This window comes from Flavobacterium sp. 245 (assembly GCF_004362055.1).
Classification (GTDB): Bacteria; Bacteroidota; Bacteroidia; order Flavobacteriales; family Flavobacteriaceae; genus Flavobacterium.
In genome coordinates this window covers 288,357-345,328 of record NZ_SNXB01000005.1, presented here as the reverse complement: position 1 = coordinate 345,328, position 56,972 = coordinate 288,357, and the positions used below count along the sequence as shown (strand labels likewise).

The following is a 56,972-nucleotide window of genomic DNA, read 5'->3' as shown; positions in this document are numbered from 1 at the left end:
AGACTTTGTTGGACAAACTATCGCAGTTCATAACGGTCGTCAATTTGTACCAGTTTACGTAACAGAAAACATGGTAGGTCACAAATTAGGAGAGTTTTCACCAACTAGATCTTTTAGAGGTCATGCTGGAGCAAAAAATAAAGGTAAAAAATAAGAAGCAATGGGAGTTCGTAAAAGAGAAACAGCAGATGCGAGAAAAGAGGCTAATAAGTCTATTGCTTTCGCAAAATTGAATAACTGCCCTACTTCACCTAGAAAAATGCGCTTAGTAGCGGACTTGGTAAGAGGTCAGAAGGTAGAAAGAGCACTTAACATTTTAAGATTCAGTTCTAAAGAAGCTTCAAGAAAATTAGAAAAACTATTATTATCTGCAATCAATAACTGGGAGCAAAAAAATAGTGAAGGTAATTTAGAAGAAGCTGGATTATTTGTTAAAGAGATCAGAGTAGATGGTGGAATGATGTTAAAAAGACTTCGTCCAGCTCCACAAGGTCGTGCACACAGAATCAGAAAACGTTCTAACCACGTAACAATCGTGCTTGGAGCTATCAATAACACACAAAGCAATTCTTAAGCAGCATGGGACAAAAGACAAATCCAATTGGAAATAGACTTGGTATCATCAGAGGATGGGACTCAAACTGGTATGGTGGAAATGATTACGGTGATAAATTAGCCGAAGATCACAAAATCAGAAAGTATATCCATGCTCGTTTATCAAAAGCTAGTGTATCAAAAGTAATCATCGAGAGAACTTTGAAACTTGTAACCGTTACTATCACTACTGCTAGACCTGGTATCATTATCGGAAAAGGTGGGCAAGAGGTAGACAAGTTGAAAGAAGAACTTAAGAAAGTTACTGACAAAGAGGTTCAAATTAACATCTTTGAAATCAAAAGACCTGAGTTAGATGCTTATCTTGTGGCGACAAGCATTGCTCGACAAATCGAAAGCCGTATTTCTTACAGACGTGCAATCAAAATGGCTATTGCTGCTTCTATGCGTATGAACGCTGAAGGTATCAAAGTTTTGATTTCTGGTCGTTTGAATGGTGCTGAGATGGCGCGTTCAGAAGGTTTCAAAGAAGGTAGAATTCCTCTATCAACTTTCAGAGCTGACATTGATTATGCTTTGGCTGAAGCTCATACTACTTATGGTAGAATGGGTATCAAAGTATGGATCATGAAAGGTGAAGTTTACGGTAAGAGAGAACTTTCTCCACTTGCTGGAATGGACAAAAAACAATCTGGTACAGGTGGTGGTAAAGGTGGAGATGCTCCTAGAGGCAAATCTAACTTTAACAAAGGTGGAAAACCAGACGCTCGTAAAAGAAAGTAAATTTTTAAACTAAAGAAAAATGTTACAGCCTAAAAGAACAAAATACCGTAAGGTACAAAAAGGTAAAATGAAAGGTAACTCTCAAAGAGGGCATGAACTTTCTAATGGAATGTTTGGTATTAAATCTGTACATGAAGATGGAATGTTCTTAACTTCTCGTCAAATCGAAGCTGCGCGTATCGCTGCAACTCGTTACATGAAGAGAGAAGGACAATTATGGATTAAAATATTTCCAGACAAACCTATCACTAAGAAACCTCTTGAAGTACGTATGGGTAAAGGTAAAGGAGCAGTTGAGTATTGGGCTGCTGTTGTTAAACCAGGAAGAATTATGTTTGAAGTTGGAGGAGTTCCGTTATCAGTTGCAAAAGAGGCTTTACGTCTTGCAGCTCAGAAACTTCCAGTAAAAACTAAATTCGTCGTTGCTAGAGATTTCGAAGCATAATTTATATTTATTATGAAACAATCAGAAATAAAAGATCTTTCTGCAGCGGAGTTGCAAGAAAAGCTTAGTCAAACTAAGAAAGTATATGCTGACCTAAAAATGGCTCACGCTATTTCTCCAATTGCTAATCCACTTCAAATTAGAAGCGTTAGAAGAACAGTTGCAAGATTGGCTACAGAGTTAACTAAAAGAGAGTTACAATAATTGTATTCTGCTGAAAGATGGAAGAAAAAAGAAATTTAAGAAAAGAAAGAATAGGTGTTGTTACTTCAAATAAAATGGATAAGTCTATTGTTATTGCTGAAGTAAGAAAAGTAAAACACCCGTTATACGGTAAGTTCGTGTTGAAAACAAAGAAATATGTTGCACACGACGAAACAAACGACTGTAACATTGGAGATACTGTAAGAATTAGCGAAACGCGTCCTTTAAGTAAAACAAAATGTTGGAGATTAGTTGAAATCTTAGAAAGAGCTAAATAATTATGGTACAACAGGAATCAAGACTAAAAGTAGCAGATAACACGGGAGCTAAGGAAGTTTTAACTATCCGTGTTTTAGGAGGTACCAAAAGAAGGTATGCCTCTGTTGGTGACAAGATTGTAGTATCTATTAAAGATGCAACTCCAAACGGTAACGTGAAAAAAGGAGCTGTTTCAACTGCAGTTGTTGTGCGTACCAAAAAAGAAGTGAGAAGAGCTGATGGTTCTTATATCCGTTTCGATGACAATGCATGTGTTCTTTTGAATGCTGCAGGGGAAATGAGAGGAACTCGTGTTTTTGGTCCGGTAGCAAGAGAACTTCGTGAAAAACAATTCATGAAAATTGTATCATTAGCACCAGAAGTGCTTTAATTCGTTTTAAGATGATAAAGCTAAAAATAAAATCAGGAGATATCGTAAGAGTTATTGCTGGAGACCATAAAGGTGCTGAAGGTAAAGTTTTACGTGTTTACCGTGAGAAAAATAAAGCGATAGTTGAAGGTGTAAACATGGTTTCGAAACATACAAAACCAAGTGCTAAAAACCCTCAAGGTGGTATCGTTAAGAAAGAGGCTTCTATTCAAATTTCTAACATTTCACTAATTGATCCTAAAACTAAGGAGACAACTAGAGTAGGTATTAGAGTAGAAGGAGATAAGAAAGTAAGATTTTCAAAAAAATCTAATCAAGTACTATAGTAATGGCATATACACCTAGACTAAAAGAAGAATATAAGAGTAGAGTAATCTCTGCTCTTAAAGAAGAGTTCGGATATACAAACGTAATGCAAGTTCCAAAACTTGAAAAAATCGTTTTGAGCCGTGGAGTTGGTGCAGCTGTATCTGATAAAAAACTTATTGACTATGCGGTTGATGAGTTAACAAAGATCACTGGACAAAAAGCAGTATCTACAATTTCAAAGAAAGACGTTGCGTCTTTCAAATTGAGAAAAGGAATGCCTATTGGAGCAAAAGTTACTTTACGTGGTGAAAGAATGTATGAGTTTTTAGATAGACTTATTACTTCTGCTTTACCACGCGTTAGAGATTTTAGTGGTATCAAAGCTACAGGTTTCGACGGAAGAGGTAACTACAATCTTGGAGTTTTGGAGCAAATCATTTTCCCAGAAATTGATATTGACAAAGTAAACAAAATTTCAGGAATGGATATTACATTTGTTACTACTGCAAAAACAGACAAGGAAGCAAAGTCATTATTGGCTGAATTAGGATTACCTTTTAAAAAGAATTAAGATATGGCTAAAGAATCAATGAAGGCCCGTGAGGTTAAAAGAGAGAAAACGGTAGCTAAGTACGCTGAAAAAAGAAAAGCTTTATTAGAAGCTGGAGATTATGAAGGCTTACAAAAATTACCTAAAAATGCTTCACCAGTTCGTTTGCACAATCGTTGCAAGTTAACAGGTAGACCAAGAGGTTATATCCGTCAATTCGGTATTTCACGTGTAACTTTCCGTGAAATGGCTAATAATGGGTTAATTCCTGGAGTTAAAAAAGCATCTTGGTAATCTCGCAATAAGTTAGTACTTTTGCAAACCAAAAAATAATTTTAATTGATTAAAGGTTCAGGAAGCATAGTGCTTCCTGAAAACCGTAATCGCAATCAAATACATATGTATACAGATCCTATTGCAGATTATTTGACTAGAGTTCGTAACGCTGTGGCTGCAAACCACAAAGTTGTTGAAATTCCAGCTTCTAATCTAAAAAAAGAAATAACTAAGATCTTATTTGATCAAGGTTATATCTTAAGTTACAAATTTGAAACGAACACTGTTCAAGGTTCTATCAAAATTGCTTTAAAGTATGATAAAGATACTAAAGAGCCTGTAATCAAAGATATCCAAAGAATTAGTAAACCTGGTTTACGTAAGTACGCAGGTGCTGCCAAATTACCTAGAATCCTTAATGGATTAGGAATTGCTATTGTTTCTACATCAAAAGGTTTGATGACTGGAAAACAAGCTAAGCAATTAAATGTAGGTGGTGAAGTAATTTGTTACGTATACTAATTTTAAACACTAGATAAGATGTCAAGAATAGGTAAAAGCCCAATTGTAATCCCTGCTGGTGTAACTGTTGAAGTTAAAGACGGTATTATTACAGTAAAAGGAAAAAAAGGTCAACTAGTTCAGGAGTTTTCGGACGTAACTGTAACTGTTGAAGGCGATCAAGTTCAAGTTGAAAGATCGTCTGATCATAAAGACCATAGAGCAAAACACGGATTATACAGATCATTAATCAGTAACATGATTGTGGGTGTAAATGAAGGTTTTACTAAAGAACTAGAATTAGTTGGAGTTGGTTATAGAGCTTCAAACCAAGGTCAAAAATTAGATTTAGCACTTGGATATTCTCACAATATTGTTTTAGAAATTGCTCCAGAAGTAGCTTTAGAAACAATATCTGAAAAAGGTAAGAACCCTATCGTAAAATTAACATCATTTGACAAACAACTTTTAGGTCAAGTTGCTGCGAAAATCAGAGGTTTCCGTAAGCCAGAGCCATATAAAGGTAAAGGTGTTAAATTTGTGGGTGAAGTATTAAGAAGAAAAGCAGGTAAATCAGCTTAAAAAATAAGATTATGTCATTAACAAAATCTGAAAGAAGACAGAGAATTAAATTCAGAATTAGAAAAACGATTAGTGGTTCTGCTGCTAAGCCGAGATTGTCTGTATTTAGAAGTAATAAAGAAATTTACGCTCAAATCATTGATGATGTAAATGGAGTTACTATATTAGCTGCATCTTCTAGAGAAAAAGAAATAGGAAAAGGTACTAACGTTGAAGTAGCTGCTGCTGTTGGAAAACTAGTTGCAGAGAAAGCGTTAAAAGCTGGGATTGAAACAATCACTTTTGATAGAGGTGGTTATTTGTATCACGGTCGTATTAAATCATTAGCAGAAGGCGCAAGAGCGGCTGGACTTAAATTCTAATATATTATGTCTAAATACAAAAATGTAGAATTGGTAAAACCAAGTGGTCTTGAACTTAAAGATCGTCTGGTAAGTGTTAATCGTGTTACTAAAGTTACAAAAGGTGGTAGAGCTTTCGGTTTTTCTGCTATTGTAGTTGTAGGTGATGAAAATGGAGTGGTTGGTCATGGATTAGGAAAATCTAAAGACGTTTCTGAAGCAATTGCGAAAGCAGTAGAAGATGCTAAGAAAAACTTGGTAAAAATTCCTTTGAATGGACAATCTGTTCCTCACGAACAAAAAGGTAAATTTGGTGGTGCACGTGTATTCTTAATTCCTGCTTCTCATGGTACAGGAGTTATTGCTGGTGGAGCTGTTCGTTCAGTTCTTGAATCAGTAGGTATTCACGATGTATTATCTAAATCTCAAGGATCATCAAATCCTCATAACGTAGTGAAAGCAACTTTTGATGCTTTATTACAAATGAGAAGCGCTCATACTGTTGCAAAACAAAGAGGTGTTTCTTTAGAAAAAGTTTTTAAAGGTTAATTCAAGGAAATTATGGCTAAATTATTAGTAAAACAAGTAAGAAGCAAAATCAACTGTCCTCTTTCTCAAAAGAGAGGTTTAGAAGCTTTAGGTCTACGTAAAATGGGACAAGTTGTAGAGCATGATTCAAACCCTGCTATCCTTGGTATGATAAACAAAGTTAAACACTTAGTTTCTGTTGAAGAAGCTAAATAACAAATACTGTTATGAATTTAAGTAACTTACAACCAGCTGAAGGATCAACGCACAATCAAAATAAAAGATTAGGTAGAGGAGAAGGTTCTGGAAAAGGTGGCACTGCTGCAAGAGGTCACAAAGGAGCAAAATCTCGTTCTGGTTATTCTAAAAAGATTGGTTTTGAAGGAGGGCAAATGCCACTTCAAAGACGTGTACCTAAGTTTGGTTTCACAAACATCAATCGTAAAGAATACGAAGGTGTTAATTTAGATACGCTTCAATTATTAGTAGACAAAGGTGTGATTACTGATTCTGTTTCTATGACAGAGTTTGTTGCAAACCGTCTAGCTACCAAAAATGAAATCGTTAAGATTTTAGGTAGAGGAGAATTGAAAGCAAAATTAAAAGTAACTGCTCACAAATTTACTGCTACTGCAAAAGCTGCTATTGAAGCTGCTGGAGGAGAGGCTGTAACAATATAATTTTTCTATTGTATGAAGAAATTTATTGAATCAATTAGCAATGTTTGGAAAATCGAAGAACTAAAGAATAGAATCCTAATTACTTTAGGATTGCTTTTAGTATATCGTTTTGGAGCACACGTTACGCTTCCTGGAATTGACGCAACTCAATTGATGGGGTTAGCAGGACAAACTAAAAATGGTTTAGGATCTATCCTAGACATGTTCACCGGAGGTGCGTTTTCTAAAGCTTCAGTTTTTGCTTTAGGAATTATGCCTTATATTTCTGCATCTATTGTTGTTCAGTTAATGGGAATTGCTATTCCTTATTTACAAAAACTTCAAAATGATGGAGAGAGTGGTAGAAAAAAGATTAATCAAATTACACGTTGGTTAACTATTGCTATTACATTGGTTCAAGGTCCAACTTATATCTATAATTTATACAGAACATTGCCTGGTAGTGCTTTTCTACTAGGCTTTAATTCGCCTGAATTTTTATTCTCGTCTGTAATCATTCTAGTTACTGGTACAATTTTTGCTATGTGGCTAGGTGAAAAAATTACTGATAAAGGTATTGGAAATGGAATTTCATTATTGATTATGGTTGGTATTTTAGCTCGTTTACCACAAGCTTTTATGCAAGAATTTAAGTCTGTAGTTACAAACAACACTGGAGGCTTGATGTTAATGGCCATTGAAATTATTGTATGGTTATTAGTAATCATTTCTTGTGTATTGCTTACAATGGCAGTACGTAGAATTCCTGTACAGTACGCTCGTCGTACTACGACAGGAGACTATGAGCAAGATTTGGCAGGTGGTAATAGACAATGGATTCCTCTAAAGCTTAATGCTTCTGGAGTTATGCCAATCATTTTTGCTCAGGCAATTATGTTTATACCTGCAGCTGTAGCTGGATTATCTAAATCAGATACATCACAATCTATTGTTGGAGCATTTAGTAATATGTTCGGTTTTTGGTATAATTTTGTATTTGCAACTTTAATTATTGTATTTACATTTTTCTATACTGCAATTACTGTTCCTACGAACAAAATGGCTGATGATTTAAAAAGAAGTGGTGGTTTTATCCCTGGCGTTCGTCCAGGAGCTGAAACTTCAGACTTCCTAGATAAAGTGATGTCTTTAATAACTTTCCCAGGATCTTTATTCCTTGCTTTGATTGCTGTGTTCCCAGCTATTGTTGTAAGTATTATGGATGTACAACAATCTTGGGCAATGTTTTTTGGAGGTACCTCATTAATAATTATGGTTGGGGTTGCAATAGACACTATTCAACAAATCAATTCATACTTGTTAAATAAACATTATGATGGTTTAATGAAGACTGGTAAAAATAGAAAAGCGGTAGCTTAATATATTTATGGCAAAACAATCAGCAATAGAACAAGACGGATCAATCATCGAAGCATTGTCAAATGCGATGTTCCGTGTGGAGTTAGAAAATGGACATATTGTAATTGCTCATATTTCTGGTAAGATGCGAATGCATTACATCAAATTATTACCTGGTGATAAAGTGAAACTAGAAATGAGTCCTTATGATTTGTCAAAAGCAAGAATTACTTATCGATATTAAAGGATAATTACTATGAAAGTTAGAGCATCAGTAAAAAAGAGAAGTGCCGAGTGCATTATCGTGCGTAGAAAAGGGAGACTGTACGTAATAAACAAAAAGAATCCTAGATTTAAACAAAGACAAGGATAATTATGGCAAGAATAGCAGGGGTAGATATCCCAAAAAACAAAAGAGGTGTTATCGCACTTACCTACATCTTTGGATTAGGAAAAAGTAGAGCTATTGAGATTTTAGAAAAAGCTCAAGTTAGCCAAGATAAAAAAGTTCAAGATTGGAATGATGACGAGATCGGAGCAATTCGTGATGCAGTTTCATTTTACAAAATTGAAGGAGAATTGCGTTCTGAAGTTTCTTTGAACATCAAACGTTTAATGGATATTGGTTGTTACAGAGGTATCCGTCATAGATCTGGTCTTCCTTTAAGAGGGCAAAGAACTAAAAACAACTCTAGAACAAGAAAAGGTAAAAGAAAAACTGTTGCGAACAAGAAAAAAGCAACTAAATAATAAGTAATATGGCTAAAGCAACTGCAAAAAAACGTAAAGTTATCGTTGAATCAACGGGTGAGGCTCATATTTCTGCCACTTTCAACAATATTATCATTTCTTTGACAAATAAGAAAGGTGAAGTTATTTCTTGGTCTTCAGCTGGTAAAATGGGTTTCAGAGGTTCTAAAAAGAATACTCCGTATGCAGCTCAAATGGCAGCAGAAGATTGTAGCAAAGTAGCTCTTGAGGCAGGACTTAAAAAAGTTAAAGTTTATGTAAAAGGACCAGGAAACGGACGTGAGTCTGCTATCCGTTCTATTCATAACGGTGGAATTGAAGTTACAGAGATTATCGATGTTACTCCAATGCCTCATAACGGATGTCGTCCTCCTAAAAGACGTAGAGTTTAATACTCAAAATTTATTATAGTATAACCTAGATAGAACATAGATTATCGAAGGATAAGACCTGAATTCATAATCTCTATCTTAAACAAATTAAAATGGCAAGATATACTGGTCCTAGCACAAGAATCGCTCGTAAATTTGGCGAAGCAATCTTCGGAGATGATAAATCTTTCGAAAAAAGAAATTACCCACCTGGACAACACGGGATGGCTAAAAAAAGAGGAAAAAAATCTGAGTACGCTGTTCAGTTAATGGAAAAGCAAAAAGCTAAATATTCTTATGGAATTTTAGAAAAACAATTCAGAAATTTATTCGAAAAAGCATCAGCAACTAAAGGTGTAACTGGTGAGGTTTTATTACAATTATGCGAAGCAAGATTAGATAATGTTGTTTTTAGAATGGGAATTGCTCCATCTAGAAGAGGTGCTCGTCAAATTGTATCTCACAGACACGTTACTGTTAATGGTGAAGTTGTGAATATTCCTTCTTACCACCTTAAACCTGGTGATAAAGTTGCAGTTCGTGAAAAATCTAAATCTTTAGAAGCTATCGAACGTTCTTTATCAAATTCAAGTCATGTTTATGAATGGATTACTTGGAACAATGATCTTAAAGAAGGAACTTTCGTTTCTGTACCTGCAAGACTTCAAATTCCAGAAAACATTAAAGAACAATTAATCGTAGAGTTGTACAACAAATAATAATTGACTTAGTCGAAATTTATGGCAATATTTAATTTTCAAAAGCCCGATAAAGTTATCATGATCGATTCAACCGATTTTGAAGGTAAATTTGAATTTAGACCTTTAGAACCTGGTTACGGATTGACAGTTGGTAATGCACTTAGAAGAGTTTTGCTTTCAGCATTAGAAGGTTATGCAATTACATCTGTTCGTATCGAAGGTGTAGATCATGAGTTTTCTACTATTTCAGGTGTTGTTGAAGATGTTACCGAAATTATCCTTAATCTAAAGCAAGTACGTTTCAAACGTCAGATCGAAGATATCGATAATGAAGCAGTTACAATTTCTGTTTCTGGTAAAGATCAATTGACAGCAGGTGATTTTCAAAAATTTATTTCAGGTTTCCAAGTTTTGAATCCAGACCTTGTTATCTGTAATTTAGATTCTAAAATCAAATTGAACTTCGATTTAACAATCGAAAAAGGTAGAGGATACGTTCCTGCTGAAGAGAACAAAAAACAGAATGCTGCAATTGGAACCATTTTTACAGATTCTATTTTTACTCCGGTAAAAAATGTAAAATATGCAATTGAAAACTTCCGTGTTGAGCAAAAGACAGATTATGAAAAATTAGTTTTTGAAATTAAAACTGATGGATCTATTAATCCAAAAGATGCTCTTACTGAGGCTGCCAAGGTTTTAATTCACCATTTCATGTTGTTTTCTGACGAAAGAATTACACTTGAGGCTGACGAAATTGCACAAACAGAATCGTATGATGAAGAGTCATTGCATATGAGACAATTGCTTAAAACTAAGCTTGTTGATATGGATTTATCTGTAAGAGCATTAAATTGCTTGAAAGCGGCTGAAGTTGATACACTTGGTGATTTAGTATCGTTCAATAAAAATGACCTAATGAAATTCCGTAATTTTGGTAAAAAATCTTTAACTGAACTTGATGAACTTGTTGCAGTTAAAAATTTAACTTTCGGAATGGATTTAGCTAAATACAAATTAGATAAAGAATAATTTACTTCATATTTTGCTCTCCATAGTGGATTGTAGCAAGATGAAGATAAAAAAAACACGTCATGAGACACGGAAAAAAATTCAACCACTTAAGCAGACAGACTGGACATAGAAAAGCTATGTTGGCTAATATGGCTTGTTCTCTTATCGAGCACAAACGTATTAACACTACTGTTGCTAAGGCTAAAGCGCTTAAACAATTTGTTGAGCCTTTAATCACAAAATCAAAAGAAGATACGACTCACAACCGTCGTATTGTTTTTGCTTACTTACGTAGCAAATATGCTGTAACTGACTTGTTCAGAGATGTAGCTGCTAAAGTTGGTGACCGTCCAGGAGGATACACTCGTATCATTAAAGTTGGAAATCGTTTGGGAGATAATGCTGATATGGCAATGATCGAACTTGTAGATTTCAATGAACTTTACAATGGAGGTAAAAAAGAAGTTAAAAAAGCAAAAAGCCGTCGTGGTGGTAAAGCTAAAAAAGCTGAAGGTACTCCTGAAGCTCCTGCTGCTGAATCAGAAACGACTACTGAAGCTTCTGAATAATTATGAAAGTAATGATTCTATAGAAATCAAGGATAAGCTAATTTTTAGTTTATCCTTTTTTTTTGATTTTTTTTAAAAGAATGTGAAATTTAACTTATTTAAAGTCTAAGGTTTTATTTTTCTGAATGAATTTTTTAAAAAATCTTGGAAGCACTCTTTTAAAGAAGTAAATTTGCAGAATATCTAATTACAATTGAAACAGCTTAGCGAGTTTCATATACGATCTAAAAACAATACAATTAAAGAATGAAATACACAACACGACAAAGCGCCATTTTATTACTAAGCGATGGAACCATTTTTCACGGTAAGTCTATCGGAATTAGCGGTAAGACTTTTGGTGAAGTTTGTTTTAATACTGGAATGACAGGATATCAGGAGATTTTTACAGATCCTTCTTATTTTGGACAAATAATGGTTGCAACAAATGCCCATATAGGAAATTATGGTGTTAATGATTTGGAGGTAGAATCTGATAGTATCAAAATTGCTGGTTTAGTTTGTAAAAACTTCAGTTTTAATTATTCTCGTGAATTAGCTTCGGGAAGTTTAGAAGATTACTTTACAAAGCAGAATTTAATCTGTATCTCTGATGTCGATACTCGTGCACTTGTAAGTTATATCCGTGATAATGGTGCTATGAATGCTGTTATTTGTACTGATGGAACTTCGATTGAAGATTTGAAAAAAGAGTTGGCAAATGTGCCAAATATGGAAGGTTTAGAGTTGGCGTCAAAAGTATCGACTGCTGAACCTTATTTTTTTGGTGATGAAAATGCCACATATAAAGTGTCTGCATTAGATCTTGGAATAAAAAAGAACATTTTAAGAAATCTTGCAAAAAGAGACTGCTACATTAAAGTTTATCCATATAATTCAACATATAAAGATATGTCTGAGTTTAATCCTGATGGATATTTCTTGTCAAACGGGCCTGGAGATCCAGATCCTTTATTTGGAGCAATTGAAGTTGCAAAAGAAATTTTGGCCGATGATAAACCATTATTTGGTATTTGTTTAGGTCACCAAGTTATTGCTCTGGCAAACGGAGTTCAGACTTATAAAATGTTTAATGGACACCGTGGAATTAATCATCCTGTAAAAAATTTGCTTACAGGCAAAGGGGAGATTACTTCTCAAAATCATGGTTTTGCTGTCAATAAAGAACAGTTAGATAATCACCCTGATTTAGAAATTACACACTTGCATTTAAATGATGGTACAGTAGCGGGTATGCGTATGAAAAACAAAAATTGTTTTTCTGTACAGTACCATCCAGAAGCTAGTCCTGGGCCTCATGATTCGTCTTATTTATTTGATCAATTCGTACAGAACATTAAAGAAGCTTCTGCTAAAACGATATAGTTAATAAATAAAGGTGTTTAATAGTGAGAATGCATTTTTTCTATTAAATATTTTTATAATTTCGAAAAAAAATATAATTTATTAATAAAAAAACAAAAATAATGAGTATTATAATTAAAGTTCACGCAAGACAAATTCTTGATTCTAGAGGAAACCCGACTATTGAAGTTGATGTAGTAACTGAAAATGGGGTTTTAGGTAGAGCTGCTGTTCCGTCTGGAGCATCAACTGGAGAGCACGAAGCTGTTGAATTACGTGATGGAGGTAAAGCTTATCTAGGTAAAGGAGTTTTGAATGCAGTGAATAATGTAAATACTGTTATTGCTGAAGAATTAGTTGGAACTTCTGTTTTTGAACAAAATACTATCGATCAATTAATGATTGATTTAGACGGTACTCCTAATAAATCGAAATTGGGAGCTAATGCTATTTTAGGAGTTTCTTTGGCTGCTGCTAAAGCTGCTGCAAACGAACTTGGGTTGCCTTTGTACAGATATGTAGGTGGAGTTTCTGCTAATACGCTACCTGTGCCGATGATGAATATCATCAATGGTGGTTCTCATTCTGATGCACCTATCGCATTCCAAGAATTTATGATTTTCCCTGTAAAAGCAACTTCTTTTACACATGCTATGCAAATGGGGACTGAAATTTTCCACAGCTTGAAAAAAGTATTACATGACAGAGGTTTAAGTACAGCTGTAGGTGATGAAGGAGGTTTTGCTCCAAATTTAGCTGGTGGTACTGAAGATGCTTTAGATACTATTAAACTAGCGGTTGAAAAAGCAGGATATACTTTTGGTGACGAAATTATGATTGCGCTTGACTGTGCGGCTTCTGAGTTTTATGTAAACGGTAAATACGATTATACTAAATTTGAAGGAGAAACTGGAAAAATCAGAACTTCAGAAGAGCAAGCTGATTATTTAGCTGAACTTGCTTCTAAATACCCAATTATTTCTATCGAAGATGGTATGTATGAAGATGACTGGAACGGTTGGAAATACTTGACTGAAAAAATTGGAAATAAAGTACAATTAGTTGGTGATGATTTATTTGTTACTAATGTTGAGCGTTTGTCAACTGGTATCGAAAAAGGAATTGCTAATTCAATTTTAGTAAAAGTAAACCAAATTGGAACTTTAACAGAAACTATTGCTGCTGTAAATATGGCTAAGAATGCTGGGTATACTTCAGTTATGTCTCACCGTTCTGGTGAAACAGAAGATAATACAATTGCTGACTTAGCAGTTGCTTTAAACTGTGGGCAAATCAAAACAGGTTCTGCTTCACGTTCTGATCGTATGGCTAAATACAATCAATTATTAAGAATTGAAGAAGAACTAGGAAGTACTGCTTATTTCCCAGGCTTAAAAGCTTTCAAAATTAAATAATTGTAAGAGTTATATATTGATTTCAAACCATTCGTTTTAACGAATGGTTTTTTTTTGGAGTTTTAACAAATTCATAGCAGGATTCTTTTTTTAATTAGTCTTAAATTCCTTAGATTTGATAAATTATTATTTTATAGAATTATTCCCGATTATATTATGTCAAAAATAGCTACATTAGAAGTAGATGGTAAAAAAATTGAACTTCCGGTTATCACAGGAAGCGAAAATGAATCAGCTATCGATATTAACAAATTACGTGACTTAACAGGTATTATTACAATTGATCCAGGTTATAAAAACTCAGGATCTTGTACAAGTGAAATCACTTTCTTAGACGGAGAATTAGGAATTTTGCGTTATAGAGGATACTCAATCGAAGATTTGGCTGATAAAGCTAGTTTTTTAGAAGTGTCATATCTTTTGATTTTTGGAGAATTGCCAACTGCTGCAGAATTGGAGCAATTTGAAAATGGTATTAAAAAACATTCTTTAGTAAACGAAGAAATGAAAAATATCATTGACGGTTTCCCAAAAACTGCACATCCAATGGGTGTATTGTCTGCTTTAACAAGTGCTTTAACTGCTTTTAACCCAAAAGCAGTGAATGTTGATAATGAAAAAGAAATGTATGAAGCAATTTGCAAAACAATGGCTAAGTTTTTAGTTATTGCAACTTGGACATACAGAAAATCAATGGGTTATCCTTTGAATTATTATGATAATACAAAAGGATACGTTGAGAGTTTTATGCAGTTAATGTTTAAATTGCCTACTGGACCTTATGCAGCAAATCCTGTAATTGTTAATGCATTAGATAAATTATTTATTCTTCATGCAGATCACGAACAAAACTGTTCTACTTCAACAGTAAGAATGGTTGGTTCTTCTCATGCAGGTTTATTTGCTTCGGTTTCTGCTGGAGTTTCTGCGCTTTGGGGACCTCTTCATGGAGGTGCTAATCAAGCTGTACTTGAAATGTTGGAAGATATCAACAATGATGGTGGAGATACTGATAAATTTTTGGCAAAAGCAAAAGATAAAAATGATCCTTTCCGTTTAATGGGATTTGGTCATAGAGTATATAAAAACTTCGATCCAAGAGCAAAAATCATCAAAAAAGCAGCTAAAGAAGTTTTAGAAACTTTAGGTGTAGAAGATCCGATTTTAGAAATCGCTAAGAAATTAGAAGCAGCAGCTCTTGAAGATGATTATTTCAAATCAAGAAATTTATATCCAAATGTAGATTTCTATTCTGGAATTATTTATAGAGCATTAGGAATTCCAACTGATATGTTTACGGTTATGTTTGCTATTGGAAGACTTCCGGGCTGGATCGCACAATGGAAAGAGATGCGTGAAAATAAAGAACCAATTGGAAGGCCAAGACAAATTTATACAGGTCATCCTTTGAGAGAATTTAAACGTAACAAATAAAAAACAGAAAGCTTCACTTACAATGTGAAGCTTTTTTTATCTTTGCTCAAAATATAATAAAGTCATGTTGCAATTAAATGTAAAGAACGAAACTTCAAGACTGCGGGCTGTAGTTTTAGGTTCAGCCGTTCATAATGGGCCAACTCCAACCTTAGAGGAAGCTTATGACCCTAAGTCATTGGAACATATTAAAGCAGGAACATATCCAATAGAAAAAGACATGGTTGCTGAGATAGAAGCTTTTAATTCTGTTTTTCAAAAATATGATGTAAAAGTTTATCGTCCTGAAATGATCGAAAATTATAATCAGATTTTTGCCAGAGATATAGGATTTGTAATTGATGATGTTTTTGTAAAATCGAATATACTGCCTGATCGCGAACGCGAATTAGATGCCATTCAATATGTAATTGATCAGATCGAACCGCAAAAAGTTGTTCGTCCCCCAGAAGAAGTTCATATTGAAGGCGGCGATGTTATGCTTTGGAATGATCATATTTTTATAGGTACTTATAAAGGAAGTGATTATAAAGATTATATTACCGCGAGAACAAATATGCAAGGTGTCAATTTTATTAAAGAGTTGTTTCCAAATAAAATTGTAAAAGAGTTTGATTTGGTTAAATCTAAATTAGAAGCCAGAGATAATGCGTTGCACTTAGACTGCTGTTTTCAGCCAGTTGGTGAAAATAAGGGAATTATTTATAAGAGAGGTTTTCGCGAAGAAGCTGATTATTTGTATTTAGTAAATCTTTTTGGAAAAGAAAACCTGTTTCATATCGAACGAAATGAAATGTATAATATGTTTTCGAACGTGTTTTCTATTGATAAAAATGTAGTAGTTTCTGAGAAAAATTTCACCCGATTAAACAACTGGCTTCGTGCCAATGGTTTTGTTGTTGAAGAAATTCCTTATGCCGAAATTGCAAAACAAGAAGGGCTGTTAAGATGTTCAACACTTCCCTTAATTAGAGATTAAAAATAGTTTCAAGTTTCAGGTTTCAGGTTTCAAGTTGTGAGACGTGAAACCTGAAACTTGAAACTTGAAACCTGAAACAAAAAAAATGAAACAGACAACAAACGCAATTGTAATGATTCGGCCAGTTGCTTTTAGAATGAATGAGCAGACTGCAGTCAATAATTATTACCAAAAAGTATTAGACGGATTATTGCCAAGTACTGTCAATGCAAAAGCACAGCAGGAATTTGATGCTTTTGTTGAAAAGCTAAGGGCAGTAGGTGTCGATGTTACTGTAATTGAAGATACTTTGGAAACAGATACTCCGGATAGCATTTTTCCGAATAACTGGGTTTCATTTCATGAAAATGGAGATGTGGCGCTTTATCCAATGTTTGCTGAAAATAGACGTCAGGAACGTCGTGAGGATATTTTAGACACTTTAGAAGAAAAGGGTTTCGAAATTTCTAATATAATGGATTATACTTCGGCAGAAGATGATGGTTATTTTTTGGAAGGAACAGGAAGTCTGCTTTTAGATCGTGCCAATGCAAAAGCATATTGTGCATTGTCGCCACGTGCTGATGAGGAATTGTTTATAGAATTTTGTGAAGATTTTGATTATGCACCTGTAATTTTTGAAGCTTTTCAGACTGTTGACGGTGAGCGAAAACTGATCTATCATACAAATGTGATGATGTGTCTTGGAGAAACATTTGCTGTTATTTGTGCAGATTGCATAGATGATAAAAAAGAGCGCAAAATGGTTCTTGACAATTTAAAAGATGATAAAAAAGAAATTATTTTGATTACTGAGGATCAGGTAAACAATTTTGCTGGGAATATGCTGGAAGTTAGAGGGACAAATGATAAAAAATATATTGTAATGAGCGCCTCAGCGCATCAGAGCCTTACTGCCAAACAAATTGCGCAATTAGAAAAGCATGCTGAAATTTTGAGTTCAAGTCTAGATACTATTGAAGCTTGTGGAGGCGGAAGTGCAAGATGTATGATGGCTGAAGTGTTTTTGCCAAGAAATTAGAAAATATAATTTTTAAAACATAAAAAAAAGTGTAATCTACATTAGATTGCCTTTTATGATATTTACAATAGAACTTACGATATATTGAATTCCGATAGAAATTACAATAAAACCAACTATTCTTGATATTGCTACAATTCCTGATGCACCTAATATTCGGGCGAGATAATGTGCGCTTTTTAGAATAGCGAAAATACTAACTCCAATTGCTAAAATTGCAAGGCATGAAATGATGATTTCATTCATTTCGTGATGTTCTTGGTAAAATGCAATTAACAAAGAAATTGAACCTGGACCTGCTAGCATTGGTATTGCAAGTGGAGTTAGTGCAATATCGTTTCTTTGCTGTGCATCGGTTTCGATTTTTTTATTGATCCCTCGTTTTTTATTGAATTTCCCAGAAAGCAATGAAAAGCCCGAATTCACAATGACAATTCCTCCAGCAATTCGAAGTGCATCAATACTAATCCCGAAAAAAGTCAAAACATATTGGCCTATAAAAAAAGACACCAATAAAATAATGAAAACATTTATGGCTGTCCAAAGCGAAATTCTTGAACGTTCTTTTTGAGAATCATGTTGTGTCAATCCGACAAAAATAGGAACCGTACCAATTGGGTTTAATACTGAAAAAAGTGCGGCAAATAAATAAATGAATAGATCCATAAAGTTTTGATTGGTCAAGTAAAAGTAGTCAAATTTTTATATTGACAGAATGTTTTGCATTATGTTATTGTTTTTTTAGAGTCAATATTCTAAATTGATAAAAGAAGTCAAGCTCATTCTTTTTGATTACTTTTGCACTTTAAATTAAAAAGATGAAAAACAAAAAAACTTTGCTTCTAGGTGCTACAACAAAAACAGATCGTTACGCATTTAGAGCTATAAATATGCTTACTCAAAAAGGGCACACCGTATTGGCGATTGGTCAAAATACAGGAGAAGTTGCTGGTGTAAAAATTCATACAAAAGCAATTCCCGTCAAAAATATTGATACAGTAACTTTGTATTTAAATCCGGCACGTCAGCGTGATTATTATAATTACATTATTGAAGCGCAACCTAAAAGAGTAATTTTTAATCCAGGAACCGAAAATCCTGAATTATATCAATTATTAGAGTTAAATAATATTCAAGTAGAAGTTGCTTGTACATTGGTCTTATTAGCAACAAATCAATATTAACTATACGAAAATTTTTATCAGCTTTCCAACTCAAGTGGAAGGCTTCGTTTTTTATTGGCCACTACAAAAGATCATGGTTCAGATTTCTTAAAAGATTGAATTTAATTGTTTCAAAGTCTTTGATACCGTTAAAAATGTTACTTTTGTCGTCATGGAATTTTCATCGAAATTAATAGAGAAAGCAGTTAATGAAATGTCGCAATTACCAGGTATTGGTAAGCGGACAGCTTTGCGATTAGTTCTGCATTTGCTTAAACAGCCAAAAGAGCAAACTGGGTTTCTGTCTCAAGCTTTGTTAAACATGCGCGAGGATATTAAGTTTTGTGAAAACTGTCATAATATTTCAGACACAAAAGTTTGTGAAATTTGTGCGAATACTTCAAGAAATCAGCAGATTATTTGTGTTGTTGAGGATATCCGTGATGTAATGGCAATTGAAAATACAGGGCAGTACAAAGGAATTTATCACGTTCTAGGAGGGAAAATTTCTCCTATCGAAGGTGTTGGTCCAAGTCAGTTAAATATTTCCAGTTTAGTTGAAAAAGTTAAGTCTGGAAAAGTCATAGAAATCATTTTTGCGCTTAGTTCAACTATGGAAGGAGACACGACCAATTTTTATATTTATAAACAAATTGCCGAATCTCAAATTGTAATTTCAACTATTGCAAGAGGAATTTCTGTAGGTGATGAACTTGAATATGCTGATGAAGTAACTCTTGGCAGAAGTATTTTGCATCGAGTTCCTTTTGAAAAAACATTCAAAAATAATTAAACAAACCCCAAATAAGATATAGATTTTCTGAAGATTAAAGGAAAAGCTATATTTGCGATAAAATTTCAATAATGACAAAAAATAGCTTTTATATTCTGTTGCTGGTTAGTATGCTTTTCACCTCTTGTATTCCTATAAAAGATCTGGTATACCTTCAGGATAAAAATACTTCTGAAGAGAAAGGTGCTGTTGCAGCAGTTGAAACTAAGCCGTACAGATTACAGGTGAATGATGTTCTAAGTATTAGTATAAAAGCAATAGATCCTAAATTAGTTTCGATTTTCAGCAAATCAGAAAATGCTACTTCTGCAACCGGAAAGTCAGAAGCGGCTTTGTATTTTGACGGTTTTACAGTTGACGATCATGGAAATATTAGAATTCCGATTTTAGGAGAAGTAAATGTTATTGGTTATACTTTAGAAGAAGTTCGAGTGATGATTGAGAAAAAATTGCTTGAAGAGTATTTTAAAACCGAGGCCAATATTTTTGTTACTGTGAAATTGGCAGGTTTTAGATATACCATAAACGGAGAAGTTGGAAGTACTGGAACAAAAACACTTTTTCAAGAACATGTTAATATAATGGAAGCTGTCGCAAATGCGGGGGATATAAATACAGTTGGAAATAGAAAAGCGGTAACCATAATTCGTCAGACACCTACCGGAGTTCAAATGAATGAGATTGATCTTACTGATGTCAATGTGATGAAATCACCTTATTATTATTTACAACCCAATGATTATATTTATGTAAAGCCATTGCGTCAAAAAACTTGGGGTACTGGTCAGACAGGAATACAGTCAATAGGTACAATTATTACCTTATTGTCACTTGCCACAACAGTATATTTGATTATCAAAAATTAAAGTTAGATCCAAAAGATGTTAGATATAAAAGATTTTTCGATTTTTGAAAATCAATCAAGTTTTGATTTTAAAGGTTTGTTGCTGAAGATCCTAAGCTATTGGAAATGGTTCTTAGTAAGTTTAATCATTGCATTTACTATTGCATATCAAGTAAATATTCGAAAAGAAAAAATTTACGGAATGCAAACCTTAATTTCAATTAAGGAAGAAAGTAATCCGTTTTTTACTTCAAATACGAGCTTAGTTTTTAACTGGGGCGGAATTTCTGATCAAGTAAACGGAATAACAACCATATTGCAGTCGAGATCACATAATGAATTAGTGGTTAGTAAATTACAATATTATATTGACTATCTTACAATGGGTGAATATAATTTGATTGACTCTTATGGTGCTGTGCCTTTTTATGTTGATATTGATAAATCGAGAGGACAACTTGCAAACACGCTAATTAAAATTAAGTTTATCAGTGAAAATGTATATGAAGTACGTATACCATTTGAGAATAATTCAGTTTCACTTATTAATTACGCTGAAAATAAATATTCGAATACTGCGGTTCAGCCTATAGAATTTGTAAAAAGATATAAAGTTGGTGAACAAGTTTCATTACCTTTTTTAAATTGGAAACTGCAAATTAATGATAATCCGGGGTTGTATACAGGGAATGAGTATTTTGTCAGATTTAATGATTTTGACGGAACAGTCTCTCGCTATAAAGGTGTGAATGTTGGTTCTGATGATAAAGGAGGTTCTATATTGACCCTTGGAATGCAGGGTACAAATAAAGCGCGACTTGTTGAATATCTCAATTCAACAGTAAAAATGCTGATTAAAATTCAGCTGGATGGTAAAAATCAATTTGCTAACAATACGATTAAATTTATTGACAGCACACTTGTTGCTATGGAGTCTCAATTGAAGCAAACCGGAAACGAATTAAAATCTTTTAGAAAAGATAAAAATATCTATGAAATAGAAGGCGGAGGTGCCAAGTTTTCTGATAAAATATCAAATTTTGATATTGAAAAAGATCAAGTTACAAGAAAAATCACTTACTATAATTCGCTTAAGGCATATTTAAATAACAGTGTTGATTATTCGAGATTGCCCGCTCCTTCGGTTGCTGGGATTGATGATCCTAATATTGTTGCAAATATCTCTAAACTTATTGCGCTTTCAACTCAAAGATCTGAAATGGCTTACGCAGTAAAAAGCGATAAGATTTTTAAAGATTTTGATAACCAAATGCAGGCTATAAAAAGTGTTTTACTGGAAAATATTGTTTCTGCAAAATCAGCACTGTTATATGATTTGTCTTTGGTAAATGCAAAAATTGGAGAAGCTGAAAATACAGTAAAAAGACTTCCTGAAGAACAGCAGGAGTTATTGAAAATTCAAAGAAAATACGATTTAAATGATAATATATATACGACATTTTTACAAAAACGAAATGAGGCCGAAATTGTAAAAGCATCTAATTTATCAGATATTCATTTTATTGATCCGGCAAAAGATATTGGGGGTGGATTAATTGGCCCAAAAACTTCAGTAAATTATATCTTGGCTTTGTTTTTGGGTGTGCTTATTCCATTGTTAATTGTTCTTGCTATTTTCTTTATTAATAATTCAATTCAAAATACTGAGGATGTAGCTAAATTAAGTCAGATACCAATAATTGGTGTCATTGGAGTCAATAAAGAAGGAGTTAATCTTGCTGTTTTTGACAAACCAAAATCGGCACTTTCTGAATCTTTTAGAGCAATTCGATCGTCATTACAGTTTTTATACAAAAAACAACAAGTAAGCGGTTCGAAAACTTTGATGATTACATCGTCAATAAGTGGAGAAGGAAAAACTTTTTGTTCTATAAATATTGCTACAGTTTTTGCTTTAAGTGAAAAGAAAACAGTTATTGTTGGCTTGGATTTAAGAAAACCTAGATTAGCTGATGAGTTTAATTTAACAAATCAAACTGGTGTTGTTAACTATTTAATTAAGCAAAATAGTTTAGAAGAAATTACAAACTCAACAAAAATTCCAAATCTGGATGTTATACTTTCTGGACCAATTCCGCCAAATCCATCAGAATTGATTTTGAGTGATTCCATGCGTGAATTGATTGATGAGTTAAAGCAGAAATATGATTATATCATTTTAGATACGCCTCCTGTTGGTTTAGTTTCTGATGCTTTGGAACTGTCTCAATATTCAGATGTGACATTATATATTGTTCGACAGAACTATACTAAAAAAGAAATGATTACGTTGTTGAACACAAGAGTTAAGAGAGGAGAGTTGAGTAACGCAAGCATTGTTTTGAATGGCTATGAAAATAAGGCAAAATATGGTTCTGCTTACGGATATGGTTATGGATATGGAGATTATTCGAATGGATATCTTGACGAGGAGAAAAAACCAAATTCAATGAAGACTTTCTTTAATAAATTGAAAAAGAAATAAACTTGGTTCAAATGGAAAAATCAATTCAAAATACTATTTTAATTACAGGAGGAGCAGGATTTATTGGCTCAAATTTGTGCGAATATTTTTTAGGACTTGGCAATAAAGTAGTTTGTTTGGATAATTTTTCAACAGGTCATCGCCATAATTTGGAAAGTTTTATCGAAAATCCAAATTTTAGATTAATTGAAGGTGATATTCGAAATATTAGTGATTGTGTTTTAGCGGTTAAAGGTGTGGATTATGTTTTGCATCAAGCGGCTTTAGGTTCTGTTCCACGATCAATTAATGATCCGATTACAACAAATGATGTAAACGTATCAGGATTTTTAAATATGCTGGTTGCTTCTAGAGATGAAAAAGTGAAGCGTTTTGTTTATGCGGCTAGTTCTTCAACATATGGAGATTCCGTTGGACTTCCAAAAGTTGAAGAGGTAATAGGTAAACCATTATCTCCATATGCTATAACAAAATATGTGAACGAATTATATGCAGATATTTTTAGCAGAACATATGGTTTGGAAACTATTGGTTTGCGTTATTTCAACGTTTTTGGAAGACGACAAGATCCGCAAGGTGCTTATGCTGCCGTGATTCCCAAGTTTGTTATGCAATTAATGAAACATGAAAGTCCAGTTATAAATGGTGACGGGAATTATTCAAGAGATTTTACATATATAGAAAATGTAATTCAGATGAATGAATTGGCAATGAAATGCCAAAATCCTGAAGCTGTAAATACAGTTTACAATACCGCATTTGGCGAGCGAAATACGCTAAATGATTTGACAGGATATTTGAAAAAATATCTTTCAGACTTTGATCCAAAAATCGCAGACATTCAAATTATCTATGCTGATAATAGAGCGGGAGATATTCCGCATTCATTAGCTAGTATTGATAAGGCAAAAAAAATATTAGGTTATAACCCTAGATATTCTTTGCAGGAAGGTTTGAAAGAAGCTGTAAATTGGTATTGGAATAATTTGAGAGAATAGTAGACTTAGATAATAGTATATAAATGAAAATAACAAAAATTTGTTGCATAGGTGCAGGTTATGTTGGAGGTCCAACAATGGCAGTTATTGCTCAAAAATGCCCCGATATTCAAGTCACTGTTGTTGATTTGAATGAACAAAGAATTAAGGACTGGAATGATCCAAATACAGAAAATATTCCAATCTATGAACCTGGCTTGTCTGAAATTGTAGCTGAAGCAAGAGGTAGAAATTTGTTTTTTTCTACAGATGTTGAAAAAGCGATAGACGATGCTCAAGTAATTTTTATATCAGTTAACACGCCAACTAAGACCTATGGTAAAGGAAAAGGTATGGCAGCTGATTTGAAATATATTGAATTATGTGCCAGACAAATTGCAAAAGTTGCGAAACAAAACAAAATAGTTGTAGAAAAATCGACTCTGCCGGTACGAACAGCAGAAGCTATAAAAAGCATTTTAGATAATACTGGAAATGGAGTACAATTTCAAATTTTATCTAATCCAGAATTTTTGGCTGAAGGAACTGCAGTAACAGATTTACTAAATCCTGATAGAATCTTAATTGGTGGAGACACCACACGAGAAGGTGAAGACGCAATAAATGCTCTTGTAGAAGTTTATGCAAACTGGGTTGATAAAGACAAGATTTTAACAACAAACGTTTGGTCATCGGAGTTATCAAAACTTACGGCAAATGCATTTTTAGCACAGCGTATATCTTCTATAAATGCAATGTCTGAATTATGCGAAAAAACTGGTGCCGATGTGAGTGAAGTTGCAAAAGCAATCGGAATGGACAGCAGAATCGGATCGAAGTTTTTAAAGGCTTCAGTAGGTTTTGGAGGATCTTGTTTTCAAAAGGATATTTTGAATTTAGTTTATATAGCTAAATCATATGGCTTGAATGAAGTTGCAGACTATTGGGAGCAGGTAATTATTATGAATGATCATCAAAAAAGAAGATTTTCTAATAAAATCGTTCAGACTTTATACAATACAGTTGCTGACAAAAAGATAACGTTTTTAGGGTGGGCTTTCAAAAAAGATACAAATGATACGCGCGAATCTGCAGCTATTTATGTTGCTGATGATTTAATAAACGAGCAGGCTAAAATTTCAGTATATGATCCAAAAGTTTCAAGAAATAAAATGCTAAATGATTTGGATTATTTACAAACTAGATCAAGTGAGGAAAACAGCAATGGACTTGCTATTTTTGATGATCCTTATAAAGCTTGTGAAGGTGCGCATGCAATTTCAATTCTTACCGAATGGGACGAATTTGTTACTTATGACTGGCAAAAAATATATGATTCGATGCATAAACCTGCATTCCTATTTGACGGACGAAACATATTGAATGCAAAAGAACTTGAATCAATTGGATTTATTTATAGAGGAATAGGTTCTTAATTATAATTGATATTGAAGTGAAATTTAATATTAAGTTAATAAGGGAGATGGTGTTGGATATTTTATTTCAATAAATTAGCGTTATGAATTGGTATGTCGTTTATACAAAGCCCAAATGGGAGAAAAAAGTAGCAGAGAAACTTACGCAAATTGGTGTTGAATGTTATTGTCCTTTAATTACTCAGGTAAAACAGTGGTCTGACAGAAAGAAGAAAGTTGAAGTTCCTCTTTTTAACTCCTATGTGTTTGTACAGCTTTCTGAAATTGATCGGAATTCAGTTTTTAATGTTCCGGGAGTTGTAAGGTATTTATTTTGGCTTGGAAAACCTGCAATTGTTCGTGATGAGGAAATTAATATAATTAAATCTAGTCTCAAGGCAACCAATGTAAGTGATATTACCGTGTCGTCAATTCAAGTGGGAGACAGGATAAAATTAGAATCAGGAGCTTTTAGTAATCAAGATGCAATTGTACAGGAAGTTTCAAAAACACATTATATTTTGGTGTTAGAATCTTTAGGTTGTGTGCTGAAGATTAAATATAAGTAGTTATCGATGAAATAACTGGGAAATAGAAGGAGCAGGAAATAAAATCGTAATTATTTTAGATTTTATTTCCTGTTTTTTTTAATGTGTAAATTTTTAAAGTCTGATTAATAGTATATTGCTGTTTTTTAGTTTTTTTCTTATTTTTTTGTTATATAGTATTACGGGAAACCGTATTGAATAAATTGAGTTATTATGTTATATTTGCCGAGAATATACTTTTTTAGTAAACCGAGCAAATAAATGGGACTTGGAACGGCGAAGCCATGTGTTGTAATGAATAAAGCTAATATTTTTTAAATGAACGAAAACATAAAAATAGCTGTTATAGGTTTAGGTTATGTTGGTCTTCCTTTGGCAAGATTATTTGCTACAAAATATCCAGTTGTTGGATTTGATATTAACGAATCGAGAGTAACCAGTTTAAAATCTGGGATAGATTCTACATTAGAGGTTAATCAGCAAGAGCTGCAAAAAGTATTAGTTGATAAACCGACAAATGAATATGGGTTATTTTGTTCAAGTATTCCGGCTGATATGTTAGATTGTAATTATTTTATAATTACAGTGCCTACTCCTGTTGATCGAAATAATCGACCTGATTTGACGCCTCTATATAAATCAAGTGAAACAGTTGGTAAAATATTAAAAAAAGGAGATATTGTTATTTATGAATCTACCGTTTACCCTGGTGTTACAGAAGAACAATGTGTTCCAGTTTTAGAAAAGGTTTCTGGACTGAAGTTAAACGTTGATTTTTATGCTGGATATTCTCCTGAAAGAATCAATCCTGGAGATAAAGAACACACAGTAGAAAAAATTTTAAAGGTAACTTCTGGTTCAACTCCAGAAATTGGTTTAAAAGTCGATGCTTTATATAAATCGGTAATTACAGCCGGTACCCATCTAGCACCAACAATAAAAGTTGCTGAAGCAGCTAAAGTTATTGAAAATTCCCAGCGAGATATAAATATCGCTTTTGTCAATGAATTGGCTAAAATATTCAATTTAATGAATATTGATACTCAGGAAGTATTAGCAGCTGCGGCGACAAAGTGGAATTTTTTGCCTTTTAAGCCTGGTTTAGTTGGAGGGCACTGTATTGGTGTAGATCCCTATTATTTAGCACAAAGGGCCCAAGAATTTGGCTATCATCCTGAAATAATATTAGCAGGACGGCGTTTAAATGATAGTATGGGGGAATATATTGCTTCTCAAGTGGTTAAATTAATGATCAAAAAAGGTATTTCTGTTAACGGAGCTAATCTTCTAATGTTGGGTATAACTTTTAAAGAGAACTGCCCAGATGTCAGGAACACTAAAATAGTTGATGTTGTTAAATCATTAACAGAATATGGTATATCAGTGACAATATATGATCCCTTAGCAAATATTAAAGAGGTACAAAAAGAATATGAGTTGAAAACTGTGAATTCAATTCCAAATGATAAATTTGATGCTATTGTTTTAGGAGTTGCACATGCTGAATTTTTAAAATTAAATTTTTCAGAGTTGCAGAAAGACAATAGTTTATTATACGATGTAAAGGGAGTTTTAGGTGCTATAGCTGATAATAGATTATAGTTTCTGAAATTCTTTTTTTTATTTAGAAAACAATGAGTACAAAAAAATCAATTACACATGTAATTTTAACTGGCGGAGTAGGTAGTCGATTATGGCCACTTTCGCGCAAAAGCCAGCCAAAACAATATTTAGAGATATTTGAAGGTAAGTCTTTGTTTGAAATGACAGTTGATCGTAACAGTCATTTAGCAGATAAAGTAATGGTTGTCGGGAATGTTGATAATCATCATTTGAGCGGAAAAGTAATGGAGAAAACGTTGACTTCATATGTCAATATTGTTGAAGCAACACCTCGTAATACTGCTGCGGCAATAGCATTTGCAGCATTTGCATCTGATCCAGAAGATATATTAATTGTTACACCTTCAGATCATATCATAGATTTGATGGATAATTATAATGGCGCTATTGCTGAAGCTGTCTCAAAAGCTAATGATGGTTTTATAGTTACGTTTGGAGTTATTCCAACTAAACCTGAAACCGGATATGGATATATTGAATCAAAAGGTGATAAAGTAATTTCATTTCGCGAAAAACCAAATGAAACTACTGCGAAGGAGTTTATTGCTAGAGGAAATTTTTTATGGAACAGCGGTATGTTTTGTTTTAAAGCTGGTATTCTTTTAGATGAATTAAAACAGTTTCAGCCTGATGTTTATGAAAAATCTAAAGCTGTGTGGGAATCAAGTAAAGAAGGGTTTTTAGATTTAGAGCTTTCATTAGAAATTCCATCAATAAGTATCGATTATGCTGTGATGGAACGCAGTAAAAAAATTAAAGTTGTACCTGCATCCTTCTCTTGGTCAGATTTAGGATCATTTGAGTCAGTTTATGATTATTTAATTTCTAAAGGTCATCCAACTGATCTCAATGGGAATATGGTAATCGGTTCTGATAAACATACAACTTTCCTTGGGTTAAAAAATACTATTTTTGTACATACAGATTCGGCTAATTTAATTTTGCAAAAAGAAAATTCGCAAGAAGTAAAAGATATTTACAGCGAATTAGAAAAACAAAATTCTGAATTACTAAACTAATTAAATTTAAAATGAAAAAAATTCTTATCACTGGCGGTGCGGGTTTCATTGGGTCACATGTAGTGAGACGCTTTGTAAATAAATATCCAGACTATCAGGTTTTTAATTTAGATGCATTAACATATGCAGGAAATCTTGAAAATATTAAAGATATAGAAGATCAGCCTAATTATACTTTTGTAAAAGGTGATATCGTTGACGAGACTTTTATTAATGAACTTTTTTCTATTCATAAATTTGATGGAGTTTTGCATTTAGCAGCCGAGTCACACGTTGATCGTTCCATTGAAGATCCTTTAGCATTTGTTAAAACAAATGTTATAGGAACAATGAATTTATTAAATGCAGCAAAGAATCAATGGAAAGATAATTTTGACGGAAAGAGATTTTACCATATTAGTACAGATGAAGTTTATGGTTCGCTTGGCGCTGAAGGATTGTTTACTGAAACCACTCCTTATGATCCCAATTCACCTTATTCGGCTTCAAAAGCAAGTTCTGATCATTTTGTAAGAGCTTACGGAGAAACATATGGTTTGCCATACGTGTTGACAAATTGTTCAAATAATTACGGTTCTTTTCATTTCCCAGAAAAATTGATTCCTCTTTTTATAAATAATATCATCAACAATAAACCTTTGCCGGTTTATGGAGACGGAAATTATACACGTGATTGGTTATTTGTTGAAGATCATGCTATTGCCATAGATTTAGTTTTTCACGAGGGTAAAAATCATGAAACTTATAATATTGGAGGATTTAACGAATGGAAAAATATTGATTTAGTTAAGTTGTTGTGTCAAATTATGGATGCGAAGTTAGGCCGAGAAAATGGAACTTCAGCAGGACTTATCACGTATGTAAAGGACAGGCCAGGACATGACTTGCGTTATGCAATAGATGCATCAAAAATTAATAAAGAATTGGGATGGAAACCGTCTGTAACTTTTGAAGAAGGCTTAGAAAGGACTATTAATTGGTATTTGAACAATGAGGAATGGCTGAAAAATGTTACCTCTGGTACATATAAAGATTATTATAAAAAACAATATTCGTAGACTTTTTTAAATAGTATTTTTTTAAGTTTAATAGATTTAATATGAAAAAAATAACATACGTTCTTACTCTACTATTTATTGTGACTATGTCTTTTAATGTGCAAGCACAAGATTTATTGAAATCAAAAGATTTAAGTACAGTAAAGGTTGATTATTTGTCAGATGACGATTTGGCTAAAATTAGCATGCAATTAAAAAGCAATAACACGACCCTTGATCAAGTTGAGCCAATGGTTTTGTCAAAAGGAATGAGTCAGACGGAGTTTAATAAATTAAGAGTTAAACTTACTGAATACGAAAAAAAACAGTCTAAAGATTCTAGTAAAACTCCTGACAAAGAAAGTAAAGAGAGAAAAACAGATAAAGATTCAGAATTTGGTAGAAAACAGGAAAAAATAAAAAATGATAAAGTTAAGGATTCTGTTAATGCACTAATCTTTGGTTCTGAATTATTTGATAATCCCACATTAAATTTTGAACCGGACTTAAAATTGGCAACTCCAATGAACTATGTTTTAGGACCAGGTGACGAATTGCAGGTGAGCGTTTATGGAGTGCAGGAGTATAATGCGAGTGTACCGGTTAGTGTTGAAGGGAAAGTAACGATTGATTATGTTGGACAAATTTCAGTGTCAGGAATGTCTATTGAAGCAGCAACTCAAAAAATAAAAGCTGCAATCGCGCGTGTTTATAGTACAGTAAGATCTGGACAATCCCAAGTTAGTGTTAGTTTAAGTAGAATTCGTACTATTAAAGTGACAATCGTTGGAGGAAAGCAACCAGGAAATTACTCCATATCATCTTTAGCAACAGTTTATAATGCATTGCATTTAGCAGGAGGACCAGGAAAAAACGGCAGTTATAGAAATATTGAATTAATTAGAAATAATAAGGTTTATCGAAATATCGACATCTATAGATTTTTAGTTAAAGGAGACCAATCTGATAATGTTAGCTTAAAAGACAATGATGTAATTCGCATTCCAGCTTATAGCCAAAGAGTAGTTGTGGAAGGAGAAGTAAAACGTCCAGGAGTTTTTGAAATGAAAAAAGGAGAAAAATTCTCTGATTTATTGAATTTTGCTTCTGGTTTCAACGAGTTTGCATATACAGCGTCTGTAAATGTTTTACAAAAAACAGGAAAAGAATTTAAAGTTCATGATATTAATGAAAGTGAATATAATACTTATATACCACAATCAGGAGATGTTTTTAGAGTAACTAAGATTTTAAATCGTTTTGAAAACCGTATTAAAATTGAAGGTGCTGTATTTAGACCAGATTACTATTCGTATAGTGAAGGAATGCGAATTTCAGATCTTATAACTAGGGCAGAAGGACTTAAAGAAGATGCCTACACAAAGAGAGCACGAATTATTCGTTTAAAAACAGATCTAACTACTGAAATTGTAAATGTTGATTTAGCAAGTGCCTTATCAGGTGATTTAAATGCGGATATTGAATTAAAGAGAGAAGATATTGTAACAGTATATTCAATTTTAGATTTTAGAGAAGAGTATAAAGTTACCATAGATGGAGAAGTTAAAAATCCTGGAGAATACGAATATTTTGAAAACTTGACTTTAAATGATTTAGTAGTTCAAGTTGGCGGTCTTACGGGTTCAGCTTCAAAAAGAGTAGAAATTGCTAGAATGGTAAAATCTGATATTATTGATGATGCAGATCCAAAACGTGTTGATTTGGTTGAACTTGAAATTACTGCAGATAATAATGAGCAGGTTAAAAACTTTATTCTAAAACCATTCGATGTTATTAATATTCGCAAGATGGCGGTTTATGAAAAGCCACAAATGGTAATTGTGAGCGGAGCAGTTGGTTATCCAGGAAAATATGTTTTAGCCAATAAAAAGGAGACGGTTTATAATGTAGTTATGCGAGCAGGTGGATTAACTTCAATTGCTAACTTAGATGGAATGAAAATTAAAAGGCCAATTAAGCAAGAACAGATTGAAAAAATTGAAAGTGTTGATTTGAATTTGTCTAAAAATGATACTCTAAAAGAAAAACTTTCTAAAAAATTAAAAGAAGATTTAAAATATGCTACTATTCCGGTTAACTGGGAGAAGATAGTAAAAGATAAAAATCACTATTCAAATGTTACTTTATTTCCAGGTGATGAAATTGAAGTTGCTGTTTATAATGAAGGCGTTAAGGTTACAGGGAATGTTTTACTAACTTCTGAAATTCCATATAGAAGTGGGAAAAGCTTTAGATATTATATTGATGCTGTAGGAGGTGTAGATAACAAAGGATGGAAGAAAAAGGCATATATAATTTATCCAAATGGGAAGGCATCTGTTACTGGTTCCTTCTTGTTTTTTAGGTCATATCCAAAAGTTGAACCTGATTCACAGATTGTAGTGCCAGAAAAACCTGAGACTAAGAAAATGAGTACTGGAGAATGGGTTAGTATTGGTAGTGTACTTACGAGTTTAGCATTATTGATTGTCACAGCTTTCAAATAATTTTCTTATGGATAAAAAAACTATTGAAAACGATGAAATTTCGTTAAAAGATTTACTACAGAAGGCAAAAGAATGGTATATATACTTGCTTTCTCAATGGAAAATTATTTTGTGTGCTGGAATAATAGGAGGGGCATTAGGATTAACATACTCCTTATTAAAAAAACCTATTTATACTGCAACATTATCTTTTGCATTAGAAGATGAAAAAGGAGGTGGAGGTTTAGGAGGAGCTCTAGGTTTAGCTAGTTCATTTGGATTAGATTTAGGAGGAAGTGGAGGAGGAATTTTTGCAGGATCTAATTTAACTGAATTGTTTAAATCTAGGTCAATGGTAGAAAAAACACTTCTATCACCCATTAAATTTGAAGGTAAGGAAATTTCTATAGCAGAACTGTATATCAAAAATAACAAATTACGCAAACTATGGGGAGACAAACCATCTTTAAATAAAATAGAGTTTCTACCAAATGATGATCGCAAAAAATTTACAAGAGCGCAAGACAGTATCTTAGGAGTAATTTATAATGATTTATCAAAAACAAATCTGTTAGTTTCTCAAAAAGATAAAAAAGTTTCAATTATAAGTATTGATGTATCTTCAGCAAATGAATCATTTGCGAAAATTTTTTGTGAAGCACTAGCAAGGCAAGTTGGACAATTTTATATTGAAACAAAAAGCAAAAAAGCAAGAATGAATATGGCAATTTTAGATCACCAAGTTGATTCTATAAGAAGAGAACTCAATGGAGCCATAACAGGAGTCGCTGTAGCAAATGATAATACTTTTAATTTAAATCCTGCTCTAAATGTTCGAAGAGCACCTTCAGCGAGAAGACAGGTTGATGTTCAGGCAAATACAGCTATTTTGACAGAATTGGTTAAACAGGCTGAGCTAGCCAAAGTTACATTACGAAAAGAGACGCCATTAATTCAAGTTATTGATAGACCTATTTTGCCACTTGTAAAAACAAGATTAGGAAAAGCAAGAGGTATCATTATAGGTGGTTTTATAGCTTCTTTTCTTGTAATGTTTTATTTTATTTTAATAAGACTCTTCAAACAAATCAATCTTAGTTAATTCAATTTAATTTTTGCCTTAAGATGAAACCCGCAATTATCGATTTTCCAAAAATTCAAGATCCAAGAGGTAACCTTACTTTTTTACAATATCCTAATCAAATTCCTTTTGAAATTAAGAGAACTTTTTGGACTTATGATGTTCCAGGAGGAGAAATTAGAGGGGGTCATGCTTATTATGAGCAGGAAGAAATTGTCATTGCATTAAGTGGGAGTTTTGATGTTGTAGTTACAAATGCAGATAATAGTACGGATATTTTTTCGTTAAATAGAAGTTATTATGGTCTTTATTTACCAGCAAAGACTTGGAGACATATTGAAAATTTTTCTACCAATGCACTTGCTTTACATGTTTCAAGTAAATCATTTTCTAGTGAGGACTATGTAAGAAATTTTGAGGATTATAAAAAAATGTTTAAATGAGAACTAGAAATAGTGTATTTGATTGCAGTCTTTTGCATTTAAAACAATTAGGAGATCGCAATGGTCATATTACTTCAATTAATAATGATATTGAAATTCCTTTTGCTGTTAAAAGAATATTTTATTTGTATGATATTCCTGGTGGTGAATCAAGGGGGGCTCACGCTCATAAAGAGTGCCATCAATTTTTAGTTGCTGTAAGTGGAAGTTTTGAAGTTTTATTGGATGATAGTATAACTAAAAGGCAAGTGATGTTAAATAGACCCGATTTAGGATTACATATACCTCCAGGTATTTGGGCATCAGAAATAAATTTTTCAAGTGGATCTATTTGTCTAGTACTTGCATCTCAAGAGTATAGCGAATTAGATTATTTAAGAGAATATGATAATTTTTTAAATTTTAGACTTGAAACAGATAAATAGTCACGGTATAAAATTACGATTAGTTGAAGAAATAGATGCTGAATTTATAGTTTCTATTCGTACTGATTTTTCGAAATCTAAGTTTATCAGTGAGACCGATGTTAGCATTGAAAAACAACGAGAATGGATAAGAAATTACAAGAAACGGGAGAAGGAAGGTGAGGAATATTATTTTATTGCGATAGATGAAAATGATATTAAGTTTGCTACTTATCGTATATATAATAAAAAAGAGAATAACATAGAAATTGGAAGTTTTGTTTCAAAACCAGGATATGATATTGCAATAAATGTTATTAAAGTTGATATAATTTTAAAAGCATTTGTATTTACTACCTTAAAATTTGACATGTTAAATTTTGAGGTAAGGAAAGAAAATAAGTCGGTTGTGAATTATCATAAAAAATTCGAGCCATCTTTATTAAAGGAAGATGATTTAAATTACTATTTTATCTTAACTAAAGAAAATTTCTTTGCAAATAAGATTAAATTTGAAAGACTATTCTAAAAAAAAAAAATATGGAAAAATTTATAGAAAACTTTAAGAATCAATTGGAAGATGTAAATACTGAACTATCTCCAGATTTTGATTATGTCAATTCAGATTTTTGGGATTCATTAACAGCAGTAACTATTCAAATGATGGTTGAAGATGAATACGATTTAAAAGTTGACATCAAAACAATTTCAAGTTTTAAAACAATAAGTGAGTTTTATCAGTATATTTTAGACAATAAATAATGGAAGCCTTTATAAAGCATATTTCTTATTATTTACCAGCTGATAAACTGTCAAATGAAGATATTGTTGATCAATTTCCTGAATGGGATAGTGAGAAAATAATCCAAAAAATTGGAGTAAAAAGCAGAAGTATTTCTGGAAAAAATGAATATACATCAGATCTAGCGATAGAAGCTATAAATGCGCTTTGCTCAGAGCATTCGATTAATAAATTAGATATTGATTATTTACTTCTATGTACGCAGTCTCCTGATTATTTTTTGCCAACAACGGCCTGTATTGTTCAAGATAAGGCAGGACTTTCAACTAGTTGTGCTGCAATTGATATTAATCAGGGATGTTCAGGTTATATTTATGGATTGTCACTAGCTAAAGGTTTGATTGTTGCTGGTATTGCAAAAAACGTTGTTTTAGTAACTGCTGAAATGTATTCGAAATATATTCACAGTCTTGATAAAGGAAACAAAAGTATTTTTGGAGATGCGGCCTCAGCAACATTAATTTCAGATAATGGTTCACATAGACTAGGTGAGTTTTCATTAGGAAGTGATGGTAGTGGTTTTGCAAATTTAATAGTTAAAAATGGCGCAAGTAAAAGCCCAAAAACACTAGAAAATGAGCAACCAAATGATAATAATCTTTATATGAATGGGCCAGAAATATTTAACTTTACTGCTAAAGCAATCCCAAATTTAATAACGAAAACGCTACAAAAAAATAACGAAAGTATAGATACTATTGATCAGTTTATTTTTCATCAGGCAAACACTTTTATGTTAGACTATTTGAGAAAGAAAATAAATATTGCAAAAGAAAATTTTTTAGTTGATATGGAATCTTATGGAAATACCGTTTCTTCTACTATTCCAATTGCTCTCAAAAATCGCATGGAACTGACTACAGATGACAAGAAAATTCTTTTGGCAGGTTTTGGTGTTGGATATTCGTGGGGAGCATTGGTAATTTACAATGAAGTAAATGAGTAAGATTCTAGATTTTAAAAAGTTTACTTTTGTGAGTACCGACAAGAATTTTAGATTTGATATTTCATTTTTAAGAATAATTGCTGTTTTTGCTGTAGTATTTTACCACTATAATATTTTTCCATTTAGAAGTGGTTTTGTAGGAGTAGATATTTTCTTTGTTATTTCAGGTTATTTAATGACAAGGATTATACTGTTAAGTTTTGAGAACAACAGTTTTACATTACTTGAGTTTTATAAAAGAAGAATCGTTAGGATATTTCCAGCACTTTTAGTTTTGTTGTTGCTTTTTTCTGCCATAGTTTTTGTTTTTGTTCCTATACAGTTATTTCAATATTTAAGAAGTGCCTATTCTAGCAGTCTGTTTTTTTCAAACATTCTATATTATTTGAATGATGGATACTTTAATGCTTCTGCTCATAATAATTTCTTATTACATACTTGGTCACTTTCTGTGGAATGGCAATTTTATATGGTCTATCCAATATTATTACTTTTTTTAAGAAAGATATATCATTTTAACATAAAATTATTCACTTTTATATTTTGTATTCTGATTGTAATTTCTTTTTTAAGCATGATATATCATTCTACAAAAGATGTTAACTATTCATTTTACATTTTTTACACAAGAGCATGGGAGATGCTATGTGGCGGATTAGCCTTTTTATATTACAGTAATATTACAATTATAAAAAGACAGATAAAAATAGTTCTTGCTGTAATATGTTATTTAATACTTGGTTGTTGTATTGTACTTTTTGGTTCACAAAGTTGGCCGTCTAGTGTTACAATTATTCCCGTAATTGCGACTACATTAATTTTAGGACTAAATGTTGATTTTGCTTTTTTTAAAAATAGTCTTTCAAAATATTTAGGAGATGTATCTTATTCTTTTTATTTATATCATTGGCCTATTTATGTTTTAAGTATGTTTTTTGGCCTTAATTACAGTATACAAAGTCGGATTTCTTTTATTTTAATCTCTTTAATTTGCGCTGTTCTTTCCTTTGAATTTGTAGAGAAAAAAGCATTTTTTAAAAATGTAAAATTGTCTCTAATTGCTTGTACTCTAATTTTTGCAGTTACTTTATTTTTAAATAAAATGAATGCGAGTATATACTCAAAAAAATTTGGGAATTTAATGAGTGTTAGTTATGATTATGTGAAAAAAGAAGGAAAAAAACAATATAATATTGGTACTAGGCATTTTACCGGAAATAAGCCATTTCGTAATTTTAATTTAAGTTTTTTAAAAGTAGCTGATAACGGTAAAAAAAATGTAGTGTTATTAGGGGATAGTCATGCGGGTATGTTTGCGCAAACATTTGAAAATCTAGATAGAAAAAATATTAATTTAATACAAATTACATCAGACGCGACTTATCCTATGCTTAATTCTAAAAGTGAGCTTAAGGAATCTGTTAATTATTTTAATTATGCCTTTAGTAGTTTTTTTAAACTGAATAAAAATAAAATAGATTTAGTTGTAATTGCTTCCAATTATGCTGTGTATACGAAAGAAGAATTAGAAAAAAAAATCAATTTTACGAATAACTATTTTGATAAATTAAATATTAAATATAGTTATTTGGGCCAGACACAGACTTATCCGATCGAATATCCTACCTATATTTATATGAAAACTCGATATAATATTGATTTTCCATTAGAAAATAAAATTTTTGAAAAGAACACAGAGATTAATGAGTATTTAAAATTAAAATTAGATAAAAAATATATAGATATACTTAATTATAAAATTAAAAATTTATCACAAAATTATTACCCATACATTTATGATAATAATCACTTAACTCTGTATGGAACTGAACAATATAGGAATGTGATATTTCAAAATATAGATCATATTTTGTATCCGCACTAATGAGTATTATATAAAATACAGTAATGCTGAAATTCTTAATTTGAAAGATAAATCAATAAATATAGAAATAACAGAAATTTTTGTGTGGGAATTGTATTAGTTGGATAATTGAGGAAAATATTTTAAGTACATCTTTCTTAAATAGTTTAAAAGAATAGCTTAGAAGAACAATAGATGGTAAAATCGCTTTATCTGATTTTGATCTCTATTATTCAGGTAGTACAATAGTAATTTACAATGAAATAAAATGATTAAATTTTTAGATTTACAAAAAATAAATAAACAGTATTCAGAAGAACTTAAGAAGGCAGCTGCAGAAGTTATAGATAGTGGATGGTACTTGTTGGGTACTCAAGTAAAGGATTTTGAAAAAAACTTAGAAGTTTTTCAAGGAGGAGGAGAGGCAATTGCAGTTGCTAACGGTCTAGATGCTCTAAGACTTATATTTAAAGCTTATATAGAATTAGGATTAATGGAGGAAGGAGATGAAGTTATAGTTCCTGCTAACACTTACATCGCGTCAATTTTAGCAATTACAGATAACAAATTATCTCCGATTTTAGTTGAGCCTGATGCAAATACTTTTAATTTAAATCTTGAAATAATAGAAAAAAGTATTACATCAAAAACTAAAGCTATAATGATTGTACATCTCTATGGTAGAGTTTGCTGGAGTGAAGAGTTAGAGTTTTTAGCTAAAAAGTATAACTTAAAATTGATTGAAGATAATGCGCAAGCTATTGGAGCATATTGGAAAAATAAAAAAACTGGTAATTTAGGTGATGCTGCAGGTTTTAGCTTTTATCCAGGAAAAAATTTAGGAGCCTTGGGTGACTCAGGCGCAGTGACTACAAAAGATGGTTCATTAGCAAAGACAATTAGAGCTTTAGCAAATTACGGATCGGCAAAGAAATATGTTAATCAATACCAAGGATTAAATAGTCGCATGGATGAAATTCAGGCAGCTTTTTTAAATGTAAAATTAAAATATGTAGATTCTGAAACTAAGATTCGTCGAGAGATAGCAGCTTATTATATTCAAAATATTAAAAATTCTAAAATTCTGTTGCCAGGTAAGGGGGAAATCAACGACCATGTCTGGCATGTTTTTGTGATTCGAACAAATAATCGAAATAGATTACAAGATTATCTAACTGAAAATGGGATTCAGACCTTAGTTCATTATCCTATACCACCTCATAAGCAAGAATGTTATCGCGAAATGAATTCGCTTTCTTTTCCAATAACAGAACAAATCCATGATGAAGTGTTAAGCTTGCCAATTAGTCCTGTGATGAGTAGTGACGAGGTAGAAAAAATTGTTATGGCTTTGAATAATTATAATGTTTAGATTGATTTTTAGGAGTTTGAAAAGTATCAAAACTGTTTTTGTTCATTATTATAGACAATTATTTTGTTTTTTTTTGCCTAATCTTATGGCAATTTTATACAAAAGAGTAATATTTAAAACAAAAATTTCAGTTCAACAAATTATTCTTTGTAGAGGAGTAGGGAAGGTTGAAATTGGAGAAAATTGTTCTTTTGGGTATGTTTTAGGGGGATTTCACAAGGGAGGAAGTATAGAACTGCAAGCTAGATATCAAGATTCAATAATAAAAATTGGAAATAATGTTTCAACAAATAATAATGTCATGATATGTTCAGCTAATTATATCGAAATTGGTGAAAAAACTTTAATTGGTCAGTATGTAACAATTATGGATCATGAAGCTCATAATATTGATCCAGCTCGAAGACAAGAGATTGGAGAAATAGGTAAAGTTATTATTGGAAAGAATGCTTGGCTAGGAAATAATGTCACAATTCTAAAAAACTCTGAGATAGGAGATAATACAATAGTTGCAAACGGAGCAGTTGTATCAGGAAAATTCCCTGCAAATGTTATTATCGGAGGAGTACCTGCGAAATTAATAAAATCGCTTTAATGAATAGTCAGCAATCTTCTTATCGTAATATTATGAAAGCCACCTCGATATTTGGAGGTGTGCAAATTTTCACAATTTTAATTTCTATTTTAAGGTCTAAATTCATTGCTTTATTTATTGGTTCGGCGGGAATTGGTATAGTTGGTTTGCTTACTTCAACAATTGGAGTTGTAGGTAGTATAACAAATTTCGGTTTGGGAACAAGCGCCGTTAGAGATGTTTCAGCAGCTAATGCAGCGGAAGATAAGACTAGAATCTCTATAATTATTACTGCTCTAAAACATTGGGTTTGGGTGACAGGAATTCTTGGAATGATAGTAGTTATAGTCATGTCACCCTTTTTGAGCAAGGTTACCTTCGGAAGTAATAGCTATATTTATCCTTTTATATTAGTTTCAGTAACTCTTTTGTTTAATCAATTAAGTACTGGCCAGTTAGCTATTCTTCAAGGAACGCAAAAATTACAATACCTTGCAAAGGCTAGTTTAAGCGGTAATTTTTTAGGTCTAATTATAACTTTACCATTATACTATTTTTTTGGAGCTAGTGGGATTGTACCTGCAATGATTATTGCTTCAATAATTTCCTTTTGTATTTCATGGTACTTCGCAAATAAAAGCAAAATTATCTCAGTAACTTTAACTAGAAAGCAAGTTTACTCAGAGGGCAAGCATATGCTCAAAATGGGTTTTATGATTAGTTTAAATGGATTATTAGTAAGTGCAACCGCTTATTTAATTCAGATATTTATTAATAGTCGTGGAGGTGTTGAACAGGTAGGATTATTTACTGCAGGATTTTCAATCATTAATGTCTATGTAGGTTTGATTTTTACCGCAATGGCAACAGATTATTTCCCCAGACTTTCAAGTGTTTCTCATTCAAATGAATTATGCAAAAATGTTATAAACCAACAAGCAGAAATTTCTATTTTGATTCTTGGGCCAATTATAATGGTCTTTTTAGTTTTTATTAAGTTAGTTATTATTATTCTTTATTCTCATAAATTTTTACCTATAGAGGAAATGGTTCTATGGTTGGCTCTTGCAGTTTTTTTTAAAGCTGCGGCTTGGTCAGTAGGATTTATTCTATTAGCTAAAGGAGCTTCAAAAATTTTTTTCTGGAATGATTTGACAGGAAGTTTATATATGCTTCTTTTAGATGTATTAGGATATTATTTATGGGGATTAACTGGACTTGGAATATCTTTTTTTATGGGATATATTTTATATTTTGTACAGATATTAATATTAAGTAATGTCAAATATTCGTTTTCTTTTAATTCCTCTTTTATTAAAATTTTTGCGATTCAGTTTATATTAGCTGTAGGTTGCTTTATTGTTGTAAAATTGATTGAAAAACCTTACTCGTATGTTGTTGGGATAATATTTATAATTATTTCGTGTTACTATTCCTATATAGAATTAGACAGGCGTATTGGAATAAAAAATACTATTGACAATTTTTTTCAGAATAGATTAAAGAGATAAAGCATGAAAATTGAAAATAGTAAAAATAATCCACTTGTTTCGATTATAGTGCCTTGTTACAATCATGAAAGATATGTTACGACTGCATTATCAAGTATTTTAGAAGATACTTATCCATTCAAAGAAATCGTGATAATAGATGACGGTTCAAAAGACGGAAGTGTTGAATGTATAAAAAAATGGATAGAAGACAATAATTCGGCAATTCCTATAATTTTTAAATATAGAAAAAACGAAGGTTTTACCGCAACACTTAATGAATTGATAAGTTTAGCAAATGGAAAATATGTGGTTCCTTTAGCAAGTGATGATTTACTAATTAACAATACCATTTCAGAAAGAGTAGATCTTTTAGAAAATAATAATTCTAAAATGGTCATTATAAGTGATGCAAGGGTAATAGACAGTAATGGAGACTTGCTATATGAAAGTATGATGGAAGACTTTCATAAAACAAAAAAAAATAAATATCAGTCTGATAAAGGTATTCTGAACGAAATAATATTCAACTTTGCAATATCTGGTCCGGTAGTTTTTATCGATAAAAATATTTATAAATTAATTGGAAAATATCCAGAAAATCTTAAAGCTGAAGATTTATATTTTTATATTAAGTCTGCCTGCTTAAATAAAATTCTTTTTTTTGATAAAAAAGTTTGTAGCTATCGCATTCATTCAACCAATACTTCTGGAGTTAATCCTGAACTATCTAAGACCGTAATTCTAACCTATCTTAAAACATTAAAAAATATTCCTGGCATTTACACAAAAATTAAAGTTTTAAAAAGAATTGCAGGAATATATTATAAAATGTTTTCTAATAAAACTGCTTAAATCAGTCCTAGTGTAGGTAAGTTTTTTATATATAGTAATGACATGTTAAAATTTTTGAAATTTCTAAATTTAATTCGAATAGAAATTAGTAATAGTGTTAGAGGAAGAATGCAAGCTGTACAGTGGAGGTTAGATAATAAACATAATTTCACCTCTCTTTCTATCAATGTAAAAAAATCTGAAATAATCAAAGTTGGAAAATTTTCATACGGAGAACTCAACGTTGAGTATTTTGGAAACAAAGATGAAGCATTGCATATTGGTAATTTTGTAAGCATAGCTTCTAATGTTGTATTTATTCTAGGAGGCAATCATCAAATAAATACTTTTACTACCTATCCTATAAAGGCGCATTTTGTTGAAAAATTTTCAGAAATTGATGCTCAAACAAAAGGGCCTATAATACTTGAAGATGAAGTTTGGCTAGGGAGTAATACAATTGTAATGTCAGGAGTTACAATTGGTAAAGGAGCGATCGTAGCAGCAGGAAGCGTAGTAACAAAAGATGTTCCTCCATTCTCGATTGTTGGTGGTAATCCTGCTAAATTTATTAGATGGAGAATTCCTGAAGATTTAATTGCAGACCGTACTTCAATTAATTTATCGGATTTAGGAATGGAATCTATAAAGAAAAATATAGATGTATTATATAAAACTTTGGATTTAGATGTAATAAATTCAATCAAAAAAACATTATGATAAAGGTTTCTATAATCATAGTTAATTATAACACTCTTGAAATAACTAACAATTGTATAAAATCAATAAAAAAGAATACTCAACATGTTGATTATGAAATTATATTGGTAGATAATGGATCTACAGATGGATCAGTAGATTTTTTTTCGGACGTTGAAAATATAGTTTTTATTAAATCACCTCAAAATTTAGGATTTGGCAGAGCTAACAATTTAGGATTTGAAAGTGCTCAGGGTGAATTTTTATTTTTATTGAATTCAGATACTTTACTTCTAGAGAATTCGATAAAAAAAATGATTGACTTTTTTGAGCAAAAAGAAAGCCAGTTAAATATTGGAAGTCTAGGTTGTGTTTTGATAGATCAAGATGGTAGTTTTAATGGAGATGGCAGTGCAATTCCCTCTTGTAAAACAGAGATAGAAAATTACAAGCAAAATTTACCAGTTTTTAAATTTTTCGTAAAAAAAGATAAGCCTGCAAGAACTTTTATCAATGAAGGATATTATAAAATTGGATATGTAATAGGAGCTGATTTAATGATGAGAAAAAGCTTATTTACTGATCTGGGAGGATTTGATCCAATTTTTTTTATGTATTATGAAGAAAGTGATTTACAATTAAGAATGAAACAAAAAGGTTATGAATCGTATATATATTCTGAAACTAAAATTGTTCATTTGGAAGATGCCAGTGGTAAACAAATAAAAAAATATAGTAATAAAAAAAGAACCATAGCGCATACTAGTAAAAATCTTTTTTTGAAAAAGAATGACACTCAGAACTTTAAAAGATATAAATTATGGGATAAATTGTTTGTATTCTTAAGTAAATTTAGTACAAATTACACTTTGCAGGAAAAAAAAGAATTTGAATCTGAAATAAGAAAAACATATTAAAATGAAGATTGCAATATTAGGGAGTAAAGATTACGATAGTTTAGAATTTCATATAAATGATTCGCTGACTTTTTTAGGGCATGATGTTTTTCATATTGATATTAAAGATTTATTTAAAATTCCTTATAGATTAAATTATTGGGGTATGAAACTTTTTCCGAGCTACGATAAGTACAGCTTTGATAAAATAGCTAAAGCTATTGTTCAACATGCTCCTGATTTGGTTATTTGTACGTATCGCTTTATACATCCTGATTGTATTAAATATATAAAAAGTAATTTAAAAAATACAAAAGTAATCCATATTAATCCTGATCAGTTAACTACATTAGAACATCAGCAGATTTTTGCCTCACCTTACGATGCTTATTTTACAAAAGATCCTTTTATGGAAGACTTTATGAAAAATAAGATGAACCTTAATGCCATTTATTTGCCAGAAGCATTCAATCCAAGAGTTCATAAAACAATTGATATTGATAGGTCTGAGTTGGAGCGTAAAATTGATATCGATGTTGTATGTTTTGGTACTATGTATCCCTATAGAGCACAAATGGTAAGTGAATTGATTAAGAAAGGAATTAATGTAACATTATTTGGAACACCAGATAAAAGATTTCCTAGAAAAGAAATTACTGGAAATTTTAAAAATGAATTCATCACTGGGTCTCGCAAAGCAGAAGTGCTTTTAGGCTCAAAAATTGTTTTTAATAATTTTCATTATGCAGAAGTTCAATCTGCAAATGTTAAATTTTTTGAGATTGCTGGTATTGGAGGTTTTCAGATATGTGATTATAAGCAAACACTCGCGGAGTATTCAAAAATTGATGTTGAAAAATTTACTTTTAAATCAATAAATGAGGCATGCGATTTAATTAAGCATTACATTGGTAAACCAGAATTGAGATATCAACTAGCAAATGAGCAGAGAGAACATTTTTATAATAACCATACATACGAGCATAGAATTAATCAAATTTTTCAAAATTTGTAATTTACTTTATTAATAAATGGATGGGGGCTGATAAAAAAGAAATAAAAATAACATATTTAGGTTATAATAATATGTACAAACATAAGCGAGGGGTTGAAAATGTAATTGACATTCAATCTCAAGCTTATGCAGAATCCTTTCATTATTATATTCATTGGGATACAAGCACAAAGGTTTATCGATATAATAACCTTCTCTGCATAGGTGTAAAAAAAGATGCAATCACTTGGATACTGGCTTTAAATAGTATACTCAATAAGATAAATAGAAGAGATGGGCAAATTTTGATTCATTCTCACAACCCACTAATGAGTGTCGTGAGCAAATTTCGTACAGATTTGTTTACAGTACACGATGGGCTTTATTATTTAGCCAAGTCGATAAATCATAAATTCAGGTATGTATTTTATGTTTTAGAAAAATTTATGTATAAAAGAAGTAAAATGATTCATTTTATTTCAAATTATTCAAAGTCAAAAAGCTTGTTCTCGTTAAAATCAAAGAAATTTGTTGTAATACCAAATACAAGTCATTACGAAATTATAGCTTCAAAATACTTACAGTCAAGAAAGGTTAGTGAGTCTTTTTTTAAAGAAGATAAATTTAAAATTTTTATAGTTAGAAGTATTGAAGAAAGGGCGAGAATAGATTTAATAATAGAAACTGCCTTAGCATTAGTTGATGAAAACATAGAAATTCTGATTGGCGGAAAAGGACCTTTATTAGACCACTATAAACAAAAAATAGAAGACCTTAAGCTTACAAATATTCACCTTTTAGGATATGTTAGTGATGAAAAATTATTAATGTTATATAGTCAATGTGATTTGGTTATTATGCCTGCAGAATTTGGAGAAGGATTTGGTTTGCCAATGATAGAAGGATATTTATTTGATAAGCCCGTCATTGCATCTAATAAGTGTGCAATACCTGAATTTATTTTTTCTGATGATTATCTGTTTGAAAACAACGTCGAGTCTATCTTACAAAAAATAAAATTTGTTAAGAATGGTAAAAAGGATAATTATAAAGACTACTACGAAAAAAGGTTTTCAAATAAAATAAATATTGGGGAGATGATTAAATTATATAACTCTCTTTAGATATGACAGTTTATATAATAACTTTTTTTTTATTCTTAATATTTGGTTATCTCGATTTTTGCATTGATTTGGATGTAAAAAAGAAGAATACGTTATATCGTATTTTATTTTTAATACTTGTATTTCAAGTAGGATTAAGATGGGAAACAGGAACTGATTGGATTGTATATAGAGATAATTTTGAAAATACCACATCTATTCAGATGGTTTTACTAGGAGTTTTAGATGGTTTTGAAATTGGATATGGTCTCTTTGTTTATTTCATAAGAAATTTAACAGACAATTATGTTATTTTTCTTTTTGTACATGCTCTCATATATTATCTACTTATTTTAAAGTCAAATAAGCAGTTAAGCCCATATCCTATTGTCTCTTTATTGCTCTTGTATGTTACAAATATGGGAGTTCTAGGGTCTAACAGACAACTATTAGCATTAGCAATCTGTCTGTTTTCCTTACAATATGTCTTTATTAATAAAAAGGCTTTATATTTTTTTCCGTTGGTGGCTTTTGCATCGCTTTTTCATACTACGGCAATTATTTTTGCTGTTTATTATTTTCTGGACAGGGATTTTAAAAAGTATCAAATTATACTAGTCTTAGGATTATCTTTTATTATTGGGAAGACTTCACTGCCAAGTTTATTGTTTTCTGGTTTTGGAAGCATGTTAGGAGGTACAGCGGCAATGAAAGCGGAAATTTATTCGAACACTGATAAAATACAAGATGCTAGTTTGAGTTTGATTGGACTGATTAGAAGAATAATGTATTTTGTACTTTTCTTATATAATTATGATAAGCTAGCCCAAAAAATTAAGTCGTATAGATTGTTGTTTAATGGCTTTGCATTTGGATTAGCATTTTACTTCTTATTCGCAGACACCCTTATAATTTTAGTAAACCGTGGGAGTTTGTACTTTAATATCATGGAAACTTTTTTATTAACAAGTCAGTTACTCTTATTTGTTGCAAAAGACAGAGGATATGTATTGTTTTTTATTTCCTTATATTCTATTTTACTTTTTTTTCAGTCAATTTCGGCATATGATGACTTATTTATTCCTTATGAAGGTATCTTCATTAATACTGACTTGCACAGGGAGATGCATTAATATATTCAAAATTTAATATGATACTTGTAGATGCAATATATGTAAATAATGGAGGAGGACGAATTTTATTAGATTATTTGATTCAAGAACTTGAACAAACAAATATTGAGGTTTTTTATTTAATAGACAGTCGAATTGAATTTGGTTTTTTTCAAATTAAAGATACCAATAAAATAGTATATCAAGAATCCTCACTATCAAAACGATTTCTTTTTTATAAAAAAAATAAAAGTAAGTTTAAAAAAGTTTTTGTGTTAGGAAATGTACCTCCTCCTGTAAAACTGAATGCTATCGTTTTTACTTATTTTCATAATTCAATTCTCTTTAATGTTCCTAAAGAATTTTCTTTTATCGAAAAAGTAAAATATAAACTAAAAGTCTTTTTAGTAAATTTTCTAAAAAAAAATACAAATTATTGGCTACTTCAGTCAGACATCTTAAAAGAGCAGTTTGTTCAAAAATTTGGAGAAAAAGAAAAGACGAATGTTTTGCCTTTTTATCCACCTTTAGGTCTGAAAAATGAAAAAAAAGATAAGATAACACAATTACATACTTATTTGTATGTAAGTAATGCACAGGAAAATAAAAATCATTCCAGACTTATTGAAGGATTTTGTAAATTTTATGATAAACATCATAAAGGAAAATTAATTGTGACAGTTAGTAAAAAGTATATTGAGATTTTTGATTTAATTCAGGAAAAGATAAATAAAGACTATCCAATAGAAAATTTAGGATTTATTGAAAGGGAGAAATTAATAGATATATATGAGAAATCTGAGTATGTTATTTTTCCATCTTTATCAGAAAGTTTTGGGCTGGGTATTATTGAAGGAATTGAATTGGGATGTAATGTGATTGCTTCTGATTTACCTTATACCTATGCAGTATGTGAACCTTCAATTGTTTTTAATCCAAATGATATAGACTCAATTTTTTTAGCTTTAGAGCTAAGTTTGCAGACTATGGTTTCAAAATCAAAACTAAAAACCTATAATCAAATTGATAAGTTGATTAGTAAGCTAAATTAGATTTTGAAAATAATTTTTATAAATATTTAAAGCAAAGAAAAAGAAAGAGATTTCATGAAGAGAATCAAAATTTTAGTAGCTACTTATAATGGAGCGAAATATATTTCAGAGCAATTAGAATCTATTTTAAATCAGAAAGATGTTGATGTAGACGTCTTCATAAGTGACGACGGAAGCACTGATAATACATTACAAGTTATAAAGAATGATTTTCCGGATTTAATTACTAAAACCAATACTCCTGGAACTGGCGCGGCAGCAACAAATTTTTTAAATATGGTTAGTAACCTAAATTTTGATGAAAATTTTGATTATGTAGCTTTTTCTGATCAGGATGATATCTGGTTGCCACAAAAAATGAAAAATGCTGTTGAGAAGTTAGATAGTGAACAAGCACATTTGTACTGTTCTAATCTTACAAAATGGGATACAGCTACTGGTGATTTAATTTTGCTAAAAAAAGATTTTGCACAAAGAAAATATGATTTTTTGTTCGAAGGAGGAAGCGCTGGCTGTACCTACGTTTTTACGAAAGATTTTGCTAAGGATTTTCAATTTTTTTTAAAAGATGTTCAGTCTGTAAATTGGAAATATTTTTCGCATGATTGGTTAACCTATTTTTTCGCCAGAAGTAGAAATCTAAAAGTAGTTATAGATTCCCAAAGTTATATTCACTATCGTTTACACGATTCAAATGTTCATGGTCATTTAAATAAACTTTCGATTGCGACAATTAGAGAAAAATCCAAACAGGTTTTAAATGGGTACTATCAAAGTCAGATTAAAGAATTTATCAAATATCTAGACATTTCTACTGAAGAATATAAAATTTATAAATTGTTTTTAGGAAATTATTTTCAAAGAAATTATGTTATATGGAAATATAATAAGGATTTAATGAGAGACAATAAAAAAAAGACAATGTTTATAATTCTTAATTTGTTAAATTTCAGATAATATAGTCATGTATAAATTTTTTTTGAAAAGACCACTTGATTTTATCATATCTATAGTGTGTATATGTCTTTTGATGCCAATTTTTATAATTGTTTTTGTTGGGCTATATTTAGCTAATGACGGAAAACCTTTTTTCTTTCAGTCGCGTCCGGGACTTAACGAAAAGGTTTTTAAAATAATCAAGTTTAAAACAATGAACGATAAAAAGGATGAAGCAGGAAATTTATTGCCTGACGCCGAGCGATTAACAAAAATTGGTTCTTATGTAAGAAAAACTTCTCTTGACGAAATTCCTCAACTATTTAATGTTCTAAGAGGAGAAATGAGTTTAATTGGCCCAAGACCATTACTGCCAGAATACTTGCCATTGTATAATGATTTTCAAAAACAGAGGCATAATATTAGGCCTGGTATAACAGGTTGGGCTCAAGTAAATGGACGAAATACTATCAGTTGGGAAGAAAAATTCAAATTTGATGTTTATTATGCGAATAACATTTCATTTTTATTAGATTTAAAAATAGTATTTTTAACTGTTGAAAAAGTTTTTAAATCAGAAGGAATAAATGCAGAGAATGTTGCAACAACAGAATCATTTAAAGGCAATTAATTATGGGTATGTTTATCAAAGCAATCGAGTATGTATATGCAAAAAATAAAATCACTAACAATTATTTACAAAAAAGATTTCCAGATTATGATTTTTCAAAATTTGAAGAAAAAGTAGGGATAAAGAATAGATATTGGGTAGATGAGAACGAAACAGCTTTTGATTTAGCAGTAAAAGCTTGTGAGAAGCTTTTTCAAAATCATGATAGACAAGAAATAGATTATATTTTATATTGTACACAAAGTCCTGAATATTTTTTGCCGACTACTGCTTGTATCTTACAGAATAAATTAGGAATTAAAAAAAGCATAGGAGCTTTAGATTTTAATCTAGGTTGCTCTGGTTACACCTATGGAGTAAGTCTTGCTAAAGGATTAATTAGTTCAGGACAGGTAAAAAATGTACTACTGGTAACCGCAGAAACTTATTCTAAATATCTTCATCCAAATGATAGATCGAATCGCTCAATTTTCGGAGATGCCGCTGCTGCAACCTTAATATCATATTCAAATGAAGAGGAAAATATTGGAAACTTTTTATTTGGGACCGATGGCTCTGGTTATGATAAATTAATAGTTAAAAATGGATGCAGTAGATTTAGGTATGATCCAGATTCTCCAGAAATTATTTATGGAACTGATAATAGTTATACTGATAATCATTTGTATATGAATGGACCAGATGTATTTAATTTTACTAATGAAGTTGTGCCAAATTTTACAAAAGAAATAGTTGAACTAAACAATTTGAGTTTAGACAACATTGATCAATTTGTTTTTCATCAAGCAAATGCATATATGTTAAACTTTATGCGCAAAAGATTAAAAATTTCAAGTGATAATTTTTTTATTGATCTGGAAGATGGTGGAAACACTGTTTCCTGTACGATACCAATTGCATTAAAAAAATATAGTGAATTAATTAACAAAGAAACTACAATAATTATTGTCGGATTTGGAGTTGGTCTTTCTTGGTCAGGAGGACTTATTAAAATAAAAAGTAAATTATAATATTATGAAAAAAGTTGATTTTATTTCAGGATTAGCAGAAGAGCTGGAAATTGAGACTACTCTAGAAACTACAACAAATCTAAAAGATTTGGATGAATGGGACTCTATGGCAGCTATGGTTTTAATTGGTTATGTTTCAAATGAATTTGGAGTTACCTTAAATGCAGACGATTTGAAAGATATAACTACAATCGAATCATTGATCGAAAGAATAGGACTAGAAAAATTTAATTAATATGCTTCAGGAATTTCAAGGTGTAGAAATTGAAGCCATTAGTGCTTGCGTTCCGAGAAGAAAAATTTTCAATAATTCTTTTGGAGATCTGTTTTCTCCAAAAGAATACAGAGTTTTTGAAAAAACGGTTGGCATTACTGAAAGACGTTGGGCCGAAGATGAAGTAACTGCTTCAGACTTAGGATATGCTGCTGCATTAGATTTAATTAATAAATACGAAGTAAATAAAGAAGATATCCAATGCTTGATTTTTTTGAGTCAAACGCCAGATTATAAAATTCCATTTACATCAAATATTTTGCAGCACAAACTCGAATTGAAAAAGGAAATTCTGTGTTTAGATATTAATGCCGGTTGTGCGGGATTTATTCAGGGTTTAAGTACAGCTTTTTCAATAGCTAAATCTCTAAAAAAGGGAAAAGTTCTTTTTATAGTAGCAGAAACTCTTTCAAAAATACTTTCAACTGAAGATAGAAGTACTGCAATGTTGTTTGGTGACGCTGCAGCTGCGGTTTTGATTGGTTGCAACGAATTAAATCAAGATAAAACGTACTTTAATTTCTTCTCTGATGGAGGAAATGCCGATGCAATACAAATACCAGATGGAGGGTATAGAAATGGAATTTCAAAAGAAAGTTTAGATATTATAACTGACGAGCTGGGAAATAAAAAGCATAATCTTCATTTAACTATGAATGGCCCAAAGGTTTTCGATTTTACATTAAGAGAAATTTCAAAAAGCATTGAAAAATTGTTAGATAAAGTAAATGTTAAAAAAGAAGATGTCGATTATTATCTTTTGCATCAATCTAATCAATTTATTATAAAACAAATAGCACAGCAATTAAAAGTTGAGCAAGAGAAAATGCTTTTGAATATTAATATTTTCGGAAACACTAGTGGCGTTTCAATTCCCCTTTTAATGTGTTCGAATAATACTTTATTGAATGATTCTCAAAATATATTAATGAGCGGATACGGTTCAGGATTAAACTGGGGTAATTTATTAATTAATATATCTAAAACTAAAATTTTTGATATAATCGAAATATAATAGCTGATGAAAGCTTTAATAAAGCCAAAAGAATATTTTATAAAAGAAATTTTTGAAAAAGAAAAGGAAGAATTGTTTTCAGAAATTTGGAATTTCGTCGGTTTTACCTCAGATTTTGCTGAGGTAAATGACTTTGTTGTTTATGACGCCTGTGGGATATCTGTTGTTATACAAAATTTGAAGGGTAAAATTCGAGCATTTAAAAATGTATGTTCTCATAGACACTCATTAATTCAAACCGCCGAAAAAGGTAACAGGCCACTAATGTGTCCTTATCACGGATGGGCTTATAATGACAGAGGAATTCCTTTTGGAATTCCTAAAAAACCGTTTTTTAATTTTAGTAAAGAAGATTTAGAATGTCTTAAACTGGAAGAGTACTCAGTAGATATCTGCGGATCATTGGTCTTTTTAAAAATAAAGCAAGATGAAACGAGTCTTCAGGATTATTTGGGTAATTTCTTTGATGAGATAGAAAAAATGTCTAATAATTTTGGAAAACGGGTTGATTTAAATGAAATAGAGATTGAATGTAACTGGAAAATTGTAGTTGAGAATACTTTAGAAAGCTACCATGTTGCATTAATTCATTCAGAAACTTTTCAAAAATTGGGAGCTGACGGGTTGGATTTTTCTTTTTCCAAGAATCATTCAATGTGGAATGCAGAGGTTTTGATGAAAGAAAATGAAGGAAAGCAAGCCAAAGTTCATAAACCATTTCAAGAAAGAAACTATATAATTGAGGGATATAAACATTTACTAGTTTTTCCTAATATTTTAATTTCATCAACGTACGGAATTTCTTTCAATTTATCGCAAATTATTCCTCTTTCAGAAAATAAAACATTGTTTAAAAGTTTTGTTTTTATTACAAAAAAAGAGGACGAGAGTAATGGTAATGGTTCTGTTTTAGAGAAAGTGTATGAAGAAAGCCTGGTAGACTTTAATCGCAAGGTTTTTGATGAAGATAAAGCTATTTGTCAAGAAGTGCAAAGAGGTGTCAAATTTTCTTCTTACGACGGAGAATTAAGCGAAGAAGAGGAAAGGGTTCTTTATTTTCAACAGATGTATAAAAAATATTTGAAATGATACATAACAAAAAGATATTAGTTACTGGAGCTACATCTGGAATAGGATTGGCTCTTTGTGATTTTTTAATAAAGCAGGAATGTAGCGTCATAGCGGTGGGCAGAGATCAAAGTAAAATTGAGAACCTTGTTAAAAAGTCTGATGATAAATTAAAATTTTTATCTTTTGATTTAATTGATTTTTTGAACTATTTTAAGATATTCGACGAAATGCTGGCGGGAGAAAAATTTGATGGTTTTGTTCATTGCGCAGGGATAGAAGAAACTTTGCCATTAACAATGTATAATCCTGAAAATGTAAAACGAATATTTGATATTAATGTGTTTTCTGGCATTGAATTACTGAGACACTTTTCTAAGAAAAAATATTCAAATGATGGAGCTAGTGTAGTCTTCCTTTCCTCTGTTATGGGAGATTTGGGTCAGCCTGGTAAAATTGGATATTGTGCGACAAAATCTGCTATTTTGGGAATCGTAAGATCATCTGCTCTAGAGCTTGCAAAAAGAAGATTCAGAGTGAATGCAATATCTCCTGGCGTTGTAAATACACCAATGACCCAAAAATTATTTTCGCAAATTGAAGATGACAATATTCAAAGAATTAAAGAAATGCATCCACTGGGTATTGGTGAAGTAGATGATGTTGTACCCGTGATAACATTTTTGTTATCAGATTCTAGTAAATGGATAACAGGACAAAATATAAAAGTTGATGGAGGGTACTCAATACAATAGTTTAGAAATTATCATTTTAGGAGCAGGCGGGCTAGCACGAGAAATTGCTAGTTGGCATAATACATCTTCTGAAGAAAATTATACAAAGATAATAGGTTTCATGGATGAAAATCTAGAAGCTTTGAATGATTATGAGATCGATCAAAAGGTTCTTGGCAAGATAGAACTAGATAAAATAGAAAAAAATCAATCAGTAATCTGCGCAATTGCAGATGTAAATGTAAAGGAGAAATTGTTTGATCAATTAATTAAATCCCAAACGTCAATTTTTTCTTTTATACATAAATCCTGTTTTATTGGTGAACGAACAATCTGTGGAGAAGGATTAGTTTTGCTTCCTTATGCAATTATATCATGTGATTCAAGAATTGGGAACCTTGTTTTTATTAATAATGGTTCTCAGATTGGTCATGATGTTGTCATTGGGGATTTTACTAGCATCATGGCAAATGTAGATATAGGTGGTGGTGCACAGATAGGAAAAAATGTTTTTATAGGTTCTAATGCTGTAATTCTTCCAGGGGTTAAAATTCCCGATGATACGAGAATTGGAGCAGGTGCAGTGGTTTTAAAATCTATTAAAAATAAAGGAACTTATTTTGGCAACCCAGCAAAAAAAATATTTTAAAAAATGAGTGATTCAAAAATATGGCTTTCTTCACCGCACATGGGAGGTACAGAGCAAAAATACGTGCAGGAAGCATTTGATACAAATTGGATAGCTCCTTTAGGACCTAATGTTAATGGCTTTGAAAAAGACCTGGAAAGCTATCTGAATGAAAACGTTTATGTTGGAGCTTTAAGTTCTGGTACAGCAGCAATACATTTAGGATTAATTTTATTAGGCATTAAATCTGGTGATGAAGTTATTTGTCAAAGCATGACATTTTCAGCTTCTGCAAATCCTATATTATATCTTGGTGCAACTCCTGTTTTTATTGATAGTGAAAAAGAGACTTGGAATATTTGTCCAATTGCGTTAGAAGAAGCTATAAAAGATAGAATTTCAAAGGGAACCAAACCAAAAGCGATTATAGCGGTACATCTTTATGGGATGCCTTACAAAGTTGAAGAAATAAATGCGATTTCAAAAAAGTATGAAATTCCTGTTTTGGAAGATAGTGCCGAGGCTTTGGGGAGTTATTATAAAAATCAAAAATGTGGAACTTTTGGGGAAATAGGAGTGCTTTCTTTTAACGGAAATAAAATTATAACAACTTCTGGTGGAGGTGCAATTGTTGCTAAAAGTAAGGAAACGAAAGATAAAGCTGTCTTTCTTTCAACCCAAGCCAGAGATAATGCGCCACATTATCAACATAGCGAAGTTGGTTATAATTACCGAATGAGTAATATATGTGCGGGAATTGGCCGTGGACAAATGGAAGTGTTAGATTCACATGTTCATTTACGTAGAGCAATGCATAGTTTTTATAGAGATCTTTTTAGTAAAATTGACGGGGTCATTGTTCTTACAGAGATGGATGATAATTGTTTTTCAAATCATTGGCTTTCAGTTATTACTATTGATAGGAAAAAGATTGGGAAAACAGCGGAAGATCTTAGAATAGCATTTGAACAATGCAATATCGAAAGTCGTCCATTATGGAAGCCAATGCATCTACAGCCAATTTTTCAAAGTTACCCTTATTATGGTAATAATGTAGCTGAAAGTTTGTTTGAAAATGGATTATGCTTGCCATCAGGGTCAAATCTAACAATGGATGATAAGAACAGAATAGAGGAAGTGATTACAACTTTTTTTAAATCATAAAAATACGATTACGCATATAATATGAAAATTGAAGAAACATTTATAAAAGATTTAGTTGTTGTAGAGCCAACTGTTTTTGGTGATGAAAGAGGGTATTTTTTTGAATCATATAGTAAAACTAAATTTGAAGATTTAGGAATTAATATTGATTTTGTTCAAGATAATCAGTCTTTTTCAAAAAAAGGAACTTTAAGAGGGTTACATTATCAAAATCCTCCTTTTGCTCAAACTAAGTTAGTACGTGTGCTAGAAGGTGAAATTATTGATGTGGCGGTAGATTTGAGAAAAAAATCTCCAACTTTTGGAAAATCATTTAGTATTTTATTATCAGCTGAAAATAAAAAACAATTGTTGGTTCCACAAGGATTTGCTCATGGTTTTTCGGTTATCAGTGAAACAGCATCTGTTATGTATAAATGTGATCAATTTTATAATAAAGGTTCTGAAGGGGGTATTAAATTTGATGACCCATCTTTAAATATTGATTGGGGATTGGATTTAAATGAGGCAATTGTCTCAGAGAAAGATCAAGTTTTACCTTTTATTGAAAATTGTAACAGTCTATTTTAAATGAAAAAGATTCTTGTAACAGGAGCGAATGGACAATTAGGGTCAGAGCTTAAAGTTTTATCTCAAAATAATGAAAATTATGAATGGTTTTTTGCGGATCGAACCAAAATAACATTAGATAATTTAGAATTGCTTAAAACCCAGTTAAAAGATATCGAACCAGATATAATTTTAAATTGTGGAGCTTATACAGCAGTTGATAAAGCAGAAAGTGAAAAGGAATTAGCTTTTAGAATAAATCACTTAGCTGTTGGAGTAATTGCAAAATATGCTTCAGAAAATAAAGCAAAATTACTTCATGTTTCAACAGATTATGTTTTTGACGGAACTTCTTCACTAGCTTTAAATGAAGAAGCGAAAACAAATCCGATTAATGCATATGGACAAAGTAAATTGGCAGGAGAAATTGTATGCTTAAAAGAAAATTCAGATTCAATTATTATTAGAACGTCATGGGTTTACAGCTCATTTGGTAATAATTTTGTTAAAACTATGCAGCGCTTGATGCAGGAAAGAGAAGCAATTAATGTAGTTAACGATCAAATAGGTTCGCCAACTTATGCTGCTGATTTGGCACAAGCGATGATAGATATTCTTATATCTCCAGTGTGGATTCCTGGAATTTATAATTATTCAAATGAAGGTGAAATAAGTTGGTACGATTTTGCGTTGAGCATTAAAGAATTTGGAGGGTATAATTGTAATGTTGGAGGGATTCCTTCGGCATCATATCCAACTCCGGCAAAACGTCCAGAATTTTCGTTATTGGATAAGAAAAAAATTAAAGAGATTTATAATTTAGATATTCCAGAATACAAGGAAAGTTTAAAAAAAATGTTTAAACAAATATAAAAAGTCACAAGATTTTGATTTTAGATTTACTTTAAAAGAAATCTAAAATCTAAAATCTAAAATCAATATTTATGAAAGGAATTATACTAGCAGGTGGTTCAGGCACTCGCTTACACCCTTTGACTTTGGCAGTGAGTAAGCAAATGATGCCAGTTTATGATAAGCCGATGATTTATTATCCATTATCAACTTTAATGATGTCAGGAATTAATGAAATATTGATTATTTCTACTCCTCATGATTTGCCAAATTTTAAAAAACTGCTTGGAGACGGATCAAGTTTAGGATGCAAATTTAGTTATGCAGAACAAGCAATACCAAATGGTCTTGCTCAAGCCTTTGTAATTGGTGAAGAATTTATTGGAAATGATGATGTCGCTTTAATATTAGGTGATAACATATTTTTTGGTTCTAACATGCAAGAACTTTTAAAATCAAACACAAAGCCACATGGAGGAGTTGTGTTTGCTTACCATGTTTCAGACCCGGAACGTTATGGAGTAGTTGAATTTGATGAAAATTTTAAAGCAATCTCTATTGAAGAAAAACCACTTGAACCAAAATCAAGTTACGCAGTTCCGGGATTATATTTCTACGACAATTCTGTAGTGGAAATTGCAAAAAATATTAAACCGAGTGCACGCGGTGAATATGAAATCACAGATGTTAATAAAGTCTATTTAGAAAGAGAAGCT

Annotated in this window: 70 protein-coding genes (2 of these 70 cut by a window edge); 69 read left to right on the top strand and 1 reads right to left on the bottom strand. The window is 31.5% G+C overall.

The features are described 5' to 3' along the window. From rpsS to ctlX, 29 genes are all read left to right on the top strand, one after another. On the top strand, window positions 1–154 hold the 3' portion of the coding sequence (gene rpsS / locus EV145_RS12495; RefSeq protein ID WP_031456039.1) for a 30S ribosomal protein S19. Its footprint begins 125 nt before the window's first position; the window shows 154 of its 279 coding nt (coding positions 126–279); the start codon falls outside the window, past its left edge; it ends in the stop codon at window positions 152–154. Window positions 155–160: 6 nt separating this feature from the next. Then, window positions 161–574, top strand: coding sequence for a 50S ribosomal protein L22 (rplV, locus tag EV145_RS12490; protein WP_007803631.1), 414 nt, complete (start codon window positions 161–163; stop codon window positions 572–574). 5 nt (window positions 575–579) lie between these two features. Then, window positions 580–1,338: a 30S ribosomal protein S3 gene (gene rpsC, locus EV145_RS12485; RefSeq protein WP_008464292.1), complete on the top strand. Its 759-nt coding sequence runs from the start codon at window positions 580–582 to the stop codon at window positions 1,336–1,338. 19 nt (window positions 1,339–1,357) lie between these two features. After that, complete coding sequence (gene rplP / locus EV145_RS12480; RefSeq protein WP_017495016.1) at window positions 1,358–1,783, top strand: 50S ribosomal protein L16; 426 nt, start codon at window positions 1,358–1,360, stop codon at window positions 1,781–1,783. Window positions 1,784–1,795: 12 nt separating this feature from the next. Then, on the top strand, window positions 1,796–1,987 hold the full coding sequence (rpmC, locus tag EV145_RS12475) for a 50S ribosomal protein L29 (RefSeq protein ID WP_008464297.1): 192 nt from the start codon (window positions 1,796–1,798) through the stop codon (window positions 1,985–1,987). 17 nt (window positions 1,988–2,004) lie between these two features. Continuing rightward, the gene (rpsQ, locus tag EV145_RS12470; RefSeq protein ID WP_007803646.1) at window positions 2,005–2,265 is read left to right on the top strand and encodes a 30S ribosomal protein S17; all 261 of its coding nucleotides are present in this window, start codon (window positions 2,005–2,007) and stop codon (window positions 2,263–2,265) included. 2 nt (window positions 2,266–2,267) lie between these two features. Beyond that, window positions 2,268–2,636, top strand: coding sequence for a 50S ribosomal protein L14 (gene rplN / locus EV145_RS12465; RefSeq protein ID WP_007803649.1), 369 nt, complete (start codon window positions 2,268–2,270; stop codon window positions 2,634–2,636). Window positions 2,637–2,647: 11 nt separating this feature from the next. Beyond that, entirely contained in the window at window positions 2,648–2,962 is a 315-nt protein-coding gene (gene rplX, locus EV145_RS12460; protein WP_007803650.1) for a 50S ribosomal protein L24, read from the top strand. 2 nt (window positions 2,963–2,964) lie between these two features. After that, window positions 2,965–3,516, top strand: coding sequence for a 50S ribosomal protein L5 (rplE, locus tag EV145_RS12455; RefSeq protein ID WP_017495015.1), 552 nt, complete (start codon window positions 2,965–2,967; stop codon window positions 3,514–3,516). Between the two features lie 3 nt (window positions 3,517–3,519). Continuing rightward, entirely contained in the window at window positions 3,520–3,789 is a 270-nt protein-coding gene (rpsN, locus tag EV145_RS12450) for a 30S ribosomal protein S14 (protein ID WP_031456037.1), read from the top strand. 105 nt (window positions 3,790–3,894) lie between these two features. Then, window positions 3,895–4,293: a 30S ribosomal protein S8 gene (rpsH, locus tag EV145_RS12445; protein ID WP_029272051.1), complete on the top strand. Its 399-nt coding sequence runs from the start codon at window positions 3,895–3,897 to the stop codon at window positions 4,291–4,293. A gap of 18 nt (window positions 4,294–4,311) precedes the next feature. Continuing rightward, window positions 4,312–4,854 carry a 50S ribosomal protein L6 gene (gene rplF, locus EV145_RS12440; protein ID WP_133525529.1) on the top strand — a complete coding sequence of 181 codons (543 nt, stop codon included), beginning with the start codon at window positions 4,312–4,314 and terminating at the stop codon, window positions 4,852–4,854. 11 nt (window positions 4,855–4,865) lie between these two features. Continuing rightward, a complete protein-coding gene (gene rplR / locus EV145_RS12435) occupies window positions 4,866–5,216 on the top strand; it encodes a 50S ribosomal protein L18 (protein ID WP_133525528.1) in 351 nt (116 codons plus the stop codon). A 3-nt stretch (window positions 5,217–5,219) separates the two neighbouring features. Continuing rightward, a complete protein-coding gene (gene rpsE, locus EV145_RS12430; protein WP_085950926.1) occupies window positions 5,220–5,744 on the top strand; it encodes a 30S ribosomal protein S5 in 525 nt (174 codons plus the stop codon). A 12-nt stretch (window positions 5,745–5,756) separates the two neighbouring features. After that, entirely contained in the window at window positions 5,757–5,939 is a 183-nt protein-coding gene (rpmD, locus tag EV145_RS12425; RefSeq protein ID WP_017495010.1) for a 50S ribosomal protein L30, read from the top strand. Between the two features lie 11 nt (window positions 5,940–5,950). Then, window positions 5,951–6,403 carry a 50S ribosomal protein L15 gene (gene rplO, locus EV145_RS12420; protein ID WP_133525527.1) on the top strand — a complete coding sequence of 151 codons (453 nt, stop codon included), beginning with the start codon at window positions 5,951–5,953 and terminating at the stop codon, window positions 6,401–6,403. Between the two features lie 12 nt (window positions 6,404–6,415). Beyond that, the gene (gene secY, locus EV145_RS12415; RefSeq protein WP_029272054.1) at window positions 6,416–7,762 is read left to right on the top strand and encodes a preprotein translocase subunit SecY; all 1,347 of its coding nucleotides are present in this window, start codon (window positions 6,416–6,418) and stop codon (window positions 7,760–7,762) included. Window positions 7,763–7,769: 7 nt separating this feature from the next. Then, window positions 7,770–7,985, top strand: coding sequence for a translation initiation factor IF-1 (gene infA, locus EV145_RS12410; RefSeq protein ID WP_007136545.1), 216 nt, complete (start codon window positions 7,770–7,772; stop codon window positions 7,983–7,985). Between the two features lie 12 nt (window positions 7,986–7,997). Further along, a complete protein-coding gene (gene ykgO / locus EV145_RS12405) occupies window positions 7,998–8,114 on the top strand; it encodes a type B 50S ribosomal protein L36 (RefSeq protein WP_002987490.1) in 117 nt (38 codons plus the stop codon). Between the two features lie 2 nt (window positions 8,115–8,116). After that, window positions 8,117–8,491, top strand: a complete 375-nt coding sequence (gene rpsM / locus EV145_RS12400) for a 30S ribosomal protein S13 (RefSeq protein ID WP_012022478.1) — start codon at window positions 8,117–8,119, stop codon at window positions 8,489–8,491. Window positions 8,492–8,499: 8 nt separating this feature from the next. Then, window positions 8,500–8,883 carry a 30S ribosomal protein S11 gene (rpsK, locus tag EV145_RS12395; RefSeq protein ID WP_007803677.1) on the top strand — a complete coding sequence of 128 codons (384 nt, stop codon included), beginning with the start codon at window positions 8,500–8,502 and terminating at the stop codon, window positions 8,881–8,883. A 92-nt stretch (window positions 8,884–8,975) separates the two neighbouring features. Then, on the top strand, window positions 8,976–9,581 hold the full coding sequence (gene rpsD / locus EV145_RS12390; protein WP_035619621.1) for a 30S ribosomal protein S4: 606 nt from the start codon (window positions 8,976–8,978) through the stop codon (window positions 9,579–9,581). Between the two features lie 21 nt (window positions 9,582–9,602). Then, window positions 9,603–10,595, top strand: a complete 993-nt coding sequence (locus EV145_RS12385; RefSeq protein WP_026109818.1) for a DNA-directed RNA polymerase subunit alpha — start codon at window positions 9,603–9,605, stop codon at window positions 10,593–10,595. Window positions 10,596–10,657: 62 nt separating this feature from the next. Next, window positions 10,658–11,146 (top strand): 50S ribosomal protein L17, encoded by a 489-nt coding sequence (rplQ, locus tag EV145_RS12380; protein WP_017495007.1) that lies wholly within the window; start codon window positions 10,658–10,660, stop codon window positions 11,144–11,146. A gap of 246 nt (window positions 11,147–11,392) precedes the next feature. Further along, a complete protein-coding gene (gene carA / locus EV145_RS12375) occupies window positions 11,393–12,511 on the top strand; it encodes a glutamine-hydrolyzing carbamoyl-phosphate synthase small subunit (protein WP_133525526.1) in 1,119 nt (372 codons plus the stop codon). 101 nt (window positions 12,512–12,612) lie between these two features. Then, the gene (gene eno / locus EV145_RS12370) at window positions 12,613–13,905 is read left to right on the top strand and encodes a phosphopyruvate hydratase (protein WP_133525525.1); all 1,293 of its coding nucleotides are present in this window, start codon (window positions 12,613–12,615) and stop codon (window positions 13,903–13,905) included. A 156-nt stretch (window positions 13,906–14,061) separates the two neighbouring features. Further along, window positions 14,062–15,339: a citrate synthase gene (locus tag EV145_RS12365; protein WP_133525524.1), complete on the top strand. Its 1,278-nt coding sequence runs from the start codon at window positions 14,062–14,064 to the stop codon at window positions 15,337–15,339. Window positions 15,340–15,403: 64 nt separating this feature from the next. Further along, window positions 15,404–16,318 (top strand): dimethylarginine dimethylaminohydrolase family protein, encoded by a 915-nt coding sequence (locus tag EV145_RS12360; protein WP_133525523.1) that lies wholly within the window; start codon window positions 15,404–15,406, stop codon window positions 16,316–16,318. Window positions 16,319–16,403: 85 nt separating this feature from the next. After that, on the top strand, window positions 16,404–17,339 hold the full coding sequence (gene ctlX / locus EV145_RS12355; RefSeq protein ID WP_133525522.1) for a citrulline utilization hydrolase CtlX: 936 nt from the start codon (window positions 16,404–16,406) through the stop codon (window positions 17,337–17,339). Between the two features lie 36 nt (window positions 17,340–17,375). Here ctlX and EV145_RS12350 read toward each other — a convergent pair whose 3' ends face one another. Further along, window positions 17,376–18,005, bottom strand: coding sequence for a MarC family NAAT transporter (locus EV145_RS12350; RefSeq protein WP_133525521.1), 630 nt, complete (start codon window positions 18,003–18,005; stop codon window positions 17,376–17,378). Between the two features lie 152 nt (window positions 18,006–18,157). On the opposite strand from EV145_RS12350, the gene EV145_RS12345 reads away from it, so the two are divergent. From EV145_RS12345 to rfbA, 40 genes are all read left to right on the top strand, one after another. Further along, window positions 18,158–18,523 (top strand): CoA-binding protein, encoded by a 366-nt coding sequence (locus EV145_RS12345; protein WP_133525520.1) that lies wholly within the window; start codon window positions 18,158–18,160, stop codon window positions 18,521–18,523. 151 nt (window positions 18,524–18,674) lie between these two features. Continuing rightward, complete coding sequence (gene recR, locus EV145_RS12340) at window positions 18,675–19,295, top strand: recombination mediator RecR (RefSeq protein WP_133525519.1); 621 nt, start codon at window positions 18,675–18,677, stop codon at window positions 19,293–19,295. A 71-nt stretch (window positions 19,296–19,366) separates the two neighbouring features. Beyond that, window positions 19,367–20,161 carry a polysaccharide biosynthesis/export family protein gene (locus EV145_RS12335; protein ID WP_133525518.1) on the top strand — a complete coding sequence of 265 codons (795 nt, stop codon included), beginning with the start codon at window positions 19,367–19,369 and terminating at the stop codon, window positions 20,159–20,161. Between the two features lie 15 nt (window positions 20,162–20,176). Then, window positions 20,177–22,624, top strand: a complete 2,448-nt coding sequence (locus EV145_RS12330) for a polysaccharide biosynthesis tyrosine autokinase (RefSeq protein ID WP_133525517.1) — start codon at window positions 20,177–20,179, stop codon at window positions 22,622–22,624. 11 nt (window positions 22,625–22,635) lie between these two features. Beyond that, window positions 22,636–23,622 (top strand): SDR family oxidoreductase, encoded by a 987-nt coding sequence (locus EV145_RS12325; protein ID WP_133525516.1) that lies wholly within the window; start codon window positions 22,636–22,638, stop codon window positions 23,620–23,622. Window positions 23,623–23,645: 23 nt separating this feature from the next. After that, window positions 23,646–25,037 (top strand): UDP-glucose 6-dehydrogenase, encoded by a 1,392-nt coding sequence (locus EV145_RS12320; protein WP_133525515.1) that lies wholly within the window; start codon window positions 23,646–23,648, stop codon window positions 25,035–25,037. An 83-nt stretch (window positions 25,038–25,120) separates the two neighbouring features. Further along, window positions 25,121–25,585 (top strand): UpxY family transcription antiterminator, encoded by a 465-nt coding sequence (locus EV145_RS12315; RefSeq protein WP_133525514.1) that lies wholly within the window; start codon window positions 25,121–25,123, stop codon window positions 25,583–25,585. 297 nt (window positions 25,586–25,882) lie between these two features. Continuing rightward, the gene (locus tag EV145_RS12310; protein ID WP_166638448.1) at window positions 25,883–27,166 is read left to right on the top strand and encodes a nucleotide sugar dehydrogenase; all 1,284 of its coding nucleotides are present in this window, start codon (window positions 25,883–25,885) and stop codon (window positions 27,164–27,166) included. A 32-nt stretch (window positions 27,167–27,198) separates the two neighbouring features. After that, entirely contained in the window at window positions 27,199–28,206 is a 1,008-nt protein-coding gene (locus EV145_RS12305) for a mannose-1-phosphate guanylyltransferase (protein ID WP_133525513.1), read from the top strand. 11 nt (window positions 28,207–28,217) lie between these two features. Continuing rightward, window positions 28,218–29,264, top strand: coding sequence for a dTDP-glucose 4,6-dehydratase (gene rfbB / locus EV145_RS12300; RefSeq protein ID WP_133525512.1), 1,047 nt, complete (start codon window positions 28,218–28,220; stop codon window positions 29,262–29,264). 41 nt (window positions 29,265–29,305) lie between these two features. Continuing rightward, window positions 29,306–31,750 carry an SLBB domain-containing protein gene (locus EV145_RS12295; RefSeq protein WP_133525511.1) on the top strand — a complete coding sequence of 815 codons (2,445 nt, stop codon included), beginning with the start codon at window positions 29,306–29,308 and terminating at the stop codon, window positions 31,748–31,750. 7 nt (window positions 31,751–31,757) lie between these two features. Continuing rightward, window positions 31,758–32,831, top strand: a complete 1,074-nt coding sequence (locus EV145_RS12290; protein WP_133525510.1) for a Wzz/FepE/Etk N-terminal domain-containing protein — start codon at window positions 31,758–31,760, stop codon at window positions 32,829–32,831. A 23-nt stretch (window positions 32,832–32,854) separates the two neighbouring features. Next, complete coding sequence (locus EV145_RS12285; protein ID WP_133525509.1) at window positions 32,855–33,253, top strand: sugar 3,4-ketoisomerase; 399 nt, start codon at window positions 32,855–32,857, stop codon at window positions 33,251–33,253. Beyond that, window positions 33,250–33,678, top strand: a complete 429-nt coding sequence (locus EV145_RS12280) for a sugar 3,4-ketoisomerase (protein ID WP_133525508.1) — start codon at window positions 33,250–33,252, stop codon at window positions 33,676–33,678. The genes EV145_RS12285 and EV145_RS12280 overlap by 4 nt, the downstream gene beginning before the upstream one ends. After that, window positions 33,662–34,186 (top strand): GNAT family N-acetyltransferase, encoded by a 525-nt coding sequence (locus EV145_RS12275; protein WP_133525507.1) that lies wholly within the window; start codon window positions 33,662–33,664, stop codon window positions 34,184–34,186. The genes EV145_RS12280 and EV145_RS12275 overlap by 17 nt, the downstream gene beginning before the upstream one ends. A gap of 11 nt (window positions 34,187–34,197) precedes the next feature. Further along, a complete protein-coding gene (locus tag EV145_RS12270) occupies window positions 34,198–34,419 on the top strand; it encodes an acyl carrier protein (protein WP_133525506.1) in 222 nt (73 codons plus the stop codon). After that, the gene (locus EV145_RS12265; protein WP_133525505.1) at window positions 34,419–35,405 is read left to right on the top strand and encodes a ketoacyl-ACP synthase III; all 987 of its coding nucleotides are present in this window, start codon (window positions 34,419–34,421) and stop codon (window positions 35,403–35,405) included. The genes EV145_RS12270 and EV145_RS12265 overlap by 1 nt, the downstream gene beginning before the upstream one ends. Beyond that, window positions 35,398–37,290, top strand: a complete 1,893-nt coding sequence (locus EV145_RS12260; RefSeq protein WP_133525504.1) for an acyltransferase family protein — start codon at window positions 35,398–35,400, stop codon at window positions 37,288–37,290. The genes EV145_RS12265 and EV145_RS12260 overlap by 8 nt, the downstream gene beginning before the upstream one ends. Before the next feature lie 247 nt (window positions 37,291–37,537). Further along, a complete protein-coding gene (locus EV145_RS12255; protein ID WP_133525503.1) occupies window positions 37,538–38,641 on the top strand; it encodes a DegT/DnrJ/EryC1/StrS family aminotransferase in 1,104 nt (367 codons plus the stop codon). 85 nt (window positions 38,642–38,726) lie between these two features. Further along, the gene (locus tag EV145_RS12250; RefSeq protein WP_166638447.1) at window positions 38,727–39,236 is read left to right on the top strand and encodes an acyltransferase; all 510 of its coding nucleotides are present in this window, start codon (window positions 38,727–38,729) and stop codon (window positions 39,234–39,236) included. Then, window positions 39,236–40,726 carry an oligosaccharide flippase family protein gene (locus EV145_RS12245; RefSeq protein WP_133525501.1) on the top strand — a complete coding sequence of 497 codons (1,491 nt, stop codon included), beginning with the start codon at window positions 39,236–39,238 and terminating at the stop codon, window positions 40,724–40,726. The genes EV145_RS12250 and EV145_RS12245 overlap by 1 nt, the downstream gene beginning before the upstream one ends. A 3-nt stretch (window positions 40,727–40,729) precedes the next feature. Continuing rightward, entirely contained in the window at window positions 40,730–41,560 is an 831-nt protein-coding gene (locus tag EV145_RS12240) for a glycosyltransferase (protein ID WP_133525500.1), read from the top strand. Window positions 41,561–41,614: 54 nt separating this feature from the next. Next, window positions 41,615–42,259 (top strand): CatB-related O-acetyltransferase, encoded by a 645-nt coding sequence (locus EV145_RS12235; protein WP_208110903.1) that lies wholly within the window; start codon window positions 41,615–41,617, stop codon window positions 42,257–42,259. Continuing rightward, window positions 42,256–43,155 carry a glycosyltransferase family 2 protein gene (locus EV145_RS12230; RefSeq protein WP_133525498.1) on the top strand — a complete coding sequence of 300 codons (900 nt, stop codon included), beginning with the start codon at window positions 42,256–42,258 and terminating at the stop codon, window positions 43,153–43,155. Before EV145_RS12235 ends, EV145_RS12230 begins: the two co-directional genes overlap by 4 nt. 1 nt (window position 43,156) lies before the next feature. Further along, window positions 43,157–44,149 carry a glycosyltransferase gene (locus EV145_RS12225; protein WP_133525497.1) on the top strand — a complete coding sequence of 331 codons (993 nt, stop codon included), beginning with the start codon at window positions 43,157–43,159 and terminating at the stop codon, window positions 44,147–44,149. A gap of 20 nt (window positions 44,150–44,169) precedes the next feature. Then, complete coding sequence (locus tag EV145_RS12220; protein WP_133525496.1) at window positions 44,170–45,252, top strand: glycosyltransferase; 1,083 nt, start codon at window positions 44,170–44,172, stop codon at window positions 45,250–45,252. A 2-nt stretch (window positions 45,253–45,254) separates the two neighbouring features. Then, entirely contained in the window at window positions 45,255–46,364 is a 1,110-nt protein-coding gene (locus tag EV145_RS12215) for an EpsG family protein (RefSeq protein WP_133525495.1), read from the top strand. Between the two features lie 17 nt (window positions 46,365–46,381). After that, entirely contained in the window at window positions 46,382–47,395 is a 1,014-nt protein-coding gene (locus EV145_RS12210) for a glycosyltransferase (protein WP_133525494.1), read from the top strand. Window positions 47,396–47,449: 54 nt separating this feature from the next. Beyond that, the gene (locus tag EV145_RS12205; RefSeq protein WP_133525493.1) at window positions 47,450–48,352 is read left to right on the top strand and encodes a glycosyltransferase; all 903 of its coding nucleotides are present in this window, start codon (window positions 47,450–47,452) and stop codon (window positions 48,350–48,352) included. Window positions 48,353–48,359: 7 nt separating this feature from the next. After that, window positions 48,360–48,962: a sugar transferase gene (locus tag EV145_RS12200; RefSeq protein ID WP_133525492.1), complete on the top strand. Its 603-nt coding sequence runs from the start codon at window positions 48,360–48,362 to the stop codon at window positions 48,960–48,962. A gap of 2 nt (window positions 48,963–48,964) precedes the next feature. Continuing rightward, window positions 48,965–49,972 (top strand): ketoacyl-ACP synthase III, encoded by a 1,008-nt coding sequence (locus EV145_RS12195; RefSeq protein WP_133525491.1) that lies wholly within the window; start codon window positions 48,965–48,967, stop codon window positions 49,970–49,972. A gap of 4 nt (window positions 49,973–49,976) precedes the next feature. Continuing rightward, window positions 49,977–50,207, top strand: a complete 231-nt coding sequence (locus tag EV145_RS12190) for an acyl carrier protein (protein WP_133525490.1) — start codon at window positions 49,977–49,979, stop codon at window positions 50,205–50,207. 1 nt (window position 50,208) lies between these two features. After that, window positions 50,209–51,261 carry a ketoacyl-ACP synthase III gene (locus EV145_RS12185; protein WP_133525489.1) on the top strand — a complete coding sequence of 351 codons (1,053 nt, stop codon included), beginning with the start codon at window positions 50,209–50,211 and terminating at the stop codon, window positions 51,259–51,261. 6 nt (window positions 51,262–51,267) lie between these two features. Beyond that, on the top strand, window positions 51,268–52,350 hold the full coding sequence (locus tag EV145_RS12180; RefSeq protein ID WP_133525488.1) for an aromatic ring-hydroxylating oxygenase subunit alpha: 1,083 nt from the start codon (window positions 51,268–51,270) through the stop codon (window positions 52,348–52,350). Continuing rightward, window positions 52,347–53,084 (top strand): SDR family NAD(P)-dependent oxidoreductase, encoded by a 738-nt coding sequence (locus EV145_RS12175; protein WP_133525487.1) that lies wholly within the window; start codon window positions 52,347–52,349, stop codon window positions 53,082–53,084. Before EV145_RS12180 ends, EV145_RS12175 begins: the two co-directional genes overlap by 4 nt. Beyond that, window positions 53,062–53,712, top strand: a complete 651-nt coding sequence (locus EV145_RS12170) for an acetyltransferase (protein WP_133525486.1) — start codon at window positions 53,062–53,064, stop codon at window positions 53,710–53,712. The genes EV145_RS12175 and EV145_RS12170 overlap by 23 nt, the downstream gene beginning before the upstream one ends. Window positions 53,713–53,715: 3 nt before the next feature. Further along, window positions 53,716–54,855: a DegT/DnrJ/EryC1/StrS family aminotransferase gene (locus EV145_RS12165; RefSeq protein ID WP_133525485.1), complete on the top strand. Its 1,140-nt coding sequence runs from the start codon at window positions 53,716–53,718 to the stop codon at window positions 54,853–54,855. A 21-nt stretch (window positions 54,856–54,876) separates the two neighbouring features. Continuing rightward, on the top strand, window positions 54,877–55,425 hold the full coding sequence (gene rfbC / locus EV145_RS12160; protein ID WP_133525484.1) for a dTDP-4-dehydrorhamnose 3,5-epimerase: 549 nt from the start codon (window positions 54,877–54,879) through the stop codon (window positions 55,423–55,425). Beyond that, complete coding sequence (gene rfbD, locus EV145_RS12155; RefSeq protein WP_133525483.1) at window positions 55,426–56,277, top strand: dTDP-4-dehydrorhamnose reductase; 852 nt, start codon at window positions 55,426–55,428, stop codon at window positions 56,275–56,277. A 71-nt stretch (window positions 56,278–56,348) separates the two neighbouring features. Further along, window positions 56,349–56,972, top strand: partial view of a glucose-1-phosphate thymidylyltransferase RfbA gene (rfbA, locus tag EV145_RS12150; protein WP_133525482.1) — the 5' portion only. It continues 261 nt past the right edge of the window; 624 of the gene's 885 nt are visible here — the first part of the coding sequence; it begins with the start codon at window positions 56,349–56,351; its stop codon lies off the right edge, out of view.

Bases quoted from the DNA above. Each gene is read 5' to 3' on its own strand.
- rplV (WP_007803631.1), top strand. From the start codon at position 161: ATGGGAGTTCGTAAAAGAGAAACAGCAGATGCGAGAAAAGAGGCTAAT.
- rpsC (WP_008464292.1), top strand. From the start codon at position 580: ATGGGACAAAAGACAAATCCAATTGGAAATAGACTTGGTATCATCAGA.
- rplP (WP_017495016.1), top strand. From the start codon at position 1,358: ATGTTACAGCCTAAAAGAACAAAATACCGTAAGGTACAAAAAGGTAAA.
- rpmC (WP_008464297.1), top strand. From the start codon at position 1,796: ATGAAACAATCAGAAATAAAAGATCTTTCTGCAGCGGAGTTGCAAGAA.
- rpsQ (WP_007803646.1), top strand. From the start codon at position 2,005: ATGGAAGAAAAAAGAAATTTAAGAAAAGAAAGAATAGGTGTTGTTACT.
- rplN (WP_007803649.1), top strand. From the start codon at position 2,268: ATGGTACAACAGGAATCAAGACTAAAAGTAGCAGATAACACGGGAGCT.
- rplX (WP_007803650.1), top strand. From the start codon at position 2,648: ATGATAAAGCTAAAAATAAAATCAGGAGATATCGTAAGAGTTATTGCT.
- rplE (WP_017495015.1), top strand. From the start codon at position 2,965: ATGGCATATACACCTAGACTAAAAGAAGAATATAAGAGTAGAGTAATC.
- rpsN (WP_031456037.1), top strand. From the start codon at position 3,520: ATGGCTAAAGAATCAATGAAGGCCCGTGAGGTTAAAAGAGAGAAAACG.
- rpsH (WP_029272051.1), top strand. From the start codon at position 3,895: ATGTATACAGATCCTATTGCAGATTATTTGACTAGAGTTCGTAACGCT.
- rplF (WP_133525529.1), top strand. From the start codon at position 4,312: ATGTCAAGAATAGGTAAAAGCCCAATTGTAATCCCTGCTGGTGTAACT.
- rplR (WP_133525528.1), top strand. From the start codon at position 4,866: ATGTCATTAACAAAATCTGAAAGAAGACAGAGAATTAAATTCAGAATT.
- rpmD (WP_017495010.1), top strand. From the start codon at position 5,757: ATGGCTAAATTATTAGTAAAACAAGTAAGAAGCAAAATCAACTGTCCT.
- rplO (WP_133525527.1), top strand. From the start codon at position 5,951: ATGAATTTAAGTAACTTACAACCAGCTGAAGGATCAACGCACAATCAA.
- secY (WP_029272054.1), top strand. From the start codon at position 6,416: ATGAAGAAATTTATTGAATCAATTAGCAATGTTTGGAAAATCGAAGAA.
- infA (WP_007136545.1), top strand. From the start codon at position 7,770: ATGGCAAAACAATCAGCAATAGAACAAGACGGATCAATCATCGAAGCA.
- ykgO (WP_002987490.1), top strand. From the start codon at position 7,998: ATGAAAGTTAGAGCATCAGTAAAAAAGAGAAGTGCCGAGTGCATTATC.
- rpsM (WP_012022478.1), top strand. From the start codon at position 8,117: ATGGCAAGAATAGCAGGGGTAGATATCCCAAAAAACAAAAGAGGTGTT.
- rpsK (WP_007803677.1), top strand. From the start codon at position 8,500: ATGGCTAAAGCAACTGCAAAAAAACGTAAAGTTATCGTTGAATCAACG.
- rpsD (WP_035619621.1), top strand. From the start codon at position 8,976: ATGGCAAGATATACTGGTCCTAGCACAAGAATCGCTCGTAAATTTGGC.
- EV145_RS12385 (WP_026109818.1), top strand. From the start codon at position 9,603: ATGGCAATATTTAATTTTCAAAAGCCCGATAAAGTTATCATGATCGAT.
- rplQ (WP_017495007.1), top strand. From the start codon at position 10,658: ATGAGACACGGAAAAAAATTCAACCACTTAAGCAGACAGACTGGACAT.
- carA (WP_133525526.1), top strand. From the start codon at position 11,393: ATGAAATACACAACACGACAAAGCGCCATTTTATTACTAAGCGATGGA.
- eno (WP_133525525.1), top strand. From the start codon at position 12,613: ATGAGTATTATAATTAAAGTTCACGCAAGACAAATTCTTGATTCTAGA.
- EV145_RS12365 (WP_133525524.1), top strand. From the start codon at position 14,062: ATGTCAAAAATAGCTACATTAGAAGTAGATGGTAAAAAAATTGAACTT.
- EV145_RS12360 (WP_133525523.1), top strand. From the start codon at position 15,404: ATGTTGCAATTAAATGTAAAGAACGAAACTTCAAGACTGCGGGCTGTA.
- ctlX (WP_133525522.1), top strand. From the start codon at position 16,404: ATGAAACAGACAACAAACGCAATTGTAATGATTCGGCCAGTTGCTTTT.
- EV145_RS12350 (WP_133525521.1), bottom strand. From the start codon at position 18,005: ATGGATCTATTCATTTATTTATTTGCCGCACTTTTTTCAGTATTAAAC.
- EV145_RS12345 (WP_133525520.1), top strand. From the start codon at position 18,158: ATGAAAAACAAAAAAACTTTGCTTCTAGGTGCTACAACAAAAACAGAT.
- recR (WP_133525519.1), top strand. From the start codon at position 18,675: ATGGAATTTTCATCGAAATTAATAGAGAAAGCAGTTAATGAAATGTCG.
- EV145_RS12335 (WP_133525518.1), top strand. From the start codon at position 19,367: ATGACAAAAAATAGCTTTTATATTCTGTTGCTGGTTAGTATGCTTTTC.
- EV145_RS12330 (WP_133525517.1), top strand. From the start codon at position 20,177: ATGTTAGATATAAAAGATTTTTCGATTTTTGAAAATCAATCAAGTTTT.
- EV145_RS12325 (WP_133525516.1), top strand. From the start codon at position 22,636: ATGGAAAAATCAATTCAAAATACTATTTTAATTACAGGAGGAGCAGGA.
- EV145_RS12320 (WP_133525515.1), top strand. From the start codon at position 23,646: ATGAAAATAACAAAAATTTGTTGCATAGGTGCAGGTTATGTTGGAGGT.
- EV145_RS12315 (WP_133525514.1), top strand. From the start codon at position 25,121: ATGAATTGGTATGTCGTTTATACAAAGCCCAAATGGGAGAAAAAAGTA.
- EV145_RS12310 (WP_166638448.1), top strand. From the start codon at position 25,883: ATGAACGAAAACATAAAAATAGCTGTTATAGGTTTAGGTTATGTTGGT.
- EV145_RS12305 (WP_133525513.1), top strand. From the start codon at position 27,199: ATGAGTACAAAAAAATCAATTACACATGTAATTTTAACTGGCGGAGTA.
- rfbB (WP_133525512.1), top strand. From the start codon at position 28,218: ATGAAAAAAATTCTTATCACTGGCGGTGCGGGTTTCATTGGGTCACAT.
- EV145_RS12295 (WP_133525511.1), top strand. From the start codon at position 29,306: ATGAAAAAAATAACATACGTTCTTACTCTACTATTTATTGTGACTATG.
- EV145_RS12290 (WP_133525510.1), top strand. From the start codon at position 31,758: ATGGATAAAAAAACTATTGAAAACGATGAAATTTCGTTAAAAGATTTA.
- EV145_RS12285 (WP_133525509.1), top strand. From the start codon at position 32,855: ATGAAACCCGCAATTATCGATTTTCCAAAAATTCAAGATCCAAGAGGT.
- EV145_RS12280 (WP_133525508.1), top strand. From the start codon at position 33,250: ATGAGAACTAGAAATAGTGTATTTGATTGCAGTCTTTTGCATTTAAAA.
- EV145_RS12270 (WP_133525506.1), top strand. From the start codon at position 34,198: ATGGAAAAATTTATAGAAAACTTTAAGAATCAATTGGAAGATGTAAAT.
- EV145_RS12265 (WP_133525505.1), top strand. From the start codon at position 34,419: ATGGAAGCCTTTATAAAGCATATTTCTTATTATTTACCAGCTGATAAA.
- EV145_RS12260 (WP_133525504.1), top strand. From the start codon at position 35,398: ATGAGTAAGATTCTAGATTTTAAAAAGTTTACTTTTGTGAGTACCGAC.
- EV145_RS12255 (WP_133525503.1), top strand. From the start codon at position 37,538: ATGATTAAATTTTTAGATTTACAAAAAATAAATAAACAGTATTCAGAA.
- EV145_RS12250 (WP_166638447.1), top strand. From the start codon at position 38,727: ATGGCAATTTTATACAAAAGAGTAATATTTAAAACAAAAATTTCAGTT.
- EV145_RS12245 (WP_133525501.1), top strand. From the start codon at position 39,236: ATGAATAGTCAGCAATCTTCTTATCGTAATATTATGAAAGCCACCTCG.
- EV145_RS12240 (WP_133525500.1), top strand. From the start codon at position 40,730: ATGAAAATTGAAAATAGTAAAAATAATCCACTTGTTTCGATTATAGTG.
- EV145_RS12230 (WP_133525498.1), top strand. From the start codon at position 42,256: ATGATAAAGGTTTCTATAATCATAGTTAATTATAACACTCTTGAAATA.
- EV145_RS12225 (WP_133525497.1), top strand. From the start codon at position 43,157: ATGAAGATTGCAATATTAGGGAGTAAAGATTACGATAGTTTAGAATTT.
- EV145_RS12220 (WP_133525496.1), top strand. From the start codon at position 44,170: ATGGGGGCTGATAAAAAAGAAATAAAAATAACATATTTAGGTTATAAT.
- EV145_RS12215 (WP_133525495.1), top strand. From the start codon at position 45,255: ATGACAGTTTATATAATAACTTTTTTTTTATTCTTAATATTTGGTTAT.
- EV145_RS12210 (WP_133525494.1), top strand. From the start codon at position 46,382: ATGATACTTGTAGATGCAATATATGTAAATAATGGAGGAGGACGAATT.
- EV145_RS12205 (WP_133525493.1), top strand. From the start codon at position 47,450: ATGAAGAGAATCAAAATTTTAGTAGCTACTTATAATGGAGCGAAATAT.
- EV145_RS12200 (WP_133525492.1), top strand. From the start codon at position 48,360: ATGTATAAATTTTTTTTGAAAAGACCACTTGATTTTATCATATCTATA.
- EV145_RS12195 (WP_133525491.1), top strand. From the start codon at position 48,965: ATGGGTATGTTTATCAAAGCAATCGAGTATGTATATGCAAAAAATAAA.
- EV145_RS12190 (WP_133525490.1), top strand. From the start codon at position 49,977: ATGAAAAAAGTTGATTTTATTTCAGGATTAGCAGAAGAGCTGGAAATT.
- EV145_RS12185 (WP_133525489.1), top strand. From the start codon at position 50,209: ATGCTTCAGGAATTTCAAGGTGTAGAAATTGAAGCCATTAGTGCTTGC.
- EV145_RS12180 (WP_133525488.1), top strand. From the start codon at position 51,268: ATGAAAGCTTTAATAAAGCCAAAAGAATATTTTATAAAAGAAATTTTT.
- EV145_RS12175 (WP_133525487.1), top strand. From the start codon at position 52,347: ATGATACATAACAAAAAGATATTAGTTACTGGAGCTACATCTGGAATA.
- EV145_RS12170 (WP_133525486.1), top strand. From the start codon at position 53,062: ATGGAGGGTACTCAATACAATAGTTTAGAAATTATCATTTTAGGAGCA.
- EV145_RS12165 (WP_133525485.1), top strand. From the start codon at position 53,716: ATGAGTGATTCAAAAATATGGCTTTCTTCACCGCACATGGGAGGTACA.
- rfbC (WP_133525484.1), top strand. From the start codon at position 54,877: ATGAAAATTGAAGAAACATTTATAAAAGATTTAGTTGTTGTAGAGCCA.
- rfbD (WP_133525483.1), top strand. From the start codon at position 55,426: ATGAAAAAGATTCTTGTAACAGGAGCGAATGGACAATTAGGGTCAGAG.